This window comes from Methanothrix thermoacetophila PT (genome assembly GCF_000014945.1).
GTDB classification, from domain to species: Archaea; Halobacteriota; Methanosarcinia; order Methanotrichales; family Methanotrichaceae; genus Methanothrix_B; species Methanothrix_B thermoacetophila.
The window spans coordinates 458,897-515,196 of record NC_008553.1; the positions used below are offsets into that span (position 1 = coordinate 458,897).

The following is a 56,300-nucleotide window of genomic DNA, read 5'->3' on the forward strand; positions in this document are numbered from 1 at the left end:
GTCCACTCCACGTAGACCTTTGGAACGTTCCTGTTCGCCACAGCGTTCTCAACATCCGCCTGCTTCTCCTCATACCACTCTATGAAGCGCTGTGCTTCCGCCTCCTTCCCGAGGATCCTGCCGAGAAGCTCTATCTCCCGGGTCATGTTCTCCGGCTTGTAGAAGTCCAGGCCGATTGCAGTGATGCCCGTGAAAGGCTCCAGCCTCTTTGCCACCTCCACTATGCCGTAGGGCTTATCGGGATACGTATAGCTTATCACGATTATGTTGGGAACAATCTCATCACCGCTCCTTGCTATCTCTCCGATCATCTCATAGTCAGGCTCGTTCCACTTTCCCACGCTCTGCCTGTTCTTCAGGGCGGGGAAGTAGTACGCCTTGTTCTTCACGCTGTCCGATATCCCCACGATCTTATCCGCTGCCCCCAGAATGGTCACAGCCTCTGCCGCGTCGGAGTTCAGCACTATGATCCTCTCCACAGGCATCTGTATGGTGACCTCGCGCCCTGCGGAGTCTGTGATCGTCATCGGGTACTCGGCTGCTGCACAGCATGAGGTAGCAATTAGTAAAAGCAATACTGAATAAGTGAGCCATTTGATCATAACAATTTCCCCTTTATTCGATATTATTATCACCCATCACGCTTTGAGCTGTTTAAGTTAATAAGTATTTTGTATTTTGTGTCAATTAAAAATAAATTGTGATCCCTTTACGGGACTCCTGCTACTTGCCTGTCGTGAACTGCGCAGTTGTGCCATTCCATGCTGGTTTGAATGTACTCAGGGATGTTTCTCTGCATGTGCAGTCGAAGATACCTATCTGCCCCTTGTTCGCCTTGCTGTAATCCGGCACATCGAAGAACCCGCCCATGCAGCACGGGAGCCAGTCATCCATCGTCACCGCCTTGGATTTCGTGACCTCCAGCTTCATGTTCCTCTGTATATCGAAGTTTCCGATGTAGTTCTCATCGATCTCGATGAGAGCGCCCTTCACGCCCAGAACCTTGCTGGATTTGCTCAGCTTCTTGCCATCTGATTTGTATGTCTGTGGATTTGTAAGCAGCTCTGCTACATGCACAGTGCCCTGGATGACCTTGTCCTCGAGGTTCATGCTCGCGAGGCCGTATCCATTCTTAGTCTCCGTGGGTCCGGTGCAGTTCAGCTCGACAGCCACATCGCCCACGAATCCACGTGCGTACTCGAGCTGGTGGAGCATCATGCTCCCCTCCTGGTAGCTCTTCGCGACGGTTCTGTCCTTAAGAAGGGAGTTGTATGTTATCGGATGAGATGCATACCATCCCGTGCCGTATGCGAAGGTCATGGGCGACTGTGTCATGTCGCTCTGCCTGGTGAGCTTGATCTCGCTGTTGGCGCCGGTCCACTGCTGCTTCCACTCTGGCACAATCTTTCCGGTTGAAAGGCTCTGATAATAATAGTAAGATCCATGTGTCGTCTTCTGCGCTGAATCTATTATATCCGCCACATCGAATGATCCGCTGCCGTGCATGTACTCGACCGCTGAGAGGTTGTTGGTGTTGATGTTCTGATACACCATCACAAAGCCCTCTCCTGTCACATCCCCCTCCGAGTGATGCGTGTGCTTCAGCGCCTCCTTTCCGGGGTTGAGATCCCAGGGGCCTGCATATGAGCTTCCCACCACAAGGATGACCACCAAAGAAGCCATGAGAACATTTTTTTTCAGACTTCTCATTTTCGTCCTCCCTCTTTTTAATACATATTTACTGTATCATTTGATTAAGTGTTATTTAAACATTACTAGATGTCATTTAAAAAGATTTTAAAACATAATGTAACATATAATAACAAATCAACAGCTGTTGATTGGTGCTCTCTTCAAACTTAGACAAATTAAGTTTACCTCTAGCATAGTTATTTGATTAAACTAATTTGATTTTACTTAAAATTTTTGATGCATGGAGCGGACGTGTCCGAATAAGGATTGAATATCTTCTCCATCCAAAAGCATCAAGCCACAGATTCATGAATTCAGCTCTTATTCGGACACATCCTATCCCAATGATACGAGCAATTCAGTGATACGAACACTCAACCCGGAAAGAGGACGTGTCCAAATGTGGATCAGGTGTTGAGGTTGTCTCAAAATTCCCAGGCATATTGATTTATGTAGATTGTATTTTCCGCGCAGGATCGATGCAGATCTGCATCGTGCTTAAATAGTTTCGAGACAAATTCGTTTCCAACCTGCAGAATGTGGTCCAGATTTCTGGCCTCTGCTCTTATCCGGACAGCTTCCATAGTCTGCCTGCATGTTCCAGAATTATAAAAAGAAAAGAGCGAGATCCTCATAGCGGGAAGAGCAGCCGTCTCCCCTTTATCTCGAGCATCTCTACATCTATCCCGTATGCTTTTCTGATGTTCTCCGGAGTCATCACGCTCACTGGCTCGCCCATGGCCACTATGTTGTTCATATCTGAGGATTCACAATCTATCTTTTGCAGAAGCACAACTCTGTCAGAGAACATTAGCGCATGGTTCGGATCGTGAAGCGACATCACCACAGTCATCAGCCCGCTTTCAGCAAACCCCCTCACGGTCTTCAGAATCCTGATCTGGTTCCTGAAATCCAGGTAAGATGTCGGCTCATCCAGCAGCAAAAACGATGGCTCCTGCGCCAGCGCCCTTGCGATCATGGCAAGCTGGCGCTCGCCGCCGCTGACATGGTTGTACGGTCGATCTGCAATGTGAAGCGCGCCAACCATCTCCAGAGCCCTGTATGCCTTCTCAACATCGCGCTCGCCTGGCTTTGATAAAGGAGAAATATACGAAAACCTGCCGGTCAGCACAACATCGAGGACTGTAAACGGAAAGGTGGACCTTTGGGCCTGCGGCACATGCCCCATACGCCTTGCCATCTCTCCGGGCTTCATGGATCTGGTGTCCCTGCAATCCACATAAACCCGTCCGCTTGTTGGCGGCAGCAGTCCGTTGATTATCTTCAGCAAGGTCGTCTTGCCGCATCCATTTGGCCCCAGAAGGGTTATCACCCTTCCCCTTTCAATCTCCATGCATATGTTGTTGAGCACAGCTCTGCCGTTGTAGCTCAGCGATACACCATCGATCAGGATTCCCTTACCGGAGATCATTCCCATCCTCCGCTGCGCGTGCTTCTGAGAAGATACGCAAAGAACGGCGCTCCAATCAGAGTGGTGATCACGCCCACAGGAACCTCAAAGCCCATTCCAGCGCGCGCAATATCATCTACAAGAACCATGAATGCAGCTCCGAATGTTATGCAGAGCGGTATAAGATGTGTATGGTCTGGACCGAATATCATACGCATCATGTGAGGTATCACAAGCCCAACAAAGCCTATTATCCCGACAACCGAGACAACAGACGACGCGGCGAGAGATGCTGCCACGACAAATACGGCCTTGTAGAGCTCAGGGTTCATGCCCACAGATCTCGCTTCCTCATCCCCCATAGCCAGAACGTTGAGCCTCCACCTGAGCAGAAATATCACAGCACATCCGGCCAGAGCCAAGGGGAGTGTGCTGTGGATCTTCGACCAGCTCGCGGTTGCAAGGCTTCCCATGAGCCAGTAGACTATGCTCTGGAGAGCCCGTTCGTTCACAGCCATCTGGATGATTGAAAGTAGAGAGTCGAAGACCGCTGAGACGATCACACCTGAGAGCAGAAGGGAGATCACAGGGGTGCTCCCGCGGGATGTGGCTATGTAGTATGCAAACCCAACCGCCAGGAGACTAAAGAAGAGTGCGGAGAGTTGTACTGGGAACTGAGGTGCGACAGCGAGCGAGAGAGCAGCTCCAAATGCTGCACCAGATGAGAGCCCAAGTATGTAGGGGCTGACGAGCGGGTTCCTAAATATGCCCTGAAACGCTGCGCCCGCTACGGAGAGCGACGCTCCAACAAGCATTCCAAGAAGAATGCGCGGGAGGCGGACCTCGAATACCACTGTCTTATACACACTTGGATGTGGTGTCTCAGCACCCATGAGGTTGAAGATCACCAGCTGAATGATGTCGTCTGGTGAGATCGTAAATTTGCCTATGAAAAGCGAGAGAACCATCACGATCAGCGGAGAGAGTATAAGAAAAATATAAAGATATTTTTTATAAGGCATCAGACTACCGACCGTCATGCCTTTTCCATGCTCGGGTAATGCACTCCCCACATGTCCACGTGGAAGTCATCTATGATCTTGTCCATATCTACATCCTTGAATCTATCTGGATGGAGATCCACTGCCACATGCAGCAGCGCCAGAGGCATGCGTGGGGAGAACGCATCGAATAGATATGGATTTCTGATCTCATAGACTCGCCCGTTCTTAACAGCGTTTATATCCTTCCAGCCATTGAAATCATCGCCAGTCAGTATATCCTCTGGATCGAGATTCTCGTTGTACCACATGTATATCACATCAGGATTGAGCTTTATCAGAGTCTCCAGGTTTACTACCGGATGTTCCATCGTCATGGCGGTCTCGTTCTCAGCGAACTTCATCACATTGACACCGCCAGCAAGCTCTATGAGATCGTTTATCCCGCTATTAACGCCTGCTGTCCCCAGAACATCTGTCCACATCCAATAGACCTTAGGTCTCTCGCTCTCCGGGATGTTGCTGGTCACATTAGTTGTTGTGTTCATATAATCGTGCATTATCTCCTTAACCTCCGCAGCCCGCTCCATTCTGTCGGATATCGTCCCCATTGTATCGACCTGGTGGAGCACATCATCCACGGATCTGACAAATATCGCAAAGACCGGCACACCAAGCGTCTCCTCGATCGCTTTCAGATTGGCATCATCAGGGGTGGTGGCCCAGAGGACCACAAGGTCCGGGTTTGCCCTGGCCAGGGATTCGAGATCGACACGATCGCCCGATACGCTGACCGTGAGCTTCTTCTCGAAGTCAGGATCAATCACTGGAAAGATATCATCAAGCAGCTTCCGCATCCATCTGTCATCCTTCAGAGCCACGATATTCTCGGGATCCCCCACAGCATAGTAGGTCTTTAGCGCGTTCTCCATCATGAAGACCACACGCTCGCTGGGGGAGTTTATTGTCACATCACGTCCGAGATCATCCTTGATCGTGACCTCTCCGCAGCATCCAGCAGATACAGCCAGCACAAAACACACAAAGGCTGCAACCACTGATATTTTATGCATTTTTATCACCTAGATCCAACTTAAATGGGTTATTTGCTAACTTCATAATATTAAGTGTTATTTAAAGTTAACTAAATTAGCAATTAAAGTATACGAATTTCACATTTTATGCAATTCATGAACCGCCGTGAGCCGCTGACAGTCTACCTTCATTGAGTTGATCTGGAAGAGCAGACAGGACTGCATGAATCGTTATCCTTATGATAGATGTATCTAGTCAGATTCATTGATCTGCAGGTTCAAAATGATCTCATATCTTAATACCAAAAATCTACTTATATGACATGATATGATCGAACTTCAGAGAGGTATAACGATGCATCATCTCAAGAGGCGCACGATTCCGTTCACATCAATCGTTGGCCAGGACCTGATGAAGCTGGCCCTTGTGCTCAATGCCATCAACCCGAGGATAGGCGGTGTTCTCATACGTGGAGACAAGGGCACCGCCAAATCGACTGCAGTTCGGGCCCTCGCAGATCTTCTCGATGAGATACCGGTCGTCGATGGCTGCCCGTTCAACTGCAACCCATTCAGCGAGGATGAGATGTGCGATATCTGCTATCAGAAGAGCCAGAATGGCGATCTGCAGGTTCTGATGAGGAGAATGCCTGTGGTGGACCTGCCGCTCGGAGCCACAGAGGACAGGGTTGTAGGCTCTCTGGATGTGGAGCGCGCGATAAAGGAGGGGATAAAGGCGCTGGAGCCTGGGATACTGGCTGCAGCAAACAGGGGCATTTTATACATAGATGAGGTGAACCTTCTCGACGACCATGTCGCTGATGTTCTTCTAGATGCAGCTGCAATGGGGGTGAACATCGTCGAGAGGGAGGGGGTGTCGGTTGCGCATCCATCGAGGTTCATGCTCGTCGGCACCATGAACCCTGAGGAGGGTGAGATCCGTCCGCAGCTTCTCGACCGCTTCGGCCTCCAGGTCAACGTCGAGGTTATCTCAGATGTCGATCTCAGAGTTGAGATCGCAAAGAGGGCCGAACGTTTTGAATCCGATCCTGAGGCGTTCATCTCGGAGTGGAGCGATGAGCAGAACCTCCTGCGCGAGAGGATCCGCAGGGCTAAGCAGATGCTTCCAGGGGTCGTGATGGACGATTCTCTCCTGAGGCTCATAGCCCGGACATGCATCGAGATGGGGGTCAGAACTCACAGGGCTGAGATAGTCACTGCCAGAACTGCCAGGACAATAGCTGCATTCGAGGGCAGGAACGATGTCACGGAGGAGGATGTGAGGAGGGCGATGATCCTGGCGCTGCCCCACAGGATGAGGAGCAAGCCCTTCGAGCCGCCATCGATGGCTCAGGAGAAGCTCGAGCAGGCGATGGCAAAACACCAGGAGCAGAAGCATCAGCACAAACACCAGCATGAGCATCATGAAGAGAGACGTCCGCAGGAGGAAAGCTCTGATGCCCCCAGCGAGCAGAGCGAATCCACGCCTGAGGAGAGTGTATTCGGGATAGGCTCTCCGATTGACGTGAAACAGCTCAGAGATACACTGAGGCGCGACAGAGTGCTGAGGAGGATGCCCAGAGGAAGAAGGGTGAGCAGCCTGAGCATGCGCAGGTCCGGCAGATACCTGCGATCGAAGCTGCCGGTGGACGGGAGAGATATCGCATTCGATGCCACGATCAGGGCGGCCGCGCCGCACCAGCACATGCGCGAGAGAAGGTTCGCGGTGACCATCCTTCCCCAGGATATCAGGGAGAAGGAGCGGGTCAGAAAGACCTCGGCCACGGTGCTTTTCGTGGTCGATGCTAGCGGCTCCATGGGTGCGATGCGCCGGATGGAGAGCGCAAAGGGCGCTGTCCTCTCGCTCCTCATGGACTCGTACCAGAAGAGGGACAGGATAGGGATGGTGGCATTCAGGGGGAATGATGCAGATCTCCTCCTCCCGCCGTGCTCCAGTGTCGATCTCGCAATGAAGAGACTTGCAGAGCTTCCCACTGGCGGAAGGACGCCGCTATCCGCAGGTCTCTCAAAGGCTCTCAGGGTCATACAGGGTGAGCTTATCAAGAACAAGGAGACCAGACCCATGATCGTTCTGGTCTCAGATGGAAGAGCGAATGTCTCGATCTCCTCAGATCCGAAGAAGGAGATCGTTCAGATCGCTGAGGAGGCGAGGAGGCTCGGTGTTCACACTGTGGTCATAGACACAGAGGTCGTGGGATCTTCATTCATGGAGATGAGGCTCGGATACTGCAGAGACATCGCGGAGGCAGCCGGCGGCAGGTACTACCCTATATCCGATATCACTCCCGAGTCCCTGAGCAGGATCGTGGAGCAGGAGCACATGGGCCTCTTCCACGGAAGCTGAGAGACCTTTTATCTGTGCAGCATCTCCCTTATCTGGAGATCTGCCGAGTCGTTTCCTTCCACGGAAGCTGAGAAACCTTTTATCTGTGCAGGGGGATTCCCCCCACATGTCATCCCTCTCGGGAGATGTTGGCGGTCTGAGGCTCGAGAATCCCCTGATACTGGCAGCAGGCATTCTTGGAACAACAGGAGCGTCTATGCGCAGGGTCGCTCTTGCAGGCGCCGGCGCAGTGGTCACGAAATCCGTCGGCCTTGAGCCAAGGAATGGTCATCCGGGGCCGACCGTGGTCAGGCTGGGCGTCGGCCTCATAAACGCCATGGGTCTTCCCAATCCGTCGTACAGGGCATTTCAGGATGAGATCGATATTGCAAGGGAGGGCGGGGTGCCTGTGGTGGCGAGCATCTTCGGCTCATGCCCTGAGGAGTTCGCAGAGATCGCCTCTGCTCTGGATGTAGACGGGTTCGAGCTGAATCTCTCATGCCCGCATGCAGGTGGCTACGGCATGGAGATCGGCTGCGATCCCGCGAACGTCGAGGAGATCACGAGAGCTGTGAGGAGAGCTGTTAACGTTCCTGTATGGGTCAAGCTCACCCCCAATGTGACGGACATAAGGGTCCTCGGGATCGCGGCACAGCGCGGTGGTGCGAACGCAGTCGTCGCCATAAACACCCTGAAGGCGATGGCGATAGATGTCGAATCCGGATACCCGATACTGGGCAACGTGATCGGCGGTCTCTCGGGGCCGGCGATCAAGCCGGTCGCCCTTAGATGCGTGTACGAGCTCTCCGGCGTTCTTGAGATACCAGTCATCGGAGTCGGCGGCGTCTCTTGCTGGCAGGATGCTGTTGAGATGATCATGGCCGGAGCAGCTGGCGTCCAGATCGGAACAGCGCTCATGGGCGGGCTTGAGGTCATAAGGGATATCACGAGTGGGATCATCAGGTTTCTCGATAGAAAGGGCTGGAGCCTGGAGGAGATACGGGGAATCGCACGGAGGCGTGGATCAACTCCTTCTTCCTGATCTCCGCACAAGGAGGTTCTATGAGGTTCAGGCCTGCAAATCTTGTTATAAAAGATGTGATGCGTGAGACGGCATCTGTCAGTACGATACGCTTTGACAGACCGCTGGATCCCATACCTGGGCAGTACATCATGGTCTGGGTGAGGGGTGTGGACGAAATACCGATGAGCTTTTCCGCGCCGGACTCGATCACAGTGCACGCTGTTGGTGAGGCGACGAGGGCTCTGTGCGATCTTAGACCCGGGGATAGCGTGGGCATTAGAGGGCCGTTCGGAAATGGCTTCAGGCTCGTCGGAGAGAGGATACTTCTCATCGGCGGAGGTGTCGGGGTGGCGCCGCTCGCATTTCTCGGGGAGGATGTGAAGAAAAGGGGAATCGATGTGACCTCCCTGATAGGGTTCAGATGCAGGGAAGACATCATATTTTTGGACAGGTTCAGGCGGCTTGGGGATGTGATACTCACCACAGACGATGGAAGTGCTGGAATCGAGGGGAGGGCCTCAGCAGGCCTGAGCGAGATCGATCCTGAGGATTACAGTCAGATATACCTCTGCGGCCCTGAGATGATGATGATCGATATAATAAGGAGATGCAGAGAGCACGCCTCGAGGATCCAGGCGAGCATCAACCGGTACTTCAAGTGCGCCGTGGGGATCTGTGGATCGTGCTGCCTCGATCCTGATGGGATAAGGGTGTGTGTTGAGGGGCCTGTGATCACAGGGGACAGGCTCCTCGAGAGCGAGTTCGGGAGGTACAGGCGCGGCCCATCCGGGATGAGGGAGAGCTGCTACTAGAGGTTTTGCTATGATAGCACGTTTCAGATACGGAGATCGTGTGTTTGATGGAGATGTTGATGGTGACCGCATTGTATCAGACGGCGTTTCATACGAGCTGGAGGAGGTGAAGCTTCTCCCGCCATCAGTCCCCACAAAGGTTGTCTGCGTGGGTCTGAACTACCTGGAGCATGCGCGGGAGCTCAGGATGGATCTGCCAGATGAGCCGATCATATTTTTAAAGCCGCCATCCGCTGTTGTGGGCCACGACGATGAGATAATCCTGCCGGAGATGAGCAGACGCGTCGACTACGAGGGCGAGCTTGCTGTTGTCATTTCCAGGAGGTGCAGGAGGATCTCCGCAGATGAAGCTGATGATTACATTCTGGGATACACATGCTTCAACGATGTCACAGCCCGCGATCTCCAGCAGAAGGACGGACAGTGGACCAGGTCGAAGAGCTTCGATACATTCGCTCCTGTGGGGCCATGGGTGGCTCAGATGAGCGTTGAGGATGCGGAGGACCTCAGCATATCCACCAGGGTCAACGGGGAGACAAGACAGAGATCGAACACCTCTGACCTTATATTCGGGGTCGCAGAGCTGGTGGAGTTCGTGAGCTCCATAATGACGCTGGAGCCAGGAGATGTCATAGCAACAGGCACACCTCCAGGGGTTGGAAGGCTCGAGAGCGGCGACATCGTTGAGGTCGAGATAGAGGGGATAGGCCTGCTCAGGAACCGGGCAGTCTAACATTGACCTGAGCCTCACAATCCCTGCGTCTCGATTATATCCAGGATGCACTCGCGGCGATCGACACGTTCGACACGTCTCACATAGACCTGAGCCTCGGTGATCCCTGCGTGATGACGGGGCTCCGCTCAACCAGCGATGCTCGTAGCAGTGCCTTTGCGGTTATTCTCCAAGCTGCCTGGGTAAATCTTTTATGATTCGATGAATACAGTGATGTCAATGCGTCTGATCACATCGGTTCTCATCCTGCTCCTCCTCCCAGCGCTCTTCGGCGCTCTGGCTGGCACAGAGGACGGCTCGTTCTGCCCGACATGCCCTGACTGGACAAACCTTGATGGATGGTACAGGCAGAAGGAGGCGTACTCGCAATCGCAGCTTCCTCCCGCGCTCAGGACTGCGCAGCAGAACGAGACGCTTCAGGTCAAGAGCGCAGAGAAGAGATACGAGGTGGAGGAGATCGCAGCAGATGCCGGGGATCTTGCAGGTGCTGTGCCCGTCGATTCCCGCTCGCCTGAGGAGTATGCAGCGGGCCATATACCCGGGGCCAGGAACATCTGGTGGAGATCTGTGAGATCTGGAGAGAGCATAAACGCATCCGCGCTCGTCGAGGCCTTGAGGGAGAATGGCGTGAACACCACAGACAGAATCGTGGTTTACGGAGAGGAAGGCGATGCATCATACCTCTTCTGGGCTCTGGAGTACATCGGGCACAGAAACGTCAGCCTGCTGAATGGCGGAGTTGATGCATGGGCGAAAACAGGCAGAGCACTGGTGCGGAACTCCCCATCGATGCCTCGATCCGACTACAGCGGGAATATCAGTGAGGATCTCCTCATAAAGCCAGAGGATCTCGAGGATGTGATCGGTGCCGCTCAGATCATAGACACGCGGGAGAGCTTTGCAGACTTCGGCAGATCCAGGATCCAGGGGGCTATACAGATACCGATCTCAACGGTGATCGCAGACAATAGCGTCAGGGACGCGGCATCACTGGAATCGATATTCTCAGGCCGCGGCCTTGACGGAGGAAGATTGCAGATCGTGTACGGGGATATGCCGGATGCGAGCATCATGTACTACTGCCTGAGGCTGATGGGCTACAGGGCCGCGCTTATGGACGGCAACTGGAGGGCATCCGGCGCGGTCGTGGGCAACATCAGATGAATGCATTCTTTCTGGGCGGTCGGCCGCATGCTACTGCAGCGTCTGCAGAATCTCATCGGAGACAACGCCCCTGCAGACGGTCACAGCCGGCCCCTCCATGAAGGCCTTCTCTCCTGCAAACGAGATGCGCAAGGGTCCGCCCTTCGTCATGACCTCAACCGTCTCGCCCACAAGGCCAAGTCTTCGCGCGACTGCAGCCGCTGCCACAGAGCCTGTGCCGCACGAGAGCGTCTCGGCCTCGACCCCGCGCTCGAAGGTTCTCACCTCAAGATGATTCCCCAACCTCACAAAGTTCACGTTCGCCCCCTCCGGGAAGCAGGAGCTGTGCCTGATCTTGGGGGCGATCTGCTCTACAGGGATATCCAGATTTTCGACGAATATCACAGCATGCGGGACGCCGGTGTTCACAGCTGATACCTCGAAGCCGTGGAGTGGTACCTTCAGGAACGTCCCCTCGCCATCAGCGGGAATCTCAGAGCGCTCGAATCTCGGGATGCCCATCTCAACCCTCGCCCAGAATCCCTTGCGATCCCTTCTGACCTGGATGGGGATCACGCCGGCCAGCGTCTCAACAGAGAATCTCTCCCCCACATAGCCGCTCTCCCACGCGTGCTTTGCGAGGCAGCGTATCCCATTCCCACACATCTCGGCCTCAGATCCGTCCGGCTGGAAAAGGCGCATGCCGATATCCGCTCTTTCTGAGGGTACGAGAAAGAGAACCCCGTCGCCGCCGATGCCGAAGTTGCGATGGCACAGAATCCTGGAAGCCTCGCTTTTCTCATCTTCCGGTATCCTCTCCCCGTTCAGCTCATCTATGAGTATGAAATCATTCCCATTCCCATGAAGCTTCACGAACTCCAGCTGATTCATGTCTTCTCCATGGGACCTCCCTTTATATCCCTCTTCCCAGAATGGTATCAGGGTGGTGATGGATATCAGGCCGATTCTGCAGGTTGCTCTGGATCTCCTGGAGATCGATCGGGCTGTTGAGATAGCGAAGGAGGCGATAGCGGGCGGTGCGGACTGGATCGAGGCCGGCACGCCCCTGATCAAGAGCGAGGGTATGGACGCGGTTCGAGAGCTCCGGCGCACCCTTCCAGGAGTCAGGATTGTCGCTGATATGAAGACCGTGGATACAGGCGCCATGGAGGTCGAGATGGCTGCGAAGGCCGGCGCAGATATCGTGGCTCTGCTCGCGATATCAGATGACTCAACGATACAGGACGCGATTCGAGCTGCGAGGAAGTACGGAGTGGAGATAATGGTCGATCTGCTCTCAGCGCCTGATCCGGTGAAGCGCGCGAGAGAGCTCGAGGAGCTCGGAGTGGACTACATCTGTGTCCACGTTGGCATAGATCAGCAAATGGTTGGGAAGAGCACAATAGATCTCCTAAGGGAGGTCGTCCAGGTCGTCAGCATTCCGGTGGCTGCAGCAGGAGGAATAGACGCATCCTCTGGAAAGGATGCGATCTTCTACGGGGCATCTATCGTGATAGTAGGAGGAAACATAACAAGATCTGCAGATGTCACTGGCTCAGCCAGGCGGATCAGAGAGGCGATAGATCATGTAGAGGGCGCTGGCACCTCCCGAAGAAGCCTGGAGGAGGAGATGATCTCCATATTCAGAGAGGTCTCCACCCCGAACATAACGGACGCGATGCACCGCAAGGGGGCGATGCGGGACATACTCCCGATAATTCCGGGGACGAAGATCGTCGGCACCGCGATCACGGTCCAGACATTCGAGGGAGATTGGGCGAAGACCGTGGAGGCGATAGACGAGGCCGGGCCTGGGAAGGTCATCGTCATCTACAACGGCAGCCGCTATGTCGCGCCGTGGGGAGGGTTGGCGACGCTGAGCTGCATGCAGAAGGGTGTTGAGGGGGTCGTGATCGATGGAGCTGTCAGAGATGTGGACGAGATCCGCAGGCTCAATTATCCTGTGTTCGCAAGCGCCATAGCCCCCACTGCGGGAGAGCCGAAGGGAATGGGGGAGATAAATGTGGAGATCGTCTGCGGAGGGCAGGTTGTGCGTCCGGGGGATTACATCGTGGGGGATGACTGCGGTGTCGTGGTGATACCGAAGGAGAGGGCCTACGAGATCGCGAGAAGAGCTAAAGAGGTCGAGAAGAACGAGAGCAGACTCTTCGAGGAGATAAGAAGAGGGAGGACGCTGTCCGAGGTCGCAAAGCTGAAGAAATGGGAGAAGCTCTGAAAATGGCATGCAGGGCCTCTCTGCATGATGGCTCTAGAGCTCGAGCTGACTCATGTTCGCGAATCATCTGAGTCCGCGTCGAGACCGGTTTCTCGTGAGCAGCATGACCCATACCCCAGCATCTGCCGTCATCGCTGAATCAGCTGATGAGCCACCCAACTTTTTATTTGAGATCTTTGACGTAAACGTGTATCGAGATGGGAGATCTCATGCATGTGGTCTACGGAGATACTTTTCTGTATCTGAATGGACAAGCCTCTCTGTGGACCAGATGGCTGCTGTGCTCCGGTGATCCAGGCTCACAATCCAGGAGCGTACAAGTTGAGTTGACTGCATGGCATGCCAGTCATTCACTAAATAATTTTATCTAGTTGTCCATCCATGTAATCTACTGTACGTACTACATGCAGGAAAATTTATGAGTTTGACTGGAGCGAGATGACTGGATGCTCGCCGCGATCATGGTGGATGCGATGTCCTATAAAGAGAAGATACTCAGGGCGATTCAGGACTCCAAGGATGGTCTGACAACGGTAGAGGTGGCCAGGCAGGCTGGGGTGAGCAAGACGACAGTCATAAAATACCTCTCCGTTCTCAGATCTGAGGGAAAGTGTGAGTACGTGGAGGTCGGCCCCTCGAAACTCTGGCGCGCTGTTACCCCCAAAAAAGAGATATGCAAGCGCGATATAGAACCATGTGAGGTGGAATCTGTCTCTGTCAAGCCGCCGGACGATAGCGGGATGGTCTCCATCTCATTCAAGATAAGAGCAGATCAGCTGTCTGCGCTTCTCAGGCAGATACAGTCGATAAACGACAAGTGTTGAGATAAGACAGCAATAACCGTATAAATAGTAACACCATATATATGAGAATTGCTACAAGAGTGGGTGGGGGGAGCCCATGCGCATACCTACTGAGATACACAGGTTTTTTGAAATCGGCGAGGGTCAGACCCTCCTGATAAAAGGCCTGCCCGGAACCGGCAAGACCACGCTCGCGTTTGAGATATTGAATGTGATGTGCGAGAAGAGAAATGGAATGTACATCTCCACGCGTGTCGATCCTGACAGGCTTTACAGGACGTTTCCCTGGATAAAGGAGATCGTGCCGCCGAGAAATGTCGTTAACGCGACGCAATCAAAGCTTCTTCAGACTCTGAGAAACATCGCCGGAGGGATCCCCACATACGATACTGTCCTGGACTTCTTCCGCGTTCTCTTCGAGGACGTGGAGGATATGGAGAGCCCGATCATAGTATTCGACAGCTGGGACGCACTGATGAACTACATCTCTCCGATAATTAAAGAGCAGCAGAGCTTCGAGCAGAACATATGCGAGTTCGCGAGGGATATGGGCATTCACATAATATTTGTAAGCGAGTCTGCTGATCTGATGCCGCTCGACTACATAGTCGACGGTGTGGTTTACATGGAGCACTACAGGATCGCCGGAACACCGTCTTCCGCTGTCAGGGACAGCGGCATGAGGACCAGATACGCCCGTGAGATAAGGCTTGAGAAGCTCCGCGGCGTTGAGATACTCCAGCGCACATTTACAGCAACGCTTCACGGTGGCAGATTCCAGTGCTTCACTCCCTGTGTCGAGGATGGCGATGCCAGAATCGGCGGAGATCATGTACGAATATCAGATCCAAAAGAGGATTGCGCATCTACCGGAATTCCACAGCTTGATGAGATTACAGGCGGTCTGAAGTACGGCTCCTGCAATGTTCTTGAGATCAACCACGGCGTTGGCAAGCGCTACTACCACATACTCACAGCCCTTGCATCAAACGCTCTGAAGAACGGGAGAGCTGTATGCATAATCCCATCGATAGGGTACCAGCTCAGCCCCAGGGAGATCTTCGTGCCGACGAACGTCCGTGTCGTCCAGCCTTATGGGGACGACATTGTATCATGGGGAAAAGAGCTCATTGGCATATGGGATGAACTGCGAGAGCGCAGCGGCCGCCCCATCCTCAACATAATCGGCATGGACGCGATGGAGTTCGCCTTCGGATACAGACAGCTCCTTAACATAGCGAACCGGCTGATCAACCAATGGAAGGAGACGAACGATATCAATCTCCTGGTCGTCAAGACCGGTCAGGAGAGCATCAACATGGCGATTCACGTCGCAGACACGTACTTCGTCGTCAACGAACTCAATGGAGGGCTCTGCATATATGGAGTGATCCCGCGGACCGAGCTCTACAATATGAGCTTCGAGGGTGGGAGCAGGATCTGCCTGACGCCGATAGTTTAGATCACAGGCAGACCCGTGCCGGAATCGCCGGCACCTGCATTACACCTTCTCAGAAACTGTACGCCGGATGCATTCAGTGCATCTGCCGCGAAAATAAAATGATACTCACGCGTAGTTCGGGAGATCCAGCTCATCGCCTGCACCATGCCTCTCCGCCTGAAGCACCTTTGCGATCGCACGCTCGAAATCCCTCTGGAGCACCTGCGTCCGCTCCTCGCGGATCGCAGACATTCCAGCCTCGGTGACTATCGCCTTCAGATCAGCACCGCTCGCGTTCTCTGTGAGATCCGCGATGCTCCTCAGATCAACATCCGGGCCGAGGCTCATGCCCTTTGTGTGTATGAGGAGGATCGCGTATCTGCCTTCACGGTTGGGCAGCGGAACGTATATCGCCCTGTCGAACCTTCCGGGCCGGAGTAGAGCAGGATCGAGCATGTCCGGCCTGTTTGTGGCGCCTATTATCTTGACCTCTCCACGCGGGTCGAATCCGTCCATCTCAGCGAGCAGCTGCATCAGTGTCCTCTGAACCTCACGATCACCGCTCGTCGCCCCATCTATGCGCCTGGAGCCTATCGCATCGAGCTCATCTATGAATATGATCGCGGGGGCTCTGCTCTTTGCCAGATCGAAGAGCTCCCGGACAAGCCTGGCGCCCTCTCCTATGTACTTCTGGACAAACTCGCTCCCGACCACCCTCAGGAACGTCGCCTCTGTGCTGTTGGCCACCGCCTTGGCGAGAAGTGTCTTGCCGGTGCCCGGAGGTCCATAGAGGAGAACTCCCTTTGGCGGCTCGATCCCGACCGCATGGAAGAGTTCAGGCCTCTTGAGGGGAAGCTCCACGATCTCCCTGAGCTCGGCGATCTGGCTGTCGAGGCCACCGATGCTGGCGAACGTCACGTCCGGCACCTCCTCGACCTCCATTCCAAAGACCATGGGATCGCGCGGTGATGGAAGCACGCACATCACCGCGAACGTCTGCTGGTTCAGACCGACCTGCACACCCGGCCTCAGCTCCTCCTCGATGAACTGCGAGACGCTCACGACAAGTCTTGGGCCTGTGCTCGACTTCACGATCACCCTGCTCTCGTCGAGAACCTCCACAACCGTACCGACGATCATGGGCCCGACACGCAGACGCTCCAGCTCGCTGCGGAGCTTCCGGGCCTCGCGCTCGTACTTGAGCTTCTGGTTCTCTATGAGCCGCTTCTCCCCCTCCGCGCGGTCCTTCTGCTCCCTCAGGGCGAGGTTGCGCTCCTCAAGCTGCTTCATCCTGTCCAGGATGTACTTCGAGAAGTCGGGTCCACTTTGAGGCTCGTTCATCCCATCTCCAAAGCTTATTAAACTCCGAGGGCTATAAAAGATTTCCGAGATGAGAGAGATGAGCGATAGGCAATGTGAGATCTGCGGCGCAGACATCTCTGGCTCTCCCGAGAGGATAGTGATCGACGGCTCGGTTCTTGAGGTCTGCAAGAGCTGCGCTCGCTTCGGCAAGCCTGAGGACAAATGGTCTCCTGTTCCGAGAAAGATCGTGCCTGTTGAGAGGAGCTTTCGCGTGCAGAAGCCAAAGCCACGCGACCACTTCAGGGATCTGGTGGAGGTAGTGCCGGATTACGGGAATATTATAAAAAATGCCAGGGAGAGCATGAATCTCTCTCTCGAGGATCTGGCTCTCAGGATAAAGGAGAAGGCATCTCTTCTCAGAAAGATCGAGCGCGAGGAGCTCGTCCCGGAGGACGATGTGAGGAAGAAGCTGGAGAAGGAGCTCAAGATAAAGCTCACCGAGGAGACGACCGAGGAGAAGCTCAAATCCCGGGGAGGATCGAAGGTTCTGACGCTCGGGGATATCGCAAACATCAGGAAGAGATGATTTGCAGATGGCTGTTGTTGGTGGCACAGACGAGGCTGCAAGATGCATACTCTCAGGCGGCATTGTGGTGTACCCCACAGAGACCGTCTATGGCATAGGTGCGAACGCTCTTGATGAGAGCAGCATCGTAAGGGTCTACGCGATCAAGAGGCGCCCCCTCGATAAACCGATATCCATAGCTGTATCAAGCTTCGAGATGCTCTGTGATGTGGCGCATGTCCGGCCTGAGGACCTGGATATGATGAGAAAACTCCTGCCCGGACCCGTGACATTTCTCGTGCGGAAGAGATCGATCGTCCCAGATATGCTCACAGCAGGATCTCCGCTTGTCGGAGTCAGATACCCAGATCATGAGATGGCGCTCAGGCTCATCGAAATGACCGGGCCGATCACGTCCACAAGCGCGAACATCACCGGCGCCCCTCCACCATCGGATCCTAAAGAGATTGACCCGGAGATTTTATCTCGGGTGGATATGCTGATAGATGGAGGGAGATGCAGATACGCCGTACCATCCACCCTCGTGGACCTCTCAACCAGGAGGATCCTGAGGATGGGCGCGATGGCAGATCGAGTTCTAGAGGTAATCGGGCGATGAGAGCCAGAATCAGGGACTTTCTCGAGAGCAGGGAGGGTTGGATATTCTCGGTCGTGGATTACGTCCACATCGATGGCGTGAGATCCCTGCTCAGGTACATCCCGGATGAATCAGGGGGGAGAATCGCAGGCGGCAGAAGATACAGAAAGCTGGATTTCGACGAGGCGTTTGATTTTCTCAGGGTGAGACGCCCTGATTACGTCAGGGACGTCCATGTGGTACCGTTTGATGATGTGAAGAGGTTCTTCAGACCGGCTGATGAGCTTCCAAGGGTGAGAGCTGAGGACGAGAGGGTCGGCAGGATCGCTGAAATACTGGAGGAGCATGGCATCCCTGAGAGGTGCATCGGGATCACCGGATCGATGCTCCTGGGGCTCCACAGCAGATCATCAGACATAGATCTGGTTGTTTACGGAAACGCCTGGTGGAAGGCGAGGGACGTCATAGCAGATGCAAAGCGCAGCGGCTCGATCCAGGAGCTCGATAGCGCAACATGGATGAAGATCTACATGAAGAGAAAGCCCTCGATCCCCTTCGATGAGTTCGTGGCGCATGAGATGCGCAAGGGCAACCGCGGAATGATCGACGGCACGTACTTTGACCTCCTCTTTACGAGAGACTGGGATGAGATCGAGCCGGTACCCCCAGGCAGGCCACTGTGCCGAAGCAGAATAGTCGCAGAGGTGGTCGACGCCAGATACTCCTTCGACAGCCCTGGCATTTTCAGGCTCGATCATGAGATCGGGGAGCTACTCTGTTACTCTCACACATACGCAGGCCAGGCATTCGAGGGGGAGATGATCGAGGCATCTGGGGTGGTCGAGGAGACCCCAAACGGCCTGAGAATGGTTGTCGGCACGACGAGAGAGGCGAAGGGGGAGTGGATACGCTCGCTGACGCTCATGTCGAGCCTATCCAGAGGGTGTGGATGATCTGGGTGATCTGAATGTTCGAGGTTGTTCCTTTCGATATAGAGATCGGGCAGTACAAGGTAATGCTCAACATCGCAGACGCCAGAGCGATGGGCCTCAACCCGGGAGACAGGGTTCGGGTGAGAACGAGAGGCGCATCTCTGACCGCGATTCTTGACGTGACTGGACAGATGATCGGGCAGGGGCAGGTCGGCATATTCACAGAGGCGTTCAGGGATCTGAAGGAGGCGAAGAGCGTGGAGATATCGCCCGCCCCAAGGCCTGCCTCGATATCATACATAAAGATGCTGATGGACAGGCAGAAGCTGAGCGAGGATCAGATCAGGAGCATAGTGAGGGATATCGTCTATAACAACCTCAGCGAGATCGAGCTCTCAGCCTACATCACAGCATCCTACATCCATAACCTGGATCCACAGGAGACGGAGTGGCTCACCAGGGCGATGATAGAGACTGGCGAGAGGATATACTTCGATAAGCATCCTGTCGTGGACAAGCACAGCATAGGTGGGGTTCCAGGGAACAAGGTCTCGATGCTCGTGGTTCCGATTGTCGCAGCCTCAGGCCTGCTCATACCGAAGACAAGCTCGAGGGCGATAACAGGCGCAGGCGGGACCGCGGATCTGATGGAGGTTCTTGCGCCCGTTGAGTTCACAGCCGATGAGATCAAGGAGATCACCGAAACCGTGGGAGGGGTCATCGCATGGGGCGGCGCCACAAACATAGCGCCGGCGGACGACAGGTTGATAAAAGCGGAGTACGCCCTCGCCATCGATCCCTACAGCCAGATGCTCGCCTCGATAATGGCGAAGAAGGGGGCAGTCGGAGCTGACGCTGTCGTGGTCGATATGCCCACAGGCCCTGGAACGAAGCTGGAGACGCCGGAGAAGGCGAGGGTACTCGCGAAAGATCTCACAGACCTTGGAGAGCGGCTGGGGATCAGGGTGGAGTGCGCGATGACCTTTGGCGGCTCTCCCGTCGGTCGCACAGTGGGACCTGCTCTCGAGGTCAGAGAGGCTTTAAAGATGCTGGAGACAGGCGAGGGGCCGAACAGCCTCAGAGAGAAGAGCCTCGCCCTCGCAGGCATACTCCTGGAGATGGGAGGGGTTGCGGCCAGGGGCGAGGGATACAGAGCCGCGGAGGAGATACTGGTGAGCGGAAAGGCCCACAGGAAGCTCATGGAGATCGTAGAGGCGCAGGGAGGGGATCCGAAGATAAGGAGCGAGGACATCCAGATCGGAGAGCATCAGAAGCAGATACTCTCCCCGACGAACGGATACGTGGTCGCATTCTACAACAAGAGAATCATAGAGATCGCGAGGGCAGCAGGCGCGCCCGGTGACAAGAGGGCGGGAGTGATAATACACAAGAAGATGGGAGAGATCGTGAAGAAGGGTGAGCCGCTGCTCACGATATGCTCCAGCACAGACTGGGAGCTGGAGTGCGCGGTGAAGATGTGCTCGATGAGGGACGCCTTGGAGCAGCCGCCGATAGTCGTGGAGGGCATGCTGCTCGAGAGGTATCCGACCGAGAGGTATCCGAGAACGATATGAGGAATCGTGCAAACTGGCTGCTGGTAGCACTCATCTCCAGAGCGCTCAGCAGGACCACTGCCCCTGCGGGCAGGTTATCAGATAAACGGAGGGAATTCAGATGGAGAAGATGAAGGTAGCTGTTGTGTACCACGAGGACTTTCCGGTACATGGATACTCTGTGCTGAAGGACAGGATCAGGCCATCGTTTGACGCTCTGATGAACTCCGGGCTTGTTGATGGTGTGGAAGTGCAGGTGTTCAGGCCACAGCCAGCGCCGGTGGAGCTTGTGGCCGAGGCGCATACAGAGAACCACATGCAAAACATGAGGCACGACCCGCACTGGAACGTCGCTCTGCTCTCAGCAGGAAGCGTGCTGATGGCAGCTGAGCTTGTGGTCTCCGGAAAGGCAGAGTCCGCATTCGCGTACACAGGAACAGCAGGACATCACGCATCCAGGGGAAGCTGCTGGGGGTTCTGCTACTTCAACGATGTCGCAATAACGATACTCAAGCTCCGCAAGATGGGGCTCAAGCGCTTCCTGATAATAGATGTGGACCCGCATTTTGGGGATGGGACAAGAGACTTCTTCGGGAACGATCCGGATGTCTTCCACATCAACTTCCACTCCGGATCGCAGAAGGAGTTCGATCACGAGAGGAACAACTACGACTTTGGCATAGGGTGGAACGCGAACGACGAGACGTTTTTGAGGGAGATGGAGAACGCGCTGAAGCTTGCAGAGGGCTTCGATTATGAGGTATGCTTCGTGATCTTCGGGCATGATTCCCATACCGATGATTACGGCGGCTTCGACCTCACGCTGAATGCGTATCCGAAGATGGCGAGCATGATCAAAAAAGCGGTCGATGGCAAACCGCTTGTATTCGTGCTCAGCGGCGGCTCGAATCCTGATGTGGCGCGCCGCGCGATTCCGGATGTGATCGCTGTTCTGGCTGGGCGGTGGCCATATTGAGGATGGCGTCGAGCTGCTACATATGCATACTGGAGAGGGCCGGATTCGAATGCGAGCTCCTCTCACTGCCGGAGGACCGGAGGCTTGAGCTGGTGGAGGGTCTCCTGCAGTTCATGGCAGAGCACATGAGGGATGTGCCTGCCACTGTTGGAACTGAGCGTGAGATCATGCTCAAGCGGATAAGCGGCGTGGCTGATCCATACAGTAAATTGAAGGAGGAGAGCAATGATGTCGCCCGTGAGCTTCTTCCTGTGGCTGAGAGGTTCTACGATCTCAGCGAGGATAAAATGGAGGCCCTTGTCAGGATAGCCGCTGCAGCGAACTCGATGGAGTTCGGGGTGAGGGGTCACGAGTTCGATAACAGGTCATTCTCATCCGTATTCGAGGATACACTGAGGGAGGATCTGGTCGGCGATCTTGATGCCCTCAAGAAGCTCCTGGCCAGGTCCTCGAGGATATTTTACCTGACAGACAACGCCGGAGAGGTCGTGTTCGATCTCTTCGTGATGGAAAAGCTCAGAGAGATGGGGAAGAGGGTGATCATCGGGCCGAAGGCAGAGCCGGTATTGAATGATGTCACAGCGGACGAGCTGGAAGGAATGACCGATGCGGAGATCGTGCCCACAGGTGGCGTGGTTGGCATCTCCCTGGACAGGATAAACCCTGAGGCGAGGAGGTTGCTTTTCGATCCTGAGTGGCTGGTGATCGCGAAGGGCATGGGCAACTTCGAGACGATAAGCGAGTTTGAGGAGGCTCTCCGAGGGAGGCTTATATACATCTTCAGGGCGAAGTGCGAGCCGGTCGCGCGCGCGAACTGTGTTCGCCAGGGATCGCTGGTCGCAAGGGCCTACCTGTAGAGCATATCCTCATCCGCGTACCCCTCGTCCTCTGGCGCCTCGATCTCCTCCGCCTCCTCTTCCTCCTCGATCTCGAGCTGCGAGACGTCTATCTCCATCTGGAGGAGGTTCTTGATGGAGAGCAGCAGGTTCCTGGCCGCGTTCAGATCCACTAGCCTCTCCCCTGATGTCGTCCCGAGGATGCAGAATCCTCTGAGGCCGTAGAGAGGGGCCATGCCCGCTATGATCCCGTTCATCCCGCCTATTATGCTGCTGGGCATAACAGCTATGCCTGCGCTTTTCAGCAGCTCCACGCCATCAGCGTCTGTGGCGGTACCCACAACATTCTCATGAACAGCTCCCACGTATGCTGCGAGCGTCACGACGTCTCTCACATCCATCTCCCTCATATCGCTCAAAATCTCGCCTGCGAGCCTGTTCATGCCCAGGACCTCAAGCGGCTGGGCATCTGACGTGAGCAGAAGGATATCCTCTCTACCCTCCGGAGAGAAGACGTCAACCGTGAAGAGCCTGGCGACCCCATCCTGGATCAGAACCTGCGGAGGGAAGCCGCTGAAGGGCAGCGTCATGATCATTCTGGAATTCGTACAGCTTATCAGGTAATCGACCGCAACCTTCCCGACGCTGCCTATCCCCGGGAAGCTCACAACAGCCACCTTTCTCTCGAAGAGCATCGCCTCAGGGTTGGAAGTGGTGATATAACATGGTTTCGATAGAAAAAGGGGCATCTGGATGAGAAAGCCTTCCGGGAGCCATCTGCAGCCTGTTCGATGATATAGAAAGGCTCCTTCCGGTGAACCGGCGGACCAGTGATCTCGCAGAAAGATGTAGTGCCGGTTGACATTGGTCCGGGTGCTGGAGGTTGCCACTCAGACGATTCGACCACATGAGCCTGTAGAAAATATTGGAGAGATCACTCTCCAACAGCCCAGATGACCCAGTTAACCGGAATTGTTTTGTTGTCTCCGACCGGAAGCACGCCACGATAGAGATTGCCTGTGGATCTGTCGAATATGAACGATTGATCCTTCACGTTATCCAGCTCTGCAAATGTCATCACAGCTCCACGCTCGTAGAGAACCACGTAGAAATCCCCGTTGACCGCCACAGAGGGCACCTCAATTCTCGCAACTCCAAGACCGGCTGGGAATGTGAAGTACTCAAGCTGGATATCCGACCAGTGATACAGGAGATTGAAGTCGCTGTCTCTTATCTCAACTGCTATGGTCCTCGCCGCTGGCAGCTCTGTCTGCGTCTCGTTCCAGCCATCGGTTCCCGGGATGAGCACTGCCTGTACCTTCCAGTTCTGGCTCGGTGCGGTCAGCTTCACCGCCTTCCCAACACCAAGGTCGAAGAAGTGAAGCGTGGTGTTCATCTCCGTCACATTCTTTCCGCTATCCGCCCGCAGAAGCACCGGCTCAGCAGCGACAATCCCTGTGAAGAGCAGGACTGTGACGCAAAACAAAGCCGCAAACACAATCTGTTTACTCATATTGGTCACCCATCATAATTTTACAGCATACTTATATAGATACTGCTCTGCTGCAGATATTCGACGAATAAAATATCACCACTCCCATCCATCTGATGACTTGAAGAGGCCCCGGTCATGCTGTGCGCTCGTTTCGACTTATCTTTGACCGCGTCGAAGGCCTGGCGAGGGATGAGTGCATTCAGCAACCACCCGCATGACCTCCAAATAAATAAGAGCAAATCGCTCTTATCCATCTGATGACTTGAAGAAGCACCAGTCACGCTGTGCGTTCGTGGCGAGCGAATGAGTGCATTCAGCAACCGGCCTGCATATCCTTCAAGTTGCTGAATACATAAGAGTGGAGCGAATATCACAGCCCTTTTGGCTCCTCCTTGGATGCGATCTTGCGGATGAGCGCGATTATTCCAGGCTTGCTGCTCTGCAATCCGAAGGAGCTGAGCATCTCTCTGTTGAACCTCTCTGTGATCTCGTCGAAGATTCTTTTGTAAGCGATGCAGTAGGGATCCACGCCTCTTATCTCCCCATCTGTGTGGGATATCGCATTGTAAGGACACCCGCCCCTGCAGTATCTGAGGTGCCTGCATTTCCTGCAGTGCACCTCCACGCACTCCCTGAAGCGGTTCATCCGCCTCCATGCTTCAGATCGCTTCAGATCGTCCATTGATGGATGATCTCTCACATCACCCATGACATAATCGGGCATCCCGACAAACCTGTAGCACGGATATATGCTCCCATCCGGGCCCACAGCGAACGTGTTATCCATGCAGTCCACGAATGTGCACACAGTTCCCCGACCGCTGAAGACGCATCTGCAGAGATCGTTGATGTTCCTCACCTCGATCCTGTCCATGTTCTCGAGGTATCTGTCGAGGAGATAAACTAGAAGCTCCCCGTACTCAGATGGATCGAGGGCCCACCGCTCCGGCTCGTCGCTGCGAAGCGATGGAAGCGCTGGATGGAGCTTCAGGGTCAATCCGTTGCTCATGAAGAAATCGAAGATCTCCTGTTTGTACTTTATGGAGTGCGAGGTGAATGTGCATATGAATTGCACACTCAGGCCGTGATCGCGGGCAATGCCGTAGCCGCGCATGGTTCGATCGTAGTAACCCTCTGACCTCTGAAGATCGTTTATCTCCTTCGGGCCGTCCAGGCTTGAGCCGATCGGCACATCATACTCCTTGAGGACTTCAGCCAGCTCAGGCGTTAGCCTCCAGAGGTTCGTCTGCAGTGCAAATGATGGAGTGAGATGTGAAAGGCCATCTGCAAGCAACGGCAGTGCCTTCCTGTAAAACTCCACACCCGCCAGCAGCGGCTCACCGCCGTGGAAGGTGAACGTCACGGGATCATCACGAAAGAGCTTCAGCCACTCGACGATCTCCTTTACAGTATCAATGCTCATCACCGGAGAGCCCTCCTCAGAGCTCCAGCAGTAGCTGCACTTGGAAGGACATCCCAGAGTGGGAATGATCATAACGTGAAAAGGCCTTTTCCTCTGCATTCAGGGTCTGAGAGCATCTCACTGTATTAATAGATTTCCCGGGGAAACATCACAATGTTAACATACGGAAATACAATGCCAAGATATAAAGATCTCAATACGAGAAAAGCCATGATTGAGTAAAGAAAATAATAAAATAAAAATTTATTTGATGCCCTTAAAGCATCGATCAAGATGCGCGGTGTCCGGTGGTCTCGTGAGTATGCTCACAACGATCGTGACTAAAAACGCCAGCGGCAGCGCAACCACTATTGGATCCACTACAGGCCAGGGCATCTGGGTTATGAGCACATCCCTGCCGAATATGAATCTGGATATGCCGAGGGCCTCTGCCTCTTTTTTATGGACGAAGACCATCCAGAGCACGCTCGAGAACGTGCCGGTCACGAGCCCCGCGATCGCGCCCGCTCTTGTGGCCCGCCTCCAGAAGAGAGCGCATGTGTACATCGGGAGGAACGCGGCTGCACAGAGCCCGAAGAATATGGATGTGCCCCTGGCGATGATGTTCTCCGGAAGTATGTATCCGAGGACGACCGCGATGACCACAGCCACTATGATCCCTGCCCTCGTCACCAGTATTGACCCTGTTCCCTTTTTCCCTGTCAGCGTCTCATAGATATCCCTGCCGATCGCGGTGCCCTGGGCATGGAACTGAGAGCTCGATGTGGACATTGCTGCTGCGAGGAGTGTGAGCATGAAGAGGTACACAAACCACTCCGGCATCGCCGCATTGATGTAAACAGGTATTATGCTGTCCGCGTTCCCCTTAGCCACCTCTATCGCTATCTTGCCCTGTGTGGCATGGAAGAAGACGTTTGACAGAGCCCCGACATCGAACGCAACGCCGGTCATTGCGAGTATGAACACGCCGCCGATCAGGACACCGCGGTTCAGCTCCCTGCCGGATCTCACCGTCATGAATCTCACCGCGAGCTGCGGCATCGCGAGGACGCCAATCCCGACACCGAGGACCACGGTCGAGACCAGTGTCCACCACCATGCGCTTCCGAGCGCTGGCATGCTCGTCCATCCTCTGTGACCCTGTGCCGCAAGGCTCTGAGGAACCAGGTTCGCCATGTCTGTGAGCGCCTGGTGGGCAGCTGTCACACCTCCAAGGTGGAGATAGGTCATGATGAGAAGAAATATCATCCCCAGAAACATTACCGTGCCCTGCATCGCATCTGTGTACATGACCCCCTTCAGGCCGCCCCAGACCACGTAGGCAGCGATTATGAGCGAGTAGATAAGCAGCGCGAGGTTGAAGTCTATTGAGAGCGTGGTCTCCATGAACCTGGCAGCACCAATTAAAACGACGGATGCATATAAAGGCATCCCGAGAAAGATCACAAGCCCGCTGAACCACTGGATGAACTGGCTGTCGAACCTCCGGCCCATCAGCTCCGGGAGCGTCATAGCTCCCAGGTTGTAACCCATCCTCCTCGTGCGCTTTCCGTAAATTATGAACGCTATGAATATCCCCACAAAGATGTTGAGGAATGTCAGCCACAGAAGCCCCATGCCGAAGAGACCTGCCATGCCGCCGAACCCCACGATCGCGGAGGTGCTGATGAATGTTGCCCCGTAGCTCATCGCCATTATGTAAGGATGGATCTTTCTGCCCGCCACCATGTATCCTTCGGTGTCCCTCGTCGTCACCCAGCCCCTGTATCCCAGGTAGAGCGTGACAAGCAGATAGACGACCACCAATACGTTGAGAAGTAACAGATTCATGGATATCACATGCCCAGCTCTTTCTCCTGCATCTCAAGCTCCTGGGCCTCCCAGGCAGCCTCCTCCACGATCTCCTGTTTCTCAATCTCCTCGCCTTTATTCCAGTTGGCGATGCCGTATGAGACGCACAGAACTGTGCTCAAAATGCATAAAAGATATACTCCCCATATCCAAGGATCATCTATTCCAAGCACATCGGCACCCTCTTGCAGCTCTCCCAGAGCGTGTAAAGTGGCAGCATGTTACATATTATCATGATATAAGGGTGTCGGTCAGGAATATATGTTAAAGATTTTTGGTTCGGAGCGCATCTCAAAATTCCCAGGCGTATTGATTTATGCAGATGCTCTTACGTGCGCAGCAACTTGTACAGGATGTGATGTGGTTGGTGAAAGCACTAATCTATTCGAGACAAATGCATACCATGACCAGTGCCACTTTGGGTAAGTTATCATATGGATAAGAGCGTATATGGATTCTATTTTCGCACAGGATCAACACAGATCAGCATCATTCTCCAAGAACACATAGCACGAACAGTGTCTTTCCGGGAAGGTTGTCATATGGGTAAGATCAAAAACATTTTTGTTATGTAGCACTAGAAGTCGAAGAGGGACCTCTGTCTCTTCTCTTGGACAATTTCCTTGCTCACTGAGGCATACTTCATGGCTTTATCTTCCGGCTTTTCTATCTCTCTATCCACAATTTTAAGGCCGCGATCTATCATGGCGATCTGCTCCGCCTCGATTATCTTCTGCGCGTCCTCAAAGAGCTTCTGCACCTTCTTTGTGGTTGGAGAGCTACCGGTCAGGAGCGCGATCTCCTCAATGTTCAGACCGAGGGATGCTGCAACAGCCGCTCCAGTCTTCTTACTCCTCAGCAGAGCTCCCACAAAGTTCAGGAGTTCAGATCTGGCGTAGGACGTGCTGACATGGCAGTGCGCTGCGATCTTTCTGGCAGCTGAATCCCTAACAGATCTGGCCTTCCTTGTCTGACCCAGCCGTTTCCAGAGGCTTGGCGGCCTGAACTGCGTATACCCCCTACGCACCTTCGAGCTGACCGCTCTAACCCCGCCGGTCATCAGGAATGCGGCATACCTCCAGAGTGTGTAATTCTGCCGCCTTCTCACCCTTCCCAGGAAGATGTCAGCTCTCGATAAACATTCAAATCCCTTCGCGAGCTCTCGATCCTTGTACACAATGGGCAGATTCTCATCGATCCAGTGTATGAGATCCTCTGGGCTCTCGTCCAGCTGGTACGTCGCCTCAAGCGCACTCCTCGAGTCCTCGCCCTTGAATATCGAGTCCAGGACCCTGAATATCGACGCCTTCACATCCCTCTCAGAGGTCGCGACGTCTTCCAGCCGCAGGTGCTTAAGACCACGAGCCGCAGCCTCCAGGTCGTTTATCGCGCTGCGCAGATCGCCGCCGGACATCGCTGCTATATGCATTACCGCCTCCGGCTCGCATTCTATCCCCTCGCTCCTGCAGATCTCCCTGAGAAGCGATGCTATTGTCTGCGCTCTTATCGATCTGAACTGGACACCCCTGCATGCATCCCTGAGCGGTTTTTCTATATTGTAGTACTCGTTTGCGATCAGAATCACAGGCTGAGTCGCGTTCTTTATCACCCTCAGGATCGCTGCTGCGCCTCCTCTGTCGTATGTACCGTGGAGGTTGTCAGCCTCATCAAGTATCACGAGCCTTCTCCTGCCAGAGAACGTGCTCACCTGCGATGCCGGGCCGGCAATGCTCTTTATTATCTCCGCGGTCCGCTGATCGCTGGCGTTGAGCTCTATGTAGTCCCAGTCCATCTCAGATGCCAGCGCGAGGGCTGCAGATGTCTTCCCAACCCCTGGGGGGCCGTACAGGATAAGGCACTTCACCTCTGGCCTGCCCTTCTCCCAGGCCATGGCCCATGCCCTGAGCTCCGAGACCGCCTTGGCATTGCCCAGGATGCCGTCAAGGTTCTTCGGCCTGTACTTCTCAGCCCAGCTCGTCATGACTCTACCAGATGCCCTCCCTTCCTGTCATCTCAAACGCCTTTATCTCCCAGACGCACATCTCCATGCGCTCAAGCATCTCCCAGGTGAAGATCTTTCCACCATGCCCGCCGATCCCGCTCTTCATGAATGCATCGAACATCCTGCGCTTTGACTCCTGTGATCCTGAGAGCTCAGCTCTCCCATACACTATAACGCTCCTCCAACGCTGGCCCTCAAGCTCGTCGACCTCGAAGCAGACATTGCTGTTTCTCCTTGCGATCTCGATCTTCTTTCCGGAAGGCCTGGAGTGGAGTATCACCGTGTTGTCCACGTAAACGTACGACATTGGTATCACGTAGGGGCGATCCTCATAGGAGAGCGCCAGCCTGCCGTATCTGCATCTTCTGAGCAGGTCCTCGCATTCATCCATGCTCATTTCACGAACGTTCATCTCTCATCACCTCAAAGCAGTGCTTTCTGTGCCAGTCTCAAACACGTCGAGCCATGTAAAAATGTTTCATGGGGCCAATCACAAGGCGCTACCTTCCGGGGGTTAATCTATCGTCTGCTCCTGCCACAAGGGGGCGTGCCTCGAACCCCATTCAATAGCCTCTGCGTATCATGTAATCCGCAAGCTCGAGAAGCAGTTTCTTCGCGGGAGAATCATCCAGAACATCGAGCGCGCGCTTCCCCCTCCCGACGAACTCCTCCGCCCTTCTCCTGGCATAATCTATAGACCCGCATCTCCTCAGGGCTGAGATCGCTTCCCTCAGCTGCTCCTGGCTGGCCTGCCCCTTCCCGAATATCTCCAGCTTCACACCCTTCGAGAGCGCATCTATTATTATCATCGTCTTCTTTCCCTCGAGGATGTCTCCTCCAAGCCTCTTTCCCAGGACATCCTCTGGCACGGTCAGGTCGAGTATGTCGTCGTGTATCTGAAATCCCATGCCTGTAAGCCTGCCGAACTCCTCGAGGCCTCCTGCCACCTCAGGAGGCGCCCCGCCCAGAGTCGCGCCGATCCATGCAGAGGCTCCATACAGCACCCCTGTCTTCTTCTCGATCATCTCCAGGTACTCTTTCTCCGTCACGCTTTCAGCGCGCTCAAACTCCAGGTCCTGCCACTGACCCTCGCATATCGAGGTGCAGGTTCTCGCGAGCATATCCATGGCGGCGAGCACTCTCTCAGGGGGTGCGTCCACCATTGAGAGCATCTCGAATGCTTTGGAGTATAGCGTATCGCCTGCGAGTATCGCCCCTGATGTCCCCCATATCACATGGACCGCAGGTTTGCCACGCCTCAGGGAGGCGTTATCCATTATGTCATCATGTATCAGCGTGAAGTTGTGAACCAGCTCTATGGCGACAGCAGCCGGAACCAAACGAGCGGCGTCACACCCAACAGACTCTCCGGCTATTAGGAGCAGAGATGGCCTGAGCCGCTTTCCGCCAGCCCCCAGCAGATGCCTGGCTGCGTCGTATAACCCTTCAGGTCTGGAGACTGGCAGGAGTTCATCTATGGCTTTAGATATAAGATCAGCACGCCTCCTGAGCTCTGCCTCCAGATCTCCTCCCTCCAAGGTTTTCATGATCTTCGACCTCTTTTAAGCTCACCCGAGGAGCAGCTCCTGCCCGTTCCTCAGGAGATGTATCGAGTATCCCAGCTTGTATCCCGTATCCTCGGCCAGCATTAGGTACTGGCCGTGGCTGTTGAGGTTGCCGTGGCTGGGTATCACATGCTCCGGGTTTATCATGCGCAGAAGCTCCCAGTGGTCCTCCCTGCATGCATGTCCTGAGACATGCACGTTATCGTATATCCTTGCGCCCTTCATCTTCAGCTTCGTCTCTACCGTGTGACGATTTGACATGTTGAGGGGCTGTGGTATGATTCCGGCGCTGAATATGACTCTATCTCCAGACTCCACCCGGAACTCTGTCTCCCCGTTCGCGATCCTGCTCAGTATCGCCCCAGGCTCCCCCTGGTGGCCTGTCATTATGGGCAGGTACTTGTCCTTTCCCTCGACCATCATCCTCTTAAGTGCTTTATCGACTGCCTTCCGCCTGCCGCATACAGCCAGCCCGTTCCCGCGCTCTGCGTATCCTGTTCTAACAGCAGTCCCCCAGTACTTCTCCATGCTTCTTCCAAGAAGAATTGGCTTGCGGCCCATTTTGCGGGCTGCCTCTATTATGGCCTTGATCCTGGCGATATGTGAGGAGAACGTGGTCACCAGTATACCCGACTCAGTCTCCTCCGTTCCCATGAGAACATCCCAGACCAGGTCCTTGGCGATCTGTTCTGACGGCGTCTTCCCGGAGATCCCAGCGTTTGTGGTCTCCGTTATCAGCGCCAGAACACCCTCCCTGCCGAGCTGTCTGAGCCTGGGAAAATCCGGGGGCTCGCCCAGCGTCGGGCTCCTGTCGATCTTGAAGTCATTTGCGTAAAGTATCGTTCCATGTTTTGTGTGAAGCGCGGCAAAGACGCAGTCCACTATGCTGTGCTGGACCCGAATGAACTCCAGCTCTATATCCGGGGTCACCTGATACCTCTCTCCGGCCCTCAGGCTGATGACCTCGTTGTTCACTCTGAATATCCTCTCAGCCTTTATCTCCTGGTTCACGAGATCGGCTGTGAACGGTGTTGCTATGATCGGCGCGCGGTATTTGTGAGCCAGCTTCGATACCGCACCTATGTGATCCAGATGCCCATGTGTGCACACGATCGCCCTGACCTTTGATGCGACCCCGTTCAGAACGCTGTCATCAGGTATGGCGCCCATCGCTATGAGATCTGAGGAGTGAAGCGACTCCACATCAGTATCCTCATGTATCTGGACCCTGTCCAGGCGGATCCCCATATCCATTATTATTATGTCATTCCCGACTCTGATGGCAGTCATGTTTCTTCCGATCTCATCGTATCCGCCGACTGCCATTATTCCTATGCTGCTCATCTTCCTCCTCTCTTTTACCTTTTTGATGAAAAAATCTTTGTATCGATGCCCCTCTGCTCTAGTATCTCCCGAGTCCTGCCGGTTATTATCACAGGTGCCCTGCTCAGCTCCTGTAAGCTCCTCGATCCGGTGAGAAACATCGATATCCTGAGTTCTCTCACAAATCTTTGAAGCACTCTGACGACATCCACGCTGCCCCTCGTCGCTGGAGCGAGCAGGGGAAGCGCAGCGCCGGCCATGAACGCGCCCAACGCGATGCTCCTCGCCACATCTATGCCGCTCCTCACGCCACCTGATGATATCACCTGAGCTCCGGCGCGTGAACATTCTATCACCGATACAGGCGTTGGTATTCCCCATTCAGCGAAGAGCATGCCGATCTCCTTCGACTCTGGATCCCCTCTGAGCTCTGCCCTGTATGATTCGACCATTGACCAGGACGTCCCTCCGGTGCCGGCGACATCTATGAGCTGGATACCGGAATCAACGAGCATTCTCGCATCCTCGAAGGGAATACCGCAACCGGTCTCCTTGATGATTATCGGCAGCCTGAATCTCGCCTCTCTCAGAGAACCGAGAACGCCTGCCGCATGCCTCTCGCCCTCTGGCTGGACTGACTCCTGGAGGAAGTTGAGATGAACCGCGACCGCATCCGCATCCACCATCTCCGCGACCCTGTCCAGAACCTCAGGCCCGTATCTGTGCAGCTGAACAGCCCCTATGTTCCCTATCACGGGCACATCTGGAGCAAGTTCTCTGACGACCGAGAATGTATCCTCGAGATCGGGATGCTCAAGCGCAGCACGCTGCGATCCGACTCCGATCGCAATGCCGGTCTCCTGAGCCGCTGTGGCAAGGTTCGCGTTGATCTCCCTCGCATCCGGATGGCCACCTGTCATGGCGCTTATTATCAGCGGCGCGGAGAGCCTCCTGTTGAGAAATGTGCATTCTGTACACACATCAGACTCGTCGATCTCGGGTAGGGCTCTGTGCAGGAGAATCAGATCATCAAACGGCCTGTATTTTGAGACGACCTCCTTCTTCAGGCATATCTCTATATGTTCAAGCTTCCTGCGAACAGTCTCCATGCTATCTACCTGTGATGAGGGTGCCGAGACTCTCTCCTGAGAGTGCACGTCTGACATTTCCAGCCACGCCTGCGTTGAATATCCTGGAGTCTATGCCGATCCCCGCGAGCTCCACAAGCTCTGCGAGCTTTCCGCGCATGCCCCCCGTCACATCAACTCCTTTTGCTGGCAGAAGATGGGATTCGAGAGAATGCATATCATTGGGTGTTATGCAGCTGAGAACTCTTCCATCAATCATGACGCCGTCCACATCAGTGCCCATCGCGACCATCCCAGCTCCAAGAGTTCTCGCCATATAAGACACAAGCTGGTCTCCGGAGACTATGCCAGCGCCTTTGGACAGATCCATCGCGACATCACCGTGGAGCACAGGAACCACATCGCGCCTGAGCATCTCTGTGATCACTTCTGTGCTCATGTGATGAATCCTGCCATCCCTGAGAACCACAGAGCTCAGGGGATGGAGGGGCAGTGCATCTACCCCGGCATCGTGCAGCGCTTCGACCACGATTCTGTTGAGATCCGAGACGGAGAGGTGTGTCTTCAGCAGACCCTCTCCGCTGAACCTCTCAGGGAGCCCGAAATTTTTTGCATGAATGTGGCCAAACGACCCAGCGCCATGGACGACGATGAGATTCTCGATTCCCGATATCTCATGAGCGATCCGTGATATCTGGTCCAGCCTGGCTGTGGCCAGCCTGCTCTTATCTGTGATTATGCTCCCGCCAAGCTTCAGTATCTTAAGCATAACTCAATCTTCTACAGTAACACCATTGCAGCCGGTCCTTACCACAAATGCCCTGCCCCTCGCCTGGGTTATCGCGGTGATGGCTCTCGAGCACATCCCCTCTTTTGGAAGAGCTATCATGCAGCCACCTCCGCCGGCGCCTGTCAGCTTCGCTCCCAGCGCCATTCCAGCGCCCCGAGCAGCGTAGACGAGCTCGCTCAGCTCCCTCGTCCCGACCCCGATCGCCTCAAGAAGGCCGTGGTTTATGTTCATGAGCCTCCCGAGCTCCTTGAGATCCAGATCCTTTATGCACGGCACAGCCTTTCTGGATATAACGCCCATAGCTTTGAATATAGGGTCCACGATTTCCGGATACCTCGACCTCAGCTCCTGGACCCGAGCGACCTCAGCTCTTGTATCATGCGGGACAGAGGTGCAGCCGACGACAAGATCCATCTGAGGCAGATCAAGTGGCGTGACACCATCTGATATCTGTATGTATCCTCCGTATGCAGCAAGCGCTGTGTCCATCGGGCTCCCAAGGCCTCCCTGGACGGTCTTCTCGATCCTGTGGGCCTCTGCCGCGATACTCTTCACCTCCATATCTATGCCCATGTGGTGGCTCAGAGCGGCCAGCGTCGCGACGACAATGGCTGCGGAGGATCCCAGTCCTGATGCCACAGGTATCTCAGAAGAGACCGTGATCCTCACATCTCTCACATCAAGCGCCTTCACAACAGCAGACACATACCTGGCAGCAGCAGCAGCCTCATCTGAGCTGCCGAGAGACACGACTCTCCCATCAGAATCGACCGAGAAGCCGGAGAGCCTCAGTCCCAGCCCATGTATGCTGATCTCCGTCTTTCCAGGGAGATCCTCAACCAAGACCCTGGCGCGCAGATCTATCGCGGTGCCCAGCGCGGGAGCGCCTGACACAACAGCATGCTCCCCGAAGAGTATGACCTTCCCCGGGGCTGATGCCGCTGTCATACTCCTCCTAGGTGAATATCACAGCCCCATAGCCCACGACCTGGCCGCGATCTCCGGAGACGTCTCCACTGGTCGCATAGCGCAGAAGCTTCCCCATGCTCGCGCCCAGTCGCCTGGAGGCTGCTATCGTCGCTGCCATGGGACCGTAGCCGCAGACCCCGTGCCCATAATACCTGGAATCGAGCATCTCGATCTTTGAATACAGATCGTCGATGTCCATTCTGATAACAGACTCCAGTATCGATGTATCGAGCTGCCTGGCGGTCTCATACCTGAGATAATGCGTGAGATCGCTGGATGCTATCACAGTGCAGCTCCTACCAAGCTTCAGGATCGCATTCGCCACGGCCTCTCCGACCTCGATGGCGGTCTCCTGATCCTGCATGCCCATGCAGATCGGGAGTATTCTGAAGCCTGAGAAGCACCTCTGGAGAAACGGCAGCTGAACCTCGATCGAGTGCTCCTCCATGTGCGCCATCTCATCCGACGCCACTATTGTTCCCTCCAGAGCGTCGGCGAGCTCAAGATCCACAGGGACACTGCCCAGCGGGGTTCTCCAGGTCTCCCTGCTGACGGCGACTGGGAGCCCGAGGCCGGTGTGGTTCGGGCCGATCAGAACGTATGTCTCGCGCTCTGGAAGCCTCGCATACACTTCGGCTGCGACATACCCCGAGTATATGTAGCCAGCGTGTGGCACCACTGCGCCGATAACCGGCATGGGCTCGCGCTTCAGCCCGCGAAATGCAGAGCTGAGCTCTGCAAGCAGCGCCTCGGCCCTTGCTGGATAGAACATACCGGCCGCAGCTGGTGGTCTCATATTCAGAACTCCATCTCGAAGTCTGATACTGTGTACTTGAATCTGTCCTCCTCACCACGCTCGCGCAGGACCTGTCTCGCAAGAAGCCAATATATCAGCGTCAGTGCCTTCCTGCCCTTGTTGTTTGTGGGAATCACAAGATCCACGTTGGATGTCATGTTGTTGGTATCGCAGAGCGCCACCACAGGTATGCCGATATCGACAGCCTCCTTGACAGCCTGACCATCACCGGCTGGATCTGTAACTAAAAGTACATCAGGCTCTATGTATCCCGCGAAATGCGGGTTTGTGAGCGTGTTAGGTATGAACCTTCCGACATTTGCCCTGGCACCGACGGCCTTCGCGAACATTGTAGCCGGCCTCTGGCCGTATTGTCTGGCAGAAACAACGAGTATCTTTGAGGGCTCATAGTTCGCCAGAAACTTTCCAGCAAGCCGTATCCTTTTGTCTGTTGCCTGAACATCAAGAACGTAAAGACCGTCTGTTCTGACCCTGTAGATGTACTTCATCATATCGCTGGTCTTCTGCTGCGTCCCGATGTGAACACCGGCAGCAAGATACTCGTCTATGGGGATCAGGGTCTCATAATCGCCCTCGACGGTTATCGTCTCTTCTTCAACCAATCAATTCACCTACCTTTTGCGATCACGTTTCACTGTTATAGGTATAACACCCAACCTCATCTCTTCAAGAGCTATTTCGAGAGGGTCTATGGAATCCGTCCTTATTAACACTGGGGCACCCATGAAAATCTGCAGAGCACGTGCTCCCACTATCCTGGCTCGCTCAAATCGAGTGTATTTCTCGCCCTTCAAATAGCCACCTCAAAAGGAAGAGTATGATGGGGTTGCTGAGATTCGAACTCAGGTCACAGCGTCCCGAACGCTGTAGGATGGACCAGGCTACCCTACAACCCCCTTTCTCTCTACTGGTACCTGCGGAGCATCTCCACGACCTCAACATGGGAGAGAAGCATCCGCCTGCAGCAGTACCTCTCTATCCCAAGGTCGTCCATCACCTTCCCAGGTGGCTCGGATTTGATCCGCTCCCTGTACTCTTCCCACACGCTGGAGATGACCTTCCCACAGGAGAAGCATCTTACTGGGATCAAGGCATCTCACCTGTAGGACTTCTGGTACTTCGCTCTGGCACCAAGTCCGCCGAACTTCTTCTTCTCCTTCTGTCTGTGATCGCTTACAAGAAGGTTTCTGTCGTACTCGGCGTATGCCTCCTTCAGAGCGGCATCACCAGTCCACTCGAGTATGCCTCTTGCCAGGGCTGTCCTGACGGCATCTGCCTGACCCATGACACCACCGCCCATCACTGAGACGTCCACATCGACGCTCGAGAACGCCTCTGCCGCCATGATTACCGGCTCCATCATCTTCATCCGGGCCAGAGCAGGCTCGATGATCTCTAGCGGCACATTGTTGATGCGGATTCTGCCCTTGCCCTCCTTGAACGTCGCCCTGGCGATCGCAGTCTTCTTCTTTCCTGAGGAGTTGACCACCTTCATGAAGATCCTCCCTAGAACTTCGAGCCGAGCATCCTGCTCAGCTCGCCAAGCTCCATGTAGCTTGCGGTTCGCTTCACCTTGGCCTTATCCGGCTGCTCAAAGGCCATGCCGCTCAGGTCTGGAGGCACACCCACGTAGACCCTGAGGCGAGCCATCGCCTCTCTACCCCTGCTGGTCTTGTAGGGGAGCATGCCCCGCACGGTCCTTTTCAGAATGCGGTCAGGTCGCTTCGGGTAGTATGGCCCCTTCTCACGGGTGCCCCTCTCCAGCATCTCGCGATACTCGCGGAGGACCGATTCCTTACTCCCGGATATTATGGCCTTCTCAGCGTTAACTATCCTTATCTCCTCGCCCTGGAGAAGACACTTCGCGGTTATGCTGGCCAGACGGCCCATAACCAGACCGGTCGCATCGAAGATCATCGCACTCACCTCAGAATCTTTATGCCAGTCCCTTTAGGATGGAGCCTTATGAGCTCCTCTATCTTCATGCACCTTCCACCCGCGGATATTATCTTCGACGCCGCCTGCTCGCTGAAACCAAGCGCTGCAACTGTCACCCTGTGATCTATCTCTCCGGCCCCAAGGACCTTGCCAGCGACCAGCACCGTGTCATCATCTCCAGTGTGCCTGTTGATCTTGCTCAGATTGACCGCGGCATAGTTTCGCCTCGGCTTCTCAAGCCTCTCAGCCACGTCACGCCAGATAGCGGCCTTGCTCTCACGTGAGGCAGCCTTGAGATCGCTGATGAGACGGACCAGTCTCGGGTTAGTCTTCTTGATAATCTTCATCCAAATCCTCCGCAAAGCCTCGCTAGAGACCGACTCACGCGCACAGCGCGTTCGAACATCAGTTCATGCGCCAAGGGCCGTTCGGCCCTCATGCGGATATCACTCTCGAACAATCCGCCAGTATATAAGGGTTTTCACGACTTTCTGGGACCTTTCCAAATAAGATTCCTGCCATAAATTTGGAACTCACTGCTTTTGGATGTCTGAGACGCTTAATCCTTATTCGGAAAGGTCCATTCTCTCAGGGTGTTTAGCCCAGAGAGTCTCGACTTGAGAATTTAAAACGCACGCTCTTATCCACATGATAACTTGCCCAAAGGGGCACCGATCATGATATGCATTTGTGTCGAATGGATAAGTGATTTCATCAACCACATCACATGCTGTACAAGTTGCTGCGCACATAAGAGCGAAAACGCAATCTGATACCAAAGGTGATCCCGCAATTCCTCCGTGCTACTATATGCAGACAGAATGCGTCTGGCTATTTTAAGACGTGGCCACTAAGATCCATCTTGGTGCACCGTCTCCTGCCTACCTCTGATCTCCTCCACAGGACACAGCTCCTCTCCACGCGCTTTCTTGCAGATCTCACATATCCTCTTTATGAGGTCATCGGCATCTCCGTTCATCAGATCCTCCGCAAGCCTGGATATCTCCTCCCGGATATCGTCTCTGAACACGATGTTATAGCCTCTCTTTCCAGAGACGTACTGCGAGACTGCTGCAGGTGTGACATCCATCAGCCGCGATACCTCTCTCTGAGAGACCCCCCGCCTAACAAGCTCCTGTGCTATCGTGGCCCTGATTCCAGGGAGGACCTCCCACACAATCTCCTCACATGGCGATCTCATGTCATCAGAACCTTTATCATGACGTATCTCCATTGGGTGAGATCTGGCAGATAAACGTTCTTCTATGTAAAGCCCTGTGAGCATCTTATGAACTGGAGATTGCCATCGCTGGCCCCAAAGCCGCTCGTAAGAAGCGCGGAGGCGGATAGACGGCTTGAGCTGTTAATGGTGACCTCCGTAGCGACCATATTATGCATAAGGTTTCTCCTGCATGTTACCGGCTACCCGCAGCTCGCAGTCCGTGGTCTCCACATAGCACATGTGCTACTCGGCGGAGCCCTGATGGTTCTCGCGATTGTTATACTTCTCGCATTCATAGACCGCTACTCATCGGATCTTGCAGCTGTTATCGGCGGAATTGGGTTTGGAGCGTTCATCGATGAGCTCGGGAAGTTCGTGACGATGGACAACAACTACTTCTTCCAGCCAACTGTGGCGCTGATCTACATAACCTTCGTGCTTCTGTACATATTCTTCCAGATGATAAACGGCAAGCTGCTGACACATGAGGAGTGTCTTTTAAATGTCCTCGAGCTGGTCAAAGATGCCGTCATCAAAGATCTCGATATCCAGGAGAGGAAGAAAGCGCTTGAGCTGCTCGATGGGTGTGATCCATCAGATCCCCTCGTCAGGGTGTTCAAGGATATGCTGGCAGGAATGGAGTGCATCCCGGCACCATATCCTGGAATTTATACAAGATGCAGGGAGGGGGCGAGGAGGCTTTACCACTGGTTTGTCAGCAGAAAATGGTTTGTGAGCGCTGTAATCGCATTTTTCGTCGTAGATTCTGTCCTGACGTTTTTTGGGGCAGCACTGCTGGTCATGATCAAGCTTGCAGACTCTCTTCTTCACCTCCAACTGATATCCATCAGCATGGTCAGCTGGCTTGAGATCCTGGCTGCCAGCATATCTTCCATCATGGTGCTCTCTGGAGTGTTCATTATCAGACGCAATCGCCTGGCAGCCTACTACCGTTTCAAAAGCGCCATGCTGATCCAGATACTTTTGGTTCAGACGTTCGCGTTCTACAGAGACCAGCTCTCCGCGCTTACCATGCTCGCCGTCAATATTGTGATATTTTTGACGCTCAGGTACATGATCGCCCAGGAATCCGCTGCAGATCGTGCAGATCTCTGATATCTCAGCTAAAGCGGCCCGTCTCTCCAGCTCCACCTCTCGATCTTATATGCGACCGCCTCTGCCCTCGCGACGCCTCTGCGGAGCACGAGCTCTATTCCATACCGTCTTCTGATCTCATCCCGTGCGAGATCGAGTATATCTCCAAGAGACGATCGCGCATCTGGTATCCCGGTCGCCCCAGCTGCGCTTCTGAACATCTCAATCAGTCTCTCCTCGGACAACACGAGCTGCACCACCACGCTCCGACTCCGCTCGTCTTCCTCGACGTAGATCTCCTCTCCCTCGAACTGGAAGACCTCGCCGGGCTGCATCCTCGACACCCTCGCGCGGAGCGCGGCGCGCACGAGCAACGGAAATAATGGATGCTCCGAAAGCGTCTTCGCGCACTCCATGCGCTGGTCAGCTGGCACCCAAAGACCCCCTCGCTCCTTCGACGACCTTGCTCTTCATGGCTGCCATCATCACACTTTTATCTGGATATTGATGGCATATCACTCTTTTCTGAACGCAGCTCGTATCTCAGATCTGATGAGATCTGCGCCTCCTACCCTCATTCTCCATCTCACGGTATTGACAGATAGATTCAGGAGCGGTTTGAACAGATCGAGAACCTCATCCTCCGTGAAGTAATGCGTGATCGTCCCATCCCCACGGATGAAAGTCCCTCTCTCAATCTCATCTCCTCCAGCTCTGAAGTCATCGAATGAGAATCCCCTGAAGAAAACCAGGCCGCCACTGCGTGTGACCCGTATGATCTCCCTAGTCACCACAGATCTCTGAGTCTCGAGCAGATGCCCCAAGACATGGAAGGCGAAGACAGCATCGAACACTTCATCTCTGAAAGGGAGCAACCTGCCGTCAGCTGTGAGAAGCTCCACCTCCTCTGTGATGCCCTTTGAGGAGTTCGTACTGGGATTCCCCAACTGAGATGCGACGGTCACTCCATCTTTAATGGATCTCGAGATTTCGACCGCTCTCCGGGATATGTCGATGGCCACGATGCGCCAACCCTTGCCGATCATCCCCCTGATGGTCTTCCCGCTTCCACAGCCGAGCTCGAGGACTCTTGAGCCACATGGAAGATCTGGGATGTCTCGTGTTACACCTCCCCATGATCTCCCCATCCGCCTGTAAAACATATCCCAGCTATCACGCAGATTCTGCATGCATGCCAGCTCTGCAGGCAGCTTCGGTCCGCAGCGCTTCCCTCTGCGTGCGCCAGGCGACCGGATGAGAGAATCAGACGCATCCGGCAGAAGCGCCGGACCTAGGAGATTTGATTTTACAGGACACATCGTCTCGCTCATTAGATGGACAAGCTTTTAGTCCTCAGCATTTTTGATGTAACACTATGGACCTTCTCGATAAGTTTATCGGATGCCTTCTCGGATCAGCGCTCGGGGATGCTCTGGGGATGCCGCTTGAAGGTCTATCGGCTCTGGAGATACAGCGATCGTTTGGGAGAGTTGTCGAGATGCTTCCTGCGCCTGATCATCACTTCCATCACGGGCTTCAGGCAGGCCAGTACACGGACGACACTGAGGAGACCATCATCCTGGCAGAATCTCTTCTAGAGGCACAGGGCTTCTCAGGTGATTTGTTTGCTGAGCGTCTGGTCAGATGGGGGTCCACATGGATACTGGACGAAAGACTTGACAGAGGTGTGGGAATTACAACAAGATCCGCGATAGAGAACATGCTCTCAGGAAAGCCCTGGCAGGATGCTGGAGTCGATATAGAGACCTGCGGAGCTGCGATGAGGGCTGCGCCGATCGGTCTCGTATACCACTGGGATCTGAGCATGGTATCCAGGTACTCAGAGCTCCAGAGCATCGTCACCCACAGAAGCCGCGGGGCCAGGGCCGGAGCTGTTGCGGTTGCCGTTGGTGTCGCCCTATCCCTTTTGGATCTACCGCGAATGAAGATCTTAGAGATATCGACTGATATCGCCTCGAGGATCTCTCCCGAGCTCGGAAGAAAGATGGACGAGGTGAGGATATTCCTCGAGTCGGACAGAGATCCATCGGATGTGCTGGAGCTCCTGGGCACATCTCCGTCTGTGCATGATGCTGTGCCCTCTGCGTTCTACTGCTTTGTGCGCCTGGATCCGGAGGATGCTCTTGTGGAGGCAGTCAATGCCGGCGGCGATACTGACTCTGTGGCATCTATGGCAGGGGCGCTTGCTGGCGCCAGGTACGGGACATCATGGATGCCTGAGAGGTGGTTATCGCATCTCGAGAACAGAGATCGGATCGAGGAGCTGGGTAGAGAGCTCGGCCAGCTCAGCCTCAGGATCTCCGGCAGGGTATAGCGTTGCAGATTTATATCAGCAGTGAGCTCCTCACGCAGCATGATAGACATAGGAATAGTCGGCGGTTCTGGCTATACAGGTGGTGAGCTGCTCCGCCTACTCTCCGTCCATCCATCTGCAAATGTGGTCTGCGTCACATCCAGAAAGCTTGCTGGAAAGCCGGTGACCTCTGTTCATCAGCATCTAAGAGGCTTGCTCGATCTCAGGTTCGAGGCTCCATCGCCTGCTGAGATCGCTCAGAGATGTGATGTGGTTTTCACAGCAGTACCTCATGGAACTGCGATGGACTGGGTGCCAGAGCTGCTGGACAACGGCGCGAAAGTGATCGATCTGAGCGCCGACTACAGGCTTCCTGTGGATGTGTTCGAGAAGACCTACGGGATAAAGCACAGGGCGCCGAGGGATGCGGTCTTTGGACTGCCAGAGCTGCACCCTGAGGTTGCAGGCGCATCTCTTGTGGGAAATCCAGGATGCTATCCCACAGGCGCTACGCTTGCTATCGCGCCCCTGGCGAAGGCTGGTATGGTGGATCGCGTCGTCTTCGACTCCAAGTCGGGTATATCCGGCGCAGGCGCTGAGCCAACCGAGACCAGCCACTATCCGAACCTGGCGGAGAACATAAGGTGCTACAGGGTGACTAACCACAGGCATGTTCCTGAGATAAAACAGGAGCTCTCCAGGCTCCAGAATGACATCAGGATAAGCTTCACCCCCCATGTGATACCGGCCGTTCGCGGCATTCTCACAACAGCACACGTGTTTGTGAAGGATTCGTTCCAGGATACGATACAGGACAGGGAGTTCATCTCAAAGCTCTACAGCGATTTCTACAGGAACGCCAAGTTTGTTAGACTTGTGGAGGGGGTGCCCATGCTGGGCAACGTCAGATGCTCGAACTTCTGCGACATAGGGTTTGAAATAGAGAAGAACAGCGACCGCATAGTTGTTATATCCGCCATAGATAACCTTGTCAAGGGCGCCTCCGGCCAGGCGATCCAGAACATGAATCTGATGATGGGGCTGGATGAGACTGCAGGCCTCTGGTTTCCCGGCGGTGCGCCATGATCGGATTGCCAGGGTTACTGCATCGGGCTGAGAAGATCGTAGAATAACGATGGTGGTCTCAGAGAGGCGTGATTCAGAGGCAAAACCCTGGCGGTGAGGAGGTCGCAATGCTCGTTAAAGACATCATGAACAGAAACCCTGTCTCTTGCCAGGCGAGTGATCCCATAGCAGAGGCTGCTCGCCTGCTCAGGGAGAACAGGATAAGTGGCATGCCCGTGCTCGATGGGGATGAGCTTGTGGGCGTAATATCTGAATCAGACCTGCTGCGGCTTCTCTCGACAGAGGACGATCGCGGAGGACTATGGCTCCCAAGCCCCTTCGAGATCTTTGAGATCCCTGTGAGAGATGTGATACGGTGGGAGCGCATGAAGCGCTCGCTGGATGAGATAACAAAGATGCGCGTAGCGGATGTCATGAGCAGGAAGCCCATAACAGTGAGCCCTGATGCATCGATAGAGGAAGCTGCTGCGATAATGACGAAGCACAGAATAAACAGGCTTCCCGTCGTGGAGGGCTCCAGGCTTGTTGGGATCGTGACCCGTGGCGACATCATAAGCGGGCTTGGCTCTGGGGAGGACTTATGAGAGAAATCGATGGCGGTATATGTGCCGTGCCAGGCGTGAGGGCATGTGGCATAAAGCGCGGCAGATACGGCGTCGCGATGATCGCATGCTCCGGGTACGCAGCAGGTGTCTTCACGAGAAACAGGGTAAGGGCTGCGCCAATAGAGGTGACCATCGACCACCTCAGAAGATCTGGAGGGAGAACAGAGGGGATAATCGCGAACAGCGGATCAGCAAATGCATACACAGGCGTGCGTGGAATAAGGGATGCAGAGAGGATGGCCGGCATAATGGCCGGGATCCTCGGATGCAGCCCTGAGATGATCAGCGTCGCATCGACCGGCGTCATAGGTCGCTACCTCGATCTCGATCTGATATCCTCGCTCGCAAAAGAGGTAGTCCCATCGCTCCGCACATCCCCAGATGCGAGCAGTGATGCTGCGCGGGCGATAATGACGACTGATACGAGAGTCAAAGAGATCGCTGTTGAGCATGAGGGGTTTCACATGGGCGGGATATGCAAGGGCGCGGGCATGATAGAGCCTGATATGGCGACGATGCTGGCGTTCATCTACACAGACGCTGATGTCGGACCGGGGCTCTATCCATTCTTAAAAGAGGCTGTGGATGTGAGCTTCAACATGCTGACAGTCGATGGAGATACAAGCACAAACGACACCGTGCTCCTGACAAGCACCCGGATGGTGGAATGCGACCCTGACTCATTCAAAGAGGCGATGGAGTACGTCTGTGTGAGCCTGGCCAGGATGATAGCCAGGGACGGAGAGGGCGCTACGAAGGCGATGGAGGTGGAGGTCACAGGAGCAGCATCCAGCGAGGATGCGCGACGGGCCGCGAAGAGCATAGCGAGGAGCAACCTCGTGAAGGCAGCACTCTACGGCGAGGATCCGAACTGGGGGAGGATCGTGTGTGCAGCCGGCAGATCCGGGGCTGAGTTTGATCCCACGAAGATCTCTCTGAGCATAAGCTCCAGCATCGGCTCTGTGCTGCTTGTGGATCGCGGGATCATAGTCGATGGTGTTCTGGAAGAGGCGAAAAAGGTCATGTCCAGCGATGAGATATTCATCCACATAGACCTCGGAGCGGGAGCCGGGAGCGCTCGCAGCTTCGGGTGCGATCTGAGTCATGAGTACGTGAACATCAATGCGAAGTACACAACATAAAAACAATCATAACAACCTGGAAGAGCGGGGCTGGTCCACTGCCAGGAATCCCGGAAACGTCGTTTTCATTATATGCAGCGAGGTGCATGGATAAGAAGAGGTCTGCAGGACTGCGTTCAGGTTAGAGTCAACAGATACACGAAAGGCTTGTGGGATTGACAGACCACACATCTTAACATTGAATATAATGAGGAAGCTCGAGAGATGCTGCTGAGAGGATCAAGGCTGGGAGATATCTCCGGAGAGGTGTTGGATTTCATATCCTCAAGGGATGTGGATTTGTGGATAGCTGAGGCTGACGTCCTTGTGGACATGGCGCACCTCCTCATGCTTTATGAGAGAGGACTGATACCGCGAGAGGACTGCGCCAGAATACTCACGGCTCTGAAGGAGCTGCTCGCAGAAGGATTCGGGGTTCTTGGAGAGGGGGAGGACATACACGAGGCGATCGAGGCATATGTTATAGAGCGCGTCGGGCCGGCAGGCGGCAGAATGCACACCGCACGATCCAGGAATGATGAGGTGGCCACATGCATCCGAATCGCTCTCAGGGAGCAGATGCTCGGCCTCATGGATGAGCTCATCCAGATGATAGATGCGCTGGTGCGGATCGCGGATGAGACCCGGGAGCGCATAATTCCCGGGTACACGCATCTGCAGCACGCTCAGCCCACGACTCTCGCACATCACCTTCTTGCGCATGCAGACGCTTTAATAAGAGATCTCGAGAGGTTCGAAAGCACCTATGAAAGGGTCAATCTCAGCCCGCTGGGTGCGGCTGCGTTCGCATCCACTGGGTTCGATATAGACCGATACATGACATGCGAGCTCCTAGGGTTCTCTGGGCTTGTGGAGAACAGCATGGACGCAGTGTCCAGCAGAGATTTCGCGCTGGAGGTTCTCTCTGACACATCGATACTGATGATAAACCTGAGCAGGATCGCGGAGGAGATCATACTCTGGTCAACCTCTGAGTTCGGATACGTAGAGGTGAACGACCTCTTCGCATCTACCAGCTCTATAATGCCTCAGAAGAAGAATCCGGATACCGCTGAGCTTGTAAGAGCGAAAAGCGGAACTGCCATCGGCTCTTTGGTCGGCGCGCTGAGCATATGCAAGGCGCTTCCGATGAGCTACAACAGGGATCTCCAGGAGCTTACACCACACATCTGGCGCGGGATTGGAGCCGCGAGATCGTCGCTGAGGGTCATGAGGGGGTGCGTGTCAACGCTCAGGTTCGACTTTGAGAGGCTTGAGAGATCATCAACAGAGGGATTCACAACAGCCACTGAGCTTGCCGATTCGATGGTGAGAATCACAGGAATCCCATTCAGAACAGCTCATCAGATCGTCGGCAGGCTGGCGCGCCTTCCAGGAAAGCCGAGCCTGGAGGATCTCGACAGGGCTGCGATGGTGGTGGCAGATTTGCGGCTGAGCCAGATGGGGTTCACAGCTGAAGATCTCGAGAGAGCTCTTGATCCTAGAACGAACATCTCGATGCGCTCAAAACCTGGCGGCCCTGCGCCGGAGGAGGTCTCAAGGATGCTGGATGCCAGGAAAAAGTACCTCGAGTCGGCGTCATCCAGGCTCGCAGAGAAGCGTTCGAAAGTAGATTCGGCCATCAGACGTCTGATGGAGGGGGTTGATCGCACAGTAACAGCTACATGAAGAAATATCACGTTACTGCGACTGCGATCATGCGCCCATTACCGGCATTACCAGGCGGACGACAGGGAGATCGCCTTTACTTCTTCTCGTGCACCTCGCACGTCCCGACCTGGCAGGCCCTGCAGACCTCCCGCTCCTCATCGAGCTCTCGGGTGGCGGTTGCGAGAACGCTCGCGTTCACGAGATTCGCCGCGAGGAACATAGCAGCAGCAATCTCCTCATCGCTTATCCCCATCCTCGATGCAACCCGGATGTGCATCTCCAGGCAGTGACTGCACCTTATCGCAGCGCTGACCGCGATGGATATCAGCTCAATCGTCTTCATGTCGAGCTTTGAGTTGCGCACGATCGCGTTGTTGTGAAGGATCTTCGTCACGAGAAGCTCCGGGCTGTCCTTCATGAAGTGAAATATGTAAGGGACCTCTCCATAGATCTCTTCGATGGTCTTTATCATATCCTCAGCAGACCTCTCCACACCCTTCTCGAGTATCCCCTTCAGCTCGTCCTCAAGCATATCCCTAAAACACCATCCCTGTCTCGGACTCAGGAAGTATCCTGACAAGCGTGTAGTTCTTCATTCTTGAGGGCAGTATCCTAGCGATCTCTTTAAGCATGACGCCCTCATCGAACATCACATTCCCGATCGCATCATGATATTCGTCATACGGAAGCTTTATTCTGCATCCATTGAGGTTCAAGGCGATCGGGAGCGGCGAGTACGACCTTTCGATATCCGGAACCTGCTCGCGAACCACATCCATCACTCTCGGAGGAGACGTCGTCAGCGGATCCTTCTCTATATCTGCGCGCATCTTGTCGAGAGCCCTGCCCACAGCTGCGACGATCCTGTCCAGGTTCCCGATCTCGTTCGCCTTCTTCGACCTGTGAGCGATCCTCCCCACAGAGGAGACGTACTCGAAGGCGTAGGGCATCTCCCCCTTCGGGATCTCAGGACCACCTGTCACGACCACAGGGATGTTTACGCCCTTGTACAGCTCCTCCTTCTTGATAATGCATTTCACGAAATTCCCGAAGATGAAGACAGCCGCATCGTGCTCATTTATCAGCGCTGTCTCGTACTCGTTTATCTGGGCTATCTCTCGCCCGACCCCCCGCGCCAGCCCGATCATGTTGCTCTTCGCTCCATTCCGCCTGAGGTACTCTGCTATATCACATGCTGTGTGCGGCAGGTGGTGTATCGCCAGTGTCGGGGTCACAACAGCAACCTCTGTTCCGGCAAGCGGCGCGCGTGTGAGCTCTCCGCGGAGCTCCTTCGTGAGATCCTCCAGGATCCTGAGATCCTCTGCGGGGACGAGCAGGAGCAGTATCACCTCGCTCTGGGTCACGTTCTTCTGCAGGAGGTAACCGCCCAGGTCCTCGACAAGCTCTATGACCAGGTCGTGCTTGTAGACGCCGCCGGTAAACATCACAGGCTCAAGCATTCTCCATACCCCTTATCTTCTCCCTGACCTCCTCGATCAGCTCCGGTGTTATCGTCTCCTCAGAGGCGATGAAGAGGAAGGAGTCCTCGGTCATCTCGTTCCTTCTGTTTCTGAACCCCTCAGGCGCTATTCTTATCAGAGCATCGGTGAGATCCCTTCTGAACTCAGCGTCCACGTCCGTCACAATCAGATCCGCCGGGCTCACATCTGATGCAATCGTCAGCAGGTCTCTGTCCGGCTGCTCCACCCTGTCACGCCCGTACTTCTCCCACAGGACCCTGAGCATGTCAGCGAGATGCTCCTCCTCGTTCACCTTTATCTGGTATCCCTCTTGGGTCCTGACGACATCAGCGACATCGCCAACACGCAGTGGTGGAAGCGAGCCGCGCAGCAGGCCATAGACGGCAAAATACGGTCTTTCCATATCTATGTAAACGTAAAGCCTGCCTATGGATCTGACCAGGCCTAGGTCCTGGAGTATGTCGAGTATGATCTCTCGGTACTTCGCAGCGCCGAACTCCTCTCCCGGAGCCTCCACCCTGTAGACCTCGAGAGGATCCATATCAGACCTCCAGCATGCCGGAGACGAGCAGCGCGGCGCCGACAGCGCCGATGTACTGGGCGTGGTTCGGAACAATGACCTTTATTCCCAGCAGATCCTCCATCGCTCTTGGGAGTCCTTCAATGAGCGATGTGCCGCCGACCATGATCACCGGTTGCTTCACCTCAACCTCCTGGAGCTGCTGCTCGAAGACCTGCTCTGCGACGCTGTGGCAGGCAGCCATCGCGACATCCTCCGGACGTGCGCCCTTCGAGAGGCTGTTTACGAGGCTCTGTGTGCCGAAGACAATACAGTAGCTGTTCATCGGCACGCTCTTGTACGACCCCCTGAGCGCGAGCTTGCCCAGATCTGTTATGTTCACGCCCAGCCTTCTCGCGGTGAGCTCCAGGAACCTTCCGGATGCGCCTGCGCATATCCCGCCCATCGTGAAGCTCCCGGGCACGCCGTCCTGCACGGATATCGCCTTGTTATCCATCCCGCCTATATCTATCACAGTGGCAGGCCCCTTCTGGGCGTTCGCCAGGAAGACAGCTCCCTTGGAGTTGACCGTGATCTCCTCCTGTATCAGCTTCGCATCGAAGTGCTTGCCGACGAGGAATCTACCGTATCCTGTGACGCCTATGCCCTGGATCTCCTCGCGCTTCACCCCCGACTCCTGGAGAGCCTGCTGGAATGCCTCCTCAGCGCTCTTTATGACCTCTGTCGTGGGCACCCAGCCAGTGCCTATGATCTGGTTGTCGCGCATTATCACTGCCTTCGTGGTGGTCGAGCCTGAGTCTATGCCGGCTGTGAGCCCTGTCTGGCGCTCCCTGGCGAGCAATCCTCTCATCCTGGCTGTAGTCACCAGAGCCTCCATTCTCGTCAGCAGGGTCTCCGCCGTCGTCCGCTCTGTGAAAGAGTAGCTCAGAACAGGGAGTCTCGAATGCTCATGGATGTAGCGCCTCACCTCTCCACGAATTATGGCGCCCTCTGCGCATCTGAAACAGGTCGCCACGAAAACAGCGTCTGCAAGATCTGGATTCTGTACCAGCCTGGTCGCCCTCGCCATGATCAGGTTGAGGTCTCCACTCGGAACCGATACGCCGAAGCGCTTCTCCACCTCCATCACGTCCTCGAGCGAGACCTCGGGCGAGATCATCTTCGCGCCAACGATCTCAGCTGCCCTCTCAAGCTCCCTCTGGATTCCGCTGTACTCGGCGCCGCATGAAAGCTGGGCTATTCTTATCATTTCAGCCCCTCCAGGAACATTCTGATCTCATGAACGAAGCGCCTGGCCTCACCATCGTCCCTCGGGTATTTCAGCTCTATGAAAGGTATGCCCTTGATCTTTATCAGCAGCCTGGTGAGCTCATTCGTCCTGGCGCATCCAGTGCACCCCACGAGACAGTTGTTATCCTCGACTATTATCGCGGCCTCTGCCTCATCTATCATCGGACCTATCAGCGACATCCGCCCGCGAACACCTGAGGGCACATCGACTGCTGCATATTTCAGCCCCTTCTTCGGGTCCTCTGGTGTGATGTTCAGAGGAGGGGATTCGAGGCTCGGCGTGTCTATCTTCTTTCTGATCTCGTTCGCCATAACCAGGGGCGTGTGCCCCATCCTGTCGACGAGATCGGCGAGTATCGTGCTTGTGGGGGGGTAGACAATGACTTTGACCATCAGGATACCTCAGGCAAACTCATCCTTAATAATCTCTACAAGTCTTTCCATGCTCACGGGCGTCTTCTCGGGGGCGGCCTCTGGCAGGGGCGCGTTCCTGCTCTCCGCCTCGAGAGCCCTGGATATCATTGGAAGCATCTTCGACTCGCACTCCAGCATGAAGAAGCCAGGCCTCGGCCCTCCGCCACGGTGCCCGCGGCATCTTCTTGGATCTCCCGGTGGGAACCCACGGTCCTTTATGAATATCCCGTTCGGATCCATGGCTCTTATCTCCCTGACGAGATCTTCGATCTCGTCCTTCTCACCGTTTATGATCACCCCGAAGCAGGTCTCCTTCACATGAACGTCGCGCTTGGATCCGTAGATGTGCATGGCGATGTCAGAGGGGAGGATCTCAGACTCCGGAGATGTTATCACGTACTTCGTAACCCTCATCTCTTCTCCTCCATTACATACACGATCTCCCCCTCCTTCACGTCCCTGAGCTTGTCAAGATCTATAACCCTGCCGATGATGTTCGTGCCCTCGAACTTCTCCCCGGAGGGGCCATACCTCCTGTCCTCTACGAACTTCACTCCAATCAGCCCGGTCCTCTTCGCCACCTGGTTCGTGACGCCTATCGATCCCGCAGGCACAGGACCTGTGGGCTTGTTCTCAGGCAGCAACTCCTTGTATCTGAGCGCGTCGATCAACGGCTTGAACAGAACCGTGTTCTCATAAACAAAGAATACCGGAAGAGGCCCCACCGGCCGCTCCTTGAGCCCCACAACATGCCTGAAATAGTCCAGGGTCTTCGGGGCCAGATCGTCGTAGAGCTCTATCCTCACCAGCCTGGATGACTGTATCGCCTTCAGTGAAACCTTACCGGCCTTCAGAACCTCCATGGTTGTCGGCGGGTTCTGCTCGATGACGACCGCGTCATCTCCGGTGTAGCCATCGACCGATGGCTCTATGCCCCTGGATCTTGCGAGCTCCATCGCATCGCTGAGCGGCATGCCAAGCACCATGAACCTCTCAGGTCTTACCTTTGCGGTGAGACGCTGGCCGGGGGATGCGAGCTTGAGGAGGTCCAGACCTGCAGTGACCCTTCCGACGACAGAGTGGCCAGGGTTGGATGTTCTGTCAGCCTTGTAGATGAATATGTGGCCCAGCCCTCTTCCGGACGTCCTCACCGTAACAGCGCCCTCAAGCCGCGGCTCCCTGTGCTCAAAGTCTATTGGCTCGCCCTTTAGGATATGGGAGGAGATGTATGAGCTGGAGATCGCATCCACCCTGAGCGCTCCATCCTTCGTGGCTGCAAGGAAGAACTCCGCCCCCTTGGGAGCGTCCTGGATGAGTTCAACCTCGAACCTAGAGTAGATCTCCATCCCATCGGCGAGAGGAAACGACATATCAGATGTGACAAGCTTCTCGGTCAGATCCTCCCACTCGACGATCGGCTCCACTTTGAGTATGCTGTCGCTCTTCTCCAGCCTGTCGAGTATGTTCTTCCCGCCGACGACCCTCGCGAAGATGCCCCTGCTCTCAGATGGCACACCGTAGACTGCGGAATGTCTGCGCTTGATGAATATCAGCTGGGACTTCTCGCTTTCAAAGCCGCTGGCGCCGAGGAGCACATCAAATCTGCTGTACTCGTGGACGCCTCTGCCCGGAGATATCGACGAAGGGAAGTTTCCAAAAGCAACCGCCCCTGAATCAGACCATCTCCCCTCCAGCCCCTCTATCCTCTCTACCGCCTCATGCCACGCATCCTTCAGGCCAGTATCCAGGAGATCGATCCTTATCCTGCCCTTGGTCGTGACGAGCCAGTAGGAGTCCGTGGCCTTCGCCTTCTCTCCGCGTCCTTTTATTATGCCGATCACGGCCCCTGGCGATACAGCGGCGTTCGCGGCCTCAAGAGCTTCTCCAAGAGTGGCCCCATCTCTCAGAGATACCTCCGAACCATCTACTCTAACCCTCATACGCCTCCTTGCCACCGGGAATCCCGGCAACCATCCTGGAGATCAGCTCCCCAGCATCTCGCGCTCCTCCTCTTCTGTCAGCAACTTCAGGACATCCGCAGGAGCGCCGATAGATACCACTCTTCCGTTTCTCATAAGCATAGCGCGATCACACACATTGCTGACAAAGTCCATGTCATGGCTCACTATGACGAATGTCTCCTCAAGCTCCTCACGTGCACTGAGAATCGACTTGCTCACCTCTATCTTCGTTATCGGATCCATCGTGCCTGTGGGCTCATCAAGAACAACTATCCTGGGCTCCTTTATAAGAACCTGTGCCATGGCGACCCTGTGCCGCTCGCCCTCGCTCAGCTCGTCCGGGTATTTGTTGAGGATCATCTCAGCCTCATCCTCTGTGAACCCGACGGTTGTGAGCGTGTGGATCGCCTTCCTCTCGCCGAGCTCATACGGGAGCGAGAGCCCTATAGCCTCTGTCAGGTTCTCTATGACTGTTCTATAGGGATAGAGCGTGTACTCCTGGTGCAGGACACCGATATACTTCGTGGCCCTGCCTCGACCATCAGCACCGAGCAGCGTCATGTCCACCCATTCATCTCCGACCCTGACAAACGCGAACCCGCTCGTTGGGGTTATGAGCCCGCTGATTATCTTCGAGAGCGTCGTCTTTCCACCGCCACTAACGCCCACTATGCCGAAGATCTCCCTCTCGTATACCTCGAAGGAGACGTTATCTACAGCTTTGACAACACCGCGATCTATGCTGATGTATCTCTTCGAGAGGTTTGTGGCCCTGATTATCGGCTCGCCAACAGCAACCGGCTCCCTCTTCCCTACCTCTCCCGCCATGGCGATGAACTGATCCGCTATCGTCCTGGGATCACCCACGGCCTGTATCTTCCCGTGATCGAGAAGTATAGCCCTGTCTGCCAGATCGACCATCACATCCTGCCAGTGGCTGGTGATGACCATGGTCATCTTGAAGTCCCTGACAGCTCTTTTTATGGAGTCGTGGACCACAGCCGCGGTCGCCGGATCCAGGGTTCCAGTCGGCTCATCTGCGAGTAGAAGCATCGGCGATTTTGCGAGCTGCCTTGCCAGCACAACCCTCTGCTTCTCGCCGCCGCTGAGCTCTCTCGCAACATGCATCATCCTGTGTGAGAGGTTGACCTCGTCAAGAAGATCAGCTGCCTTGTGAACGCTGATCGTCTCGCCGGCGTCCTCGACAGCCCTCATGACGTTCACGATCACCCTCTCATCGCCGTAGAGGGCAAATGTCCTCTGGAGCATTATGGCGATTCGCCGGGCGACTGCTCTCCTGAGAGGATCGTTTATCCCCAGCTTTGCGAAATCCGCTTCAGATGCTTTAAAAGTGCCACCGCATCTGCACTGCCCGCCCACTCTGCTCGGCGGCTCGACATGGCCGCAGCGGTCGCAGATTGCGATGTGGTATATCACACTCCCGCTTATGCCTGGAAACTCCTCAACCCCTCTCAGGACATGCATCAGAACGCTCTTGCCAGCACCGCTCCTGCCTAGGATCCCTACAGACTCACCCTCCTCGATCTCGAGATTTACATTGCTCAGAACCTCAAGATCACCGAACCGAACAGTCAGATCCTTGATCTCTATAAAAGGTGCCAAACTATCAATCCCCGTGGTGATTTATAAGGTGCATTCGGTTCCCAGGACCGAATCCTACTTAAGTTTATTGTTAACAATTGCATTCTCCATGGCACGAATCCAGAGGTGAGCGCTGGCTGGCGGTGCATCAGTGCCCCTTTCCGCCTGTCCCTGCCTTTACCAGTAGGAACTCCTTGTCGAGGTATGCCTGATGGCTCAGCTCCAGACACTCCTGGCAGATGTAGAACGTGGTATCCTTGGGACCGAAGATCGTCACCTGCTTCGCATTTACGGGAAATGTCTCCTTCTCCACCCCACAGAGTTGACACTTCATTCAATTCACCTGCTTATTGCTCTTCACCCGTATCATTATAAGCATTTCCACCGAAACCGCCCCATCTGGGCGATATGCTGTTATCTATCCCCAGAATGTCGAGAATCCTACACACCACAGTGTCCACCAGATCCCCGACTTTTAGAGGCCTGGAATAGAAAGAGGGGGATGCTGGAAGTACAATACCCCCTGCCTCCGAGACTGCAACCATGTTTCTCAGATGTATGAGGCTCAGTGGAGACTCTCTGGGCACCAGCACGAGCGGCCTTCGCTGCTTCAGGCAGACATCAGCTACCCTTGTGATGAGCGTGTCAGACATACCATAGGCTATCGCTGCCATAGTTCTCATGCTGCATGGGGCCACAACCATAGCATCGAAGAGATACGAGCCGCTTGCAATGGGCGCTGTGAGGTCGCCCGGCTCGAACACGCGATCTGCCAGAGAGATGATATCCTTGTAGGATCTATCGCACTCTATCTCCAGGATCTTTCTTGCAGCCTCGGTGACTATCAGGTTGACAAAACAGCGCTCACGCAGAACCTCAAGCAGTCTTGTACCATACACAACACCAGAAGCGCCACTTATCCCAAGGACGATCTCCACACCATCCACCTCAATCTATCTGTATGACCTGAGGACCTGAGCCACTATGAAGTGGGATTTTTCATCCCACTGCGATGATCCAGTCCTTATGGCCCATGCGGTTTATGCCATCCATGCACTCCGGACCGCATACGCTCGGCATTATTCTGGAGCATGTTGCACCACAAAGTCACAGCCAGTACGCGATTTCTGCCATCACTCTTTCTGTGGTTCAAACATAAGACCGGATTCTGGATGTGCTATTGATCTTCACGCAATTTATCTCTGTCGATCTGTGTAGATTGCATGTACAGTAACTGCAACGCTCGCAGAGGCTCGTGTCTGATTCATATTTCCCGAAGGCTCAGCGTCATGGCAGAGATCAGCAGGGATACAGCCAGGAATGCCGTGATAGCTCCTGCCAGCCCACCGAGATCCGCAGTGAGGCCGGCTATTATCGGACCTATGACGACGCCGAGCATTCTGGAGGTGTTGAATATCCCGAAGATCTCCCCCCTCCTCTCCGGGCTTGTGATATACGAGACCACAACAGTAGCCGCTGGTGTGCATATTCCAGAGCTCAGGCCTAGAATAGTCAGAGCGATGAGCTGTGGGAGAATGCCCTGACCGTGGCCAAGCACCAGGAATCCAAGAACACATCCAAGACTTCCTCCGCTTATGAGAAGCCTGCGGTGGCCAAGGTCGGCTACCCTCCCGAAATAGATATTGGCCAGTGCATTGCTGCCCGCGTATGCCATATACAGGATGCCCAGCTGGGATACACCCACACCGACGCTCAGCGCCAGCTCGGGCAGCAGGGTCATGTTGAACCCTCCGATTATGCCAGGTACCATAACCACACTGCAGCATATGATGAACGTTATCATGGATCCATCTACAATCAGCCGGGCTTTGGGTGTTCTGGGTGTATTTGTGGACAGCACCTCTCCCCTGACTGGCGGCTCTCTGACAACAAACGTCACCATGATAAGAGATGCGACTGCAAACAGACTCCAGAATATGAATGGCGCATTTATTCCAAAGCTCCCATAGAGAAGGCTTCCGATGACAGGACCCACAGCCACGGCAGAGTAGAATGATGCATTGTACCATCCCATCGCAAGACCTCTGTGGGATGGATCCACGCAATCGACTATAAGAGCCATGGTGACTGGCCAGACCATCGAAGCTCCTATGCCGCCGAAGATTCTTATCAGGAGGAGCTGATACGCATTTGATGCATAAATGTAGAGCAGCGGCATTATTGTGAATGTCAGGAGACCGATTAGGAGAACTGGCTTTCT

General features: G+C 54.8%; 60 protein-coding genes and 1 tRNA gene (2 of these 61 running past the window's edge). 20 read left to right on the forward strand and 41 right to left on the reverse strand.

Annotated features, from left to right (window positions below):
- From MTHE_RS02255 to MTHE_RS02275, 5 genes are all read right to left on the reverse strand, one after another.
- Positions 1–575: the 5' portion of an ABC transporter substrate-binding protein gene (locus tag MTHE_RS02255; RefSeq protein ID WP_232840880.1), read on the reverse strand. It extends 469 nt beyond the left edge of the window; 575 of the gene's 1,044 nt are visible here — the first part of the coding sequence; the start codon lies at positions 573–575; its stop codon lies beyond the left edge, outside the window.
- A 148-nt stretch (positions 576–723) separates the two neighbouring features.
- Positions 724–1,671 carry a hypothetical protein gene (locus tag MTHE_RS02260; protein WP_232840881.1) on the reverse strand — a complete coding sequence of 316 codons (948 nt, stop codon included), beginning with the start codon at positions 1,669–1,671 and terminating at the stop codon, positions 724–726.
- A 652-nt stretch (positions 1,672–2,323) separates the two neighbouring features.
- Positions 2,324–3,124, reverse strand: a complete 801-nt coding sequence (locus tag MTHE_RS02265; RefSeq protein WP_011695635.1) for an ABC transporter ATP-binding protein — start codon at positions 3,122–3,124, stop codon at positions 2,324–2,326.
- The gene (locus MTHE_RS02270) at positions 3,121–4,071 is read right to left on the reverse strand and encodes a FecCD family ABC transporter permease (protein WP_232840910.1); all 951 of its coding nucleotides are present in this window, start codon (positions 4,069–4,071) and stop codon (positions 3,121–3,123) included. Before MTHE_RS02270 ends, MTHE_RS02265 begins: the two co-directional genes overlap by 4 nt.
- 68 nt (positions 4,072–4,139) lie before the next feature.
- Complete coding sequence (locus MTHE_RS02275; RefSeq protein ID WP_011695637.1) at positions 4,140–5,177, reverse strand: ABC transporter substrate-binding protein; 1,038 nt, start codon at positions 5,175–5,177, stop codon at positions 4,140–4,142.
- 316 nt (positions 5,178–5,493) lie between these two features.
- Here MTHE_RS02275 and MTHE_RS02280 point away from each other — a divergent pair, with 316 nt between their 5' ends.
- The 5 genes from MTHE_RS02280 to MTHE_RS02300 all read left to right on the forward strand — a co-directional run bounded on the left by MTHE_RS02280 (position 5,494) and on the right by MTHE_RS02300 (position 11,215).
- On the forward strand, positions 5,494–7,503 hold the full coding sequence (locus MTHE_RS02280) for a putative cobaltochelatase (RefSeq protein WP_011695638.1): 2,010 nt from the start codon (positions 5,494–5,496) through the stop codon (positions 7,501–7,503).
- Between the two features lie 106 nt (positions 7,504–7,609).
- Positions 7,610–8,524 (forward strand): dihydroorotate dehydrogenase, encoded by a 915-nt coding sequence (locus MTHE_RS02285; protein ID WP_011695639.1) that lies wholly within the window; start codon positions 7,610–7,612, stop codon positions 8,522–8,524.
- Between the two features lie 20 nt (positions 8,525–8,544).
- Positions 8,545–9,318 carry a dihydroorotate dehydrogenase electron transfer subunit gene (locus MTHE_RS02290; RefSeq protein ID WP_011695640.1) on the forward strand — a complete coding sequence of 258 codons (774 nt, stop codon included), beginning with the start codon at positions 8,545–8,547 and terminating at the stop codon, positions 9,316–9,318.
- Between the two features lie 10 nt (positions 9,319–9,328).
- The gene (locus tag MTHE_RS02295) at positions 9,329–10,051 is read left to right on the forward strand and encodes a fumarylacetoacetate hydrolase family protein (protein WP_011695641.1); all 723 of its coding nucleotides are present in this window, start codon (positions 9,329–9,331) and stop codon (positions 10,049–10,051) included.
- Positions 10,052–10,270: 219 nt separating this feature from the next.
- Positions 10,271–11,215 (forward strand): sulfurtransferase, encoded by a 945-nt coding sequence (locus MTHE_RS02300; RefSeq protein WP_011695642.1) that lies wholly within the window; start codon positions 10,271–10,273, stop codon positions 11,213–11,215.
- Positions 11,216–11,245: 30 nt separating this feature from the next.
- Here MTHE_RS02300 and dapF read toward each other — a convergent pair whose 3' ends face one another.
- A complete protein-coding gene (gene dapF / locus MTHE_RS02305) occupies positions 11,246–12,085 on the reverse strand; it encodes a diaminopimelate epimerase (protein WP_011695643.1) in 840 nt (279 codons plus the stop codon).
- Between the two features lie 58 nt (positions 12,086–12,143).
- Between dapF and hxlA the strand changes: the two genes are divergently transcribed.
- The 3 genes from hxlA to gvpD all read left to right on the forward strand — a co-directional run bounded on the left by hxlA (position 12,144) and on the right by gvpD (position 15,695).
- On the forward strand, positions 12,144–13,430 hold the full coding sequence (gene hxlA, locus MTHE_RS02310; RefSeq protein ID WP_011695644.1) for a 3-hexulose-6-phosphate synthase: 1,287 nt from the start codon (positions 12,144–12,146) through the stop codon (positions 13,428–13,430).
- A gap of 446 nt (positions 13,431–13,876) precedes the next feature.
- On the forward strand, positions 13,877–14,254 hold the full coding sequence (locus tag MTHE_RS02315; protein ID WP_011695645.1) for a winged helix-turn-helix transcriptional regulator: 378 nt from the start codon (positions 13,877–13,879) through the stop codon (positions 14,252–14,254).
- A 76-nt stretch (positions 14,255–14,330) separates the two neighbouring features.
- Positions 14,331–15,695, forward strand: a complete 1,365-nt coding sequence (gene gvpD / locus MTHE_RS02320; protein ID WP_011695646.1) for a gas vesicle protein GvpD P-loop domain-containing protein — start codon at positions 14,331–14,333, stop codon at positions 15,693–15,695.
- A 105-nt stretch (positions 15,696–15,800) separates the two neighbouring features.
- Here the strand turns inward: gvpD and MTHE_RS02325 are convergent, their stop codons facing one another.
- Positions 15,801–17,015 carry a proteasome-activating nucleotidase gene (locus MTHE_RS02325; protein ID WP_011695647.1) on the reverse strand — a complete coding sequence of 405 codons (1,215 nt, stop codon included), beginning with the start codon at positions 17,013–17,015 and terminating at the stop codon, positions 15,801–15,803.
- 58 nt (positions 17,016–17,073) lie between these two features.
- Here MTHE_RS02325 and MTHE_RS02330 point away from each other — a divergent pair, with 58 nt between their 5' ends.
- From MTHE_RS02330 to MTHE_RS02355, 6 genes are all read left to right on the forward strand, one after another.
- Positions 17,074–17,562 (forward strand): multiprotein bridging factor aMBF1, encoded by a 489-nt coding sequence (locus tag MTHE_RS02330; protein ID WP_175265706.1) that lies wholly within the window; start codon positions 17,074–17,076, stop codon positions 17,560–17,562.
- A 7-nt stretch (positions 17,563–17,569) separates the two neighbouring features.
- Positions 17,570–18,160: an L-threonylcarbamoyladenylate synthase gene (locus tag MTHE_RS02335; protein WP_175265707.1), complete on the forward strand. Its 591-nt coding sequence runs from the start codon at positions 17,570–17,572 to the stop codon at positions 18,158–18,160.
- Positions 18,157–19,092, forward strand: coding sequence for a nucleotidyltransferase domain-containing protein (locus tag MTHE_RS02340; RefSeq protein ID WP_011695650.1), 936 nt, complete (start codon positions 18,157–18,159; stop codon positions 19,090–19,092). The genes MTHE_RS02335 and MTHE_RS02340 overlap by 4 nt, the downstream gene beginning before the upstream one ends.
- 14 nt (positions 19,093–19,106) lie before the next feature.
- Positions 19,107–20,645: an AMP phosphorylase gene (locus MTHE_RS02345; RefSeq protein ID WP_011695651.1), complete on the forward strand. Its 1,539-nt coding sequence runs from the start codon at positions 19,107–19,109 to the stop codon at positions 20,643–20,645.
- Between the two features lie 100 nt (positions 20,646–20,745).
- Complete coding sequence (locus MTHE_RS02350) at positions 20,746–21,600, forward strand: arginase family protein (RefSeq protein WP_011695652.1); 855 nt, start codon at positions 20,746–20,748, stop codon at positions 21,598–21,600.
- A complete protein-coding gene (locus MTHE_RS02355; RefSeq protein WP_232840883.1) occupies positions 21,588–22,457 on the forward strand; it encodes a damage-control phosphatase ARMT1 family protein in 870 nt (289 codons plus the stop codon). The genes MTHE_RS02350 and MTHE_RS02355 overlap by 13 nt, the downstream gene beginning before the upstream one ends.
- Here the strand turns inward: MTHE_RS02355 and MTHE_RS02360 are convergent.
- From MTHE_RS02360 to MTHE_RS02460, 21 genes are all read right to left on the reverse strand, one after another.
- Positions 22,448–23,131, reverse strand: a complete 684-nt coding sequence (locus MTHE_RS02360) for a PAC2 family protein (RefSeq protein ID WP_175265708.1) — start codon at positions 23,129–23,131, stop codon at positions 22,448–22,450. The genes MTHE_RS02355 and MTHE_RS02360 overlap by 10 nt on opposite strands.
- A 239-nt stretch (positions 23,132–23,370) precedes the next feature.
- Positions 23,371–23,949, reverse strand: coding sequence for a hypothetical protein (locus MTHE_RS02365; RefSeq protein WP_011695655.1), 579 nt, complete (start codon positions 23,947–23,949; stop codon positions 23,371–23,373).
- 352 nt (positions 23,950–24,301) lie between these two features.
- On the reverse strand, positions 24,302–25,453 hold the full coding sequence (locus MTHE_RS02370) for a TIGR04083 family peptide-modifying radical SAM enzyme (RefSeq protein ID WP_011695656.1): 1,152 nt from the start codon (positions 25,451–25,453) through the stop codon (positions 24,302–24,304).
- A 144-nt stretch (positions 25,454–25,597) separates the two neighbouring features.
- Positions 25,598–27,184: a sodium:solute symporter family protein gene (locus MTHE_RS02375; protein ID WP_011695657.1), complete on the reverse strand. Its 1,587-nt coding sequence runs from the start codon at positions 27,182–27,184 to the stop codon at positions 25,598–25,600.
- A 5-nt stretch (positions 27,185–27,189) separates the two neighbouring features.
- Positions 27,190–27,378 carry a symporter small accessory protein gene (locus MTHE_RS02380; protein ID WP_011695658.1) on the reverse strand — a complete coding sequence of 63 codons (189 nt, stop codon included), beginning with the start codon at positions 27,376–27,378 and terminating at the stop codon, positions 27,190–27,192.
- A 404-nt stretch (positions 27,379–27,782) separates the two neighbouring features.
- Positions 27,783–29,186: a replication factor C large subunit gene (locus tag MTHE_RS02385; RefSeq protein WP_011695659.1), complete on the reverse strand. Its 1,404-nt coding sequence runs from the start codon at positions 29,184–29,186 to the stop codon at positions 27,783–27,785.
- Positions 29,187–29,190: 4 nt separating this feature from the next.
- Complete coding sequence (locus MTHE_RS02390; RefSeq protein WP_011695660.1) at positions 29,191–29,619, reverse strand: pyridoxamine 5'-phosphate oxidase family protein; 429 nt, start codon at positions 29,617–29,619, stop codon at positions 29,191–29,193.
- Positions 29,620–29,770: 151 nt separating this feature from the next.
- A complete protein-coding gene (locus MTHE_RS02395; protein WP_011695661.1) occupies positions 29,771–30,754 on the reverse strand; it encodes a polyprenyl synthetase family protein in 984 nt (327 codons plus the stop codon).
- Between the two features lie 21 nt (positions 30,755–30,775).
- Positions 30,776–32,116 carry an RNase J family beta-CASP ribonuclease gene (locus tag MTHE_RS02400; RefSeq protein WP_011695662.1) on the reverse strand — a complete coding sequence of 447 codons (1,341 nt, stop codon included), beginning with the start codon at positions 32,114–32,116 and terminating at the stop codon, positions 30,776–30,778.
- Positions 32,117–32,130: 14 nt separating this feature from the next.
- Entirely contained in the window at positions 32,131–33,204 is a 1,074-nt protein-coding gene (gene fni / locus MTHE_RS02405) for a type 2 isopentenyl-diphosphate Delta-isomerase (RefSeq protein ID WP_011695663.1), read from the reverse strand.
- Between the two features lies 1 nt (position 33,205).
- Positions 33,206–33,952: an isopentenyl phosphate kinase gene (locus MTHE_RS02410; protein ID WP_011695664.1), complete on the reverse strand. Its 747-nt coding sequence runs from the start codon at positions 33,950–33,952 to the stop codon at positions 33,206–33,208.
- Positions 33,953–33,955: 3 nt separating this feature from the next.
- A complete protein-coding gene (gene mvk, locus MTHE_RS02415; protein ID WP_011695665.1) occupies positions 33,956–34,921 on the reverse strand; it encodes a mevalonate kinase in 966 nt (321 codons plus the stop codon).
- Positions 34,922–34,928: 7 nt separating this feature from the next.
- Positions 34,929–35,744, reverse strand: coding sequence for an MEMO1 family protein (locus MTHE_RS02420; RefSeq protein WP_175266001.1), 816 nt, complete (start codon positions 35,742–35,744; stop codon positions 34,929–34,931).
- Positions 35,741–36,361: a 30S ribosomal protein S2 gene (gene rpsB, locus MTHE_RS02425; protein WP_011695667.1), complete on the reverse strand. Its 621-nt coding sequence runs from the start codon at positions 36,359–36,361 to the stop codon at positions 35,741–35,743. Before rpsB ends, MTHE_RS02420 begins: the two co-directional genes overlap by 4 nt.
- Positions 36,362–36,370: 9 nt before the next feature.
- Entirely contained in the window at positions 36,371–36,553 is a 183-nt protein-coding gene (locus MTHE_RS02430; RefSeq protein ID WP_011695668.1) for a DNA-directed RNA polymerase subunit K, read from the reverse strand.
- Positions 36,554–36,580: 27 nt separating this feature from the next.
- Positions 36,581–36,655, reverse strand: a tRNA-Pro gene (locus tag MTHE_RS02435).
- Positions 36,656–36,663: 8 nt separating this feature from the next.
- Positions 36,664–36,849 (reverse strand): DNA-directed RNA polymerase subunit N, encoded by a 186-nt coding sequence (locus tag MTHE_RS02440; RefSeq protein ID WP_011695669.1) that lies wholly within the window; start codon positions 36,847–36,849, stop codon positions 36,664–36,666.
- A 6-nt stretch (positions 36,850–36,855) separates the two neighbouring features.
- Positions 36,856–37,254 carry a 30S ribosomal protein S9 gene (locus MTHE_RS02445; RefSeq protein WP_011695670.1) on the reverse strand — a complete coding sequence of 133 codons (399 nt, stop codon included), beginning with the start codon at positions 37,252–37,254 and terminating at the stop codon, positions 36,856–36,858.
- Positions 37,255–37,265: 11 nt separating this feature from the next.
- Positions 37,266–37,676 carry a 50S ribosomal protein L13 gene (locus tag MTHE_RS02450; RefSeq protein ID WP_011695671.1) on the reverse strand — a complete coding sequence of 137 codons (411 nt, stop codon included), beginning with the start codon at positions 37,674–37,676 and terminating at the stop codon, positions 37,266–37,268.
- Between the two features lie 5 nt (positions 37,677–37,681).
- Positions 37,682–38,044, reverse strand: a complete 363-nt coding sequence (locus MTHE_RS02455) for a 50S ribosomal protein L18e (protein WP_011695672.1) — start codon at positions 38,042–38,044, stop codon at positions 37,682–37,684.
- A gap of 503 nt (positions 38,045–38,547) precedes the next feature.
- A complete protein-coding gene (locus tag MTHE_RS02460; protein ID WP_011695673.1) occupies positions 38,548–38,898 on the reverse strand; it encodes a transcriptional regulator in 351 nt (116 codons plus the stop codon).
- An 87-nt stretch (positions 38,899–38,985) separates the two neighbouring features.
- Between MTHE_RS02460 and MTHE_RS02465 the strand changes: the two genes are divergently transcribed.
- Positions 38,986–40,035: a hypothetical protein gene (locus tag MTHE_RS02465; RefSeq protein ID WP_011695674.1), complete on the forward strand. Its 1,050-nt coding sequence runs from the start codon at positions 38,986–38,988 to the stop codon at positions 40,033–40,035.
- A gap of 8 nt (positions 40,036–40,043) precedes the next feature.
- On the opposite strand, the gene MTHE_RS02470 is transcribed toward MTHE_RS02465, so the two are convergent.
- Together MTHE_RS02470 and MTHE_RS02475 are read right to left on the reverse strand one after the other, a co-directional pair.
- Positions 40,044–40,448 (reverse strand): hypothetical protein, encoded by a 405-nt coding sequence (locus MTHE_RS02470; RefSeq protein WP_011695675.1) that lies wholly within the window; start codon positions 40,446–40,448, stop codon positions 40,044–40,046.
- A gap of 81 nt (positions 40,449–40,529) precedes the next feature.
- Complete coding sequence (locus tag MTHE_RS02475) at positions 40,530–41,333, reverse strand: class I SAM-dependent methyltransferase (protein ID WP_232840885.1); 804 nt, start codon at positions 41,331–41,333, stop codon at positions 40,530–40,532.
- A 56-nt stretch (positions 41,334–41,389) separates the two neighbouring features.
- Between MTHE_RS02475 and MTHE_RS02480 the strand changes: the two genes are divergently transcribed.
- The 5 genes from MTHE_RS02480 (at position 41,390) to argH (ending at position 46,829) form a co-directional block, all read left to right on the forward strand.
- Positions 41,390–42,349 carry an ADP-ribosylglycohydrolase family protein gene (locus MTHE_RS02480; protein WP_011695677.1) on the forward strand — a complete coding sequence of 320 codons (960 nt, stop codon included), beginning with the start codon at positions 41,390–41,392 and terminating at the stop codon, positions 42,347–42,349.
- A 39-nt stretch (positions 42,350–42,388) separates the two neighbouring features.
- On the forward strand, positions 42,389–43,414 hold the full coding sequence (gene argC, locus MTHE_RS02485) for an N-acetyl-gamma-glutamyl-phosphate reductase (RefSeq protein ID WP_011695678.1): 1,026 nt from the start codon (positions 42,389–42,391) through the stop codon (positions 43,412–43,414).
- Positions 43,415–43,521: 107 nt separating this feature from the next.
- A complete protein-coding gene (locus tag MTHE_RS02490; RefSeq protein ID WP_011695679.1) occupies positions 43,522–43,998 on the forward strand; it encodes a CBS domain-containing protein in 477 nt (158 codons plus the stop codon).
- Positions 43,995–45,161 carry a bifunctional ornithine acetyltransferase/N-acetylglutamate synthase gene (gene argJ / locus MTHE_RS02495; protein WP_011695680.1) on the forward strand — a complete coding sequence of 389 codons (1,167 nt, stop codon included), beginning with the start codon at positions 43,995–43,997 and terminating at the stop codon, positions 45,159–45,161. The genes MTHE_RS02490 and argJ overlap by 4 nt, the downstream gene beginning before the upstream one ends.
- A gap of 204 nt (positions 45,162–45,365) precedes the next feature.
- The gene (gene argH / locus MTHE_RS02500) at positions 45,366–46,829 is read left to right on the forward strand and encodes an argininosuccinate lyase (protein ID WP_011695681.1); all 1,464 of its coding nucleotides are present in this window, start codon (positions 45,366–45,368) and stop codon (positions 46,827–46,829) included.
- A 76-nt stretch (positions 46,830–46,905) separates the two neighbouring features.
- Here argH and MTHE_RS02505 read toward each other — a convergent pair whose 3' ends face one another.
- From MTHE_RS02505 to MTHE_RS02555, 11 genes are all read right to left on the reverse strand, one after another.
- Complete coding sequence (locus MTHE_RS02505; RefSeq protein WP_011695682.1) at positions 46,906–47,343, reverse strand: carboxymuconolactone decarboxylase family protein; 438 nt, start codon at positions 47,341–47,343, stop codon at positions 46,906–46,908.
- A gap of 4 nt (positions 47,344–47,347) precedes the next feature.
- Positions 47,348–48,271 (reverse strand): methanogenesis marker 7 protein, encoded by a 924-nt coding sequence (locus tag MTHE_RS02510; protein ID WP_011695683.1) that lies wholly within the window; start codon positions 48,269–48,271, stop codon positions 47,348–47,350.
- The gene (locus MTHE_RS02515) at positions 48,264–48,833 is read right to left on the reverse strand and encodes a methanogenesis marker 17 protein (RefSeq protein ID WP_011695684.1); all 570 of its coding nucleotides are present in this window, start codon (positions 48,831–48,833) and stop codon (positions 48,264–48,266) included. The genes MTHE_RS02510 and MTHE_RS02515 overlap by 8 nt, the downstream gene beginning before the upstream one ends.
- A gap of 1 nt (position 48,834) precedes the next feature.
- On the reverse strand, positions 48,835–50,061 hold the full coding sequence (locus tag MTHE_RS02520; protein WP_011695685.1) for a methanogenesis marker 15 protein: 1,227 nt from the start codon (positions 50,059–50,061) through the stop codon (positions 48,835–48,837).
- Positions 50,058–50,495: a methanogenesis marker 5 protein gene (locus MTHE_RS02525; RefSeq protein ID WP_011695686.1), complete on the reverse strand. Its 438-nt coding sequence runs from the start codon at positions 50,493–50,495 to the stop codon at positions 50,058–50,060. Before MTHE_RS02525 ends, MTHE_RS02520 begins: the two co-directional genes overlap by 4 nt.
- A gap of 9 nt (positions 50,496–50,504) precedes the next feature.
- Positions 50,505–50,930, reverse strand: coding sequence for a methanogenesis marker 6 protein (locus MTHE_RS02530; RefSeq protein ID WP_011695687.1), 426 nt, complete (start codon positions 50,928–50,930; stop codon positions 50,505–50,507).
- On the reverse strand, positions 50,927–52,456 hold the full coding sequence (gene mmp3 / locus MTHE_RS02535) for a methyl-coenzyme M reductase-associated protein Mmp3 (protein WP_011695688.1): 1,530 nt from the start codon (positions 52,454–52,456) through the stop codon (positions 50,927–50,929). Before mmp3 ends, MTHE_RS02530 begins: the two co-directional genes overlap by 4 nt.
- A 42-nt stretch (positions 52,457–52,498) precedes the next feature.
- Positions 52,499–54,100: a methyl coenzyme M reductase system, component A2 gene (gene atwA, locus MTHE_RS02540; protein ID WP_011695689.1), complete on the reverse strand. Its 1,602-nt coding sequence runs from the start codon at positions 54,098–54,100 to the stop codon at positions 52,499–52,501.
- Between the two features lie 127 nt (positions 54,101–54,227).
- The gene (locus MTHE_RS02545; protein WP_175265709.1) at positions 54,228–54,413 is read right to left on the reverse strand and encodes a hypothetical protein; all 186 of its coding nucleotides are present in this window, start codon (positions 54,411–54,413) and stop codon (positions 54,228–54,230) included.
- A 13-nt stretch (positions 54,414–54,426) separates the two neighbouring features.
- Entirely contained in the window at positions 54,427–55,017 is a 591-nt protein-coding gene (locus tag MTHE_RS02550; protein ID WP_011695690.1) for a UbiX family flavin prenyltransferase, read from the reverse strand.
- A 326-nt stretch (positions 55,018–55,343) separates the two neighbouring features.
- On the reverse strand, positions 55,344–56,300 hold the 3' portion of the coding sequence (locus MTHE_RS02555) for an MFS transporter (protein ID WP_011695691.1). 207 nt of this gene lie beyond the right edge of the window; the window shows 957 of its 1,164 coding nt (coding positions 208–1,164); its start codon lies off the right edge, out of view; its stop codon occupies positions 55,344–55,346.

What these genes read in the sequence shown, in the direction of transcription:
- dapF (WP_011695643.1), bottom strand. Translation starts at nt 12,085, where the DNA reads ATGAATCAGCTGGAGTTCGTGAAGCTTCATGGGAATGGGAATGATTTC.
- MTHE_RS02340 (WP_011695650.1), top strand. Translation starts at nt 18,157, where the DNA reads ATGAGAGCCAGAATCAGGGACTTTCTCGAGAGCAGGGAGGGTTGGATA.
- MTHE_RS02295 (WP_011695641.1), top strand. Translation starts at nt 9,329, where the DNA reads ATGATAGCACGTTTCAGATACGGAGATCGTGTGTTTGATGGAGATGTT.
- mmp3 (WP_011695688.1), bottom strand. Translation starts at nt 52,456, where the DNA reads ATGAGGGTTAGAGTAGATGGTTCGGAGGTATCTCTGAGAGATGGGGCC.
- MTHE_RS02385 (WP_011695659.1), bottom strand. Translation starts at nt 29,186, where the DNA reads ATGACGAGCTGGGCTGAGAAGTACAGGCCGAAGAACCTTGACGGCATC.
- MTHE_RS02395 (WP_011695661.1), bottom strand. Translation starts at nt 30,754, where the DNA reads ATGAAAACCTTGGAGGGAGGAGATCTGGAGGCAGAGCTCAGGAGGCGT.
- hxlA (WP_011695644.1), top strand. Translation starts at nt 12,144, where the DNA reads ATGGATATCAGGCCGATTCTGCAGGTTGCTCTGGATCTCCTGGAGATC.
- MTHE_RS02490 (WP_011695679.1), top strand. Translation starts at nt 43,522, where the DNA reads ATGCTCGTTAAAGACATCATGAACAGAAACCCTGTCTCTTGCCAGGCG.
- MTHE_RS02275 (WP_011695637.1), bottom strand. Translation starts at nt 5,177, where the DNA reads ATGCATAAAATATCAGTGGTTGCAGCCTTTGTGTGTTTTGTGCTGGCT.
- MTHE_RS02450 (WP_011695671.1), bottom strand. Translation starts at nt 37,676, where the DNA reads ATGATCTTCGATGCGACCGGTCTGGTTATGGGCCGTCTGGCCAGCATA.
- MTHE_RS02530 (WP_011695687.1), bottom strand. Translation starts at nt 50,930, where the DNA reads ATGAGGGTTACGAAGTACGTGATAACATCTCCGGAGTCTGAGATCCTC.
- MTHE_RS02315 (WP_011695645.1), top strand. Translation starts at nt 13,877, where the DNA reads ATGCTCGCCGCGATCATGGTGGATGCGATGTCCTATAAAGAGAAGATA.
- MTHE_RS02265 (WP_011695635.1), bottom strand. Translation starts at nt 3,124, where the DNA reads ATGATCTCCGGTAAGGGAATCCTGATCGATGGTGTATCGCTGAGCTAC.
- MTHE_RS02480 (WP_011695677.1), top strand. Translation starts at nt 41,390, where the DNA reads ATGGACCTTCTCGATAAGTTTATCGGATGCCTTCTCGGATCAGCGCTC.
- MTHE_RS02465 (WP_011695674.1), top strand. Translation starts at nt 38,986, where the DNA reads ATGAACTGGAGATTGCCATCGCTGGCCCCAAAGCCGCTCGTAAGAAGC.
- gvpD (WP_011695646.1), top strand. Translation starts at nt 14,331, where the DNA reads ATGCGCATACCTACTGAGATACACAGGTTTTTTGAAATCGGCGAGGGT.
- MTHE_RS02285 (WP_011695639.1), top strand. Translation starts at nt 7,610, where the DNA reads ATGTCATCCCTCTCGGGAGATGTTGGCGGTCTGAGGCTCGAGAATCCC.
- MTHE_RS02545 (WP_175265709.1), bottom strand. Translation starts at nt 54,413, where the DNA reads ATGAAGTGTCAACTCTGTGGGGTGGAGAAGGAGACATTTCCCGTAAAT.
- MTHE_RS02365 (WP_011695655.1), bottom strand. Translation starts at nt 23,949, where the DNA reads ATGAGTAAACAGATTGTGTTTGCGGCTTTGTTTTGCGTCACAGTCCTG.
- MTHE_RS02410 (WP_011695664.1), bottom strand. Translation starts at nt 33,952, where the DNA reads ATGCTTAAGATACTGAAGCTTGGCGGGAGCATAATCACAGATAAGAGC.
- MTHE_RS02330 (WP_175265706.1), top strand. Translation starts at nt 17,074, where the DNA reads ATGAGCGATAGGCAATGTGAGATCTGCGGCGCAGACATCTCTGGCTCT.
- MTHE_RS02325 (WP_011695647.1), bottom strand. Translation starts at nt 17,015, where the DNA reads ATGAACGAGCCTCAAAGTGGACCCGACTTCTCGAAGTACATCCTGGAC.
- MTHE_RS02475 (WP_232840885.1), bottom strand. Translation starts at nt 41,333, where the DNA reads ATGTGTCCTGTAAAATCAAATCTCCTAGGTCCGGCGCTTCTGCCGGAT.
- MTHE_RS02300 (WP_011695642.1), top strand. Translation starts at nt 10,271, where the DNA reads ATGCGTCTGATCACATCGGTTCTCATCCTGCTCCTCCTCCCAGCGCTC.
- MTHE_RS02390 (WP_011695660.1), bottom strand. Translation starts at nt 29,619, where the DNA reads ATGAACGTTCGTGAAATGAGCATGGATGAATGCGAGGACCTGCTCAGA.
- MTHE_RS02360 (WP_175265708.1), bottom strand. Translation starts at nt 23,131, where the DNA reads ATGCTCTTCGAGAGAAAGGTGGCTGTTGTGAGCTTCCCGGGGATAGGC.
- MTHE_RS02515 (WP_011695684.1), bottom strand. Translation starts at nt 48,833, where the DNA reads ATGGATCCTCTCGAGGTCTACAGGGTGGAGGCTCCGGGAGAGGAGTTC.
- MTHE_RS02370 (WP_011695656.1), bottom strand. Translation starts at nt 25,453, where the DNA reads ATGCAGAGGAAAAGGCCTTTTCACGTTATGATCATTCCCACTCTGGGA.
- MTHE_RS02335 (WP_175265707.1), top strand. Translation starts at nt 17,570, where the DNA reads ATGGCTGTTGTTGGTGGCACAGACGAGGCTGCAAGATGCATACTCTCA.
- MTHE_RS02270 (WP_232840910.1), bottom strand. Translation starts at nt 4,071, where the DNA reads ATGGTTCTCTCGCTTTTCATAGGCAAATTTACGATCTCACCAGACGAC.
- argJ (WP_011695680.1), top strand. Translation starts at nt 43,995, where the DNA reads ATGAGAGAAATCGATGGCGGTATATGTGCCGTGCCAGGCGTGAGGGCA.
- MTHE_RS02345 (WP_011695651.1), top strand. Translation starts at nt 19,107, where the DNA reads ATGTTCGAGGTTGTTCCTTTCGATATAGAGATCGGGCAGTACAAGGTA.
- fni (WP_011695663.1), bottom strand. Translation starts at nt 33,204, where the DNA reads ATGGAGACTGTTCGCAGGAAGCTTGAACATATAGAGATATGCCTGAAG.
- MTHE_RS02520 (WP_011695685.1), bottom strand. Translation starts at nt 50,061, where the DNA reads ATGATAAGAATAGCCCAGCTTTCATGCGGCGCCGAGTACAGCGGAATC.
- MTHE_RS02445 (WP_011695670.1), bottom strand. Translation starts at nt 37,254, where the DNA reads ATGAAGGTGGTCAACTCCTCAGGAAAGAAGAAGACTGCGATCGCCAGG.
- mvk (WP_011695665.1), bottom strand. Translation starts at nt 34,921, where the DNA reads ATGACAGCGGCATCAGCCCCGGGGAAGGTCATACTCTTCGGGGAGCAT.
- MTHE_RS02290 (WP_011695640.1), top strand. Translation starts at nt 8,545, where the DNA reads ATGAGGTTCAGGCCTGCAAATCTTGTTATAAAAGATGTGATGCGTGAG.
- MTHE_RS02525 (WP_011695686.1), bottom strand. Translation starts at nt 50,495, where the DNA reads ATGGTCAAAGTCATTGTCTACCCCCCCACAAGCACGATACTCGCCGAT.
- MTHE_RS02375 (WP_011695657.1), bottom strand. Translation starts at nt 27,184, where the DNA reads ATGAATCTGTTACTTCTCAACGTATTGGTGGTCGTCTATCTGCTTGTC.
- MTHE_RS02400 (WP_011695662.1), bottom strand. Translation starts at nt 32,116, where the DNA reads ATGAGCAGCATAGGAATAATGGCAGTCGGCGGATACGATGAGATCGGA.
- argC (WP_011695678.1), top strand. Translation starts at nt 42,389, where the DNA reads ATGATAGACATAGGAATAGTCGGCGGTTCTGGCTATACAGGTGGTGAG.
- MTHE_RS02460 (WP_011695673.1), bottom strand. Translation starts at nt 38,898, where the DNA reads ATGAGATCGCCATGTGAGGAGATTGTGTGGGAGGTCCTCCCTGGAATC.
- MTHE_RS02505 (WP_011695682.1), bottom strand. Translation starts at nt 47,343, where the DNA reads ATGCTTGAGGACGAGCTGAAGGGGATACTCGAGAAGGGTGTGGAGAGG.
- argH (WP_011695681.1), top strand. Translation starts at nt 45,366, where the DNA reads ATGCTGCTGAGAGGATCAAGGCTGGGAGATATCTCCGGAGAGGTGTTG.
- MTHE_RS02280 (WP_011695638.1), top strand. Translation starts at nt 5,494, where the DNA reads ATGCATCATCTCAAGAGGCGCACGATTCCGTTCACATCAATCGTTGGC.
- MTHE_RS02350 (WP_011695652.1), top strand. Translation starts at nt 20,746, where the DNA reads ATGGAGAAGATGAAGGTAGCTGTTGTGTACCACGAGGACTTTCCGGTA.
- MTHE_RS02510 (WP_011695683.1), bottom strand. Translation starts at nt 48,271, where the DNA reads ATGCTTGAGCCTGTGATGTTTACCGGCGGCGTCTACAAGCACGACCTG.
- MTHE_RS02455 (WP_011695672.1), bottom strand. Translation starts at nt 38,044, where the DNA reads ATGAAGATTATCAAGAAGACTAACCCGAGACTGGTCCGTCTCATCAGC.